Raw genomic sequence first — 56,063 nt, 5'->3', positions numbered from 1 at the left:
TCGGGGCGAAGGAGGCCTTCCGGACGTCCAGGCGCCGCCTGACGGTGCCGTTCACGTCGGCACGGGTGGTCGCGAGGACGACGCAGGCGGCGTGGCGGACCTCGCCGGCCCGCTTTCCTGCCACCACGACGCAATTGGCCGAGCGATCGATCGGCGAGGAGTAGGCGTCACAGAACGCGGTCGTGTCGGCCAGCTCGGGGTCGATCTCCGCGACGCCGACGCGGCCGGCGTCGAGCTCCTCCAGCGCGAGCGCGACCGGGTCGGCAAGCAGGTCCGGACGGTCCAGCGCGGGGACGGCGTGCAGCGTCCCGAGCACGGACCAGCTCACCAGCGCGGACCCCCGCCCTGCACCTCGACCACCGCCGGCTTGACGTCCACGATGTAGACGAGCACGGCCACCATCGCCGCCAGCCAGAACATCGCGCCACCGTACATCGGGCCGCCGGTGATGATCAGCAGCAACAGACCGACGCCGGTGATGCCCAGCCAGGCGTTCTTGGTGAGCTTCCCGGCCGCGGTGAAGGCGTCGGCGCGCTGACGCAGGGCGTGCAGGAACGCGTAGCCACCCACCGGGAGCGCGACGATCTTCAGGGCGAAGACGATCCACTGGTCGAGGACGTACAGCAGTTCCACGCGGCCAGAGTACGGGCAGTCCGGTCGCCGGTCACGCGGGCTCCGCGTCGGCGATGCGTCGCGCACCCCTCGGCCGCACCGGGGCCGGACGGCGGACCGCCCCCGCCGGCGGGAGGCCGGCGGGGGCGGTCGGTACTGCGCACCGGGCGGGACGCCCGGCGGGTGTCACTTCTTGGTGGTGCCGGTGGTGCTGCGCCGGGTTGCCGGCTTGCGGGCCGCGGCGGTGCGCGCGCCGGTGTTGGTCTTCGGGTCGGTCTTCGCCGCGGCCTTGCGGGTGGTGGACCGGGTGGTGCCGGCGACCTCGTCCCCGGCCTCCTCGATCGCCTCGGCGGCGTCCTTGGATACCTCGGTGACGGCCTCGGCGGCCTGGCCGGCCACGGCCTGGGTGCGACGCGCGACCTTCTCGCCGACCGAGCGGGTCTGCGTGGTCACCGTCTCCAGGGCCTTCTCGGCGGCGTCGTGGGTCTCGTCGACGAACTCGTCGACCCGCGCGTCGAACTTCTCGGTGAGGTCCTCGACGGTCGCGAAGGCCTGCTTGACCTGCGGCTGCTTGCGGATCTTGCCCCAGGCCTTCTCGCCGCGCTGGGCGAAGCCGACGTAGACGTCCTCGGCCTGGGCGCGGAACTCCTCGACCTGCTTGCGCAGGTTCTCGGACCTGAGCTTGCCGCGCAGCTCCTTGAGATCCTCCGGCAGCTCCTGCACGCGACCCTGGACCTCTTCGGCCCGCTTGGTCGCGGTGGACCGGACGTCGGCGACGGCCTTGGTCACGGTGGTGTAGGCGTAGTCGCCGGCGCCCAGCACGGCGAGCAGCGGGGTGCGGACGACCTCGGCCTGCTCGGCGGTCTGCTCGCGCAGCTTCTTCACGTCGGCACTGGTCGGGAGGTTCACGGCCATGGCGATCACTTCCTCGTCTCTGTCGGTGTGTCGGCAGCGCTGGCGGCGCCGTCGGTAGTGCTGCCGGCGGCGCTGCCGGTGAGACCGTTCTCCCTGCGGAACGACTCGTAGACATCGAGCAGCACGCGCTTCTGCCGCTCGGTGAGGGTCGGATCGGTGAGCACGGCGTCGGTGACCTTGCCGGCGGGCCGCTCCTCGAGGATCCCGGCGCGCACGTACAGCGCCTCGGCCGAGATCCGCAGGCCCTTGGCGAGCTGCTGCAGGATCTCCGCGGACGGCTTGCGCAGTCCGCGCTCGACCTGGCTCAGGTAGGGGTTGCTCACCCCCGCCGTGCGGGCCAGCTGGCGCATCGAGACCTGTGCGGCCTCGCGCTGGGCGCGGATGTAGGACCCGATGTCCTCCACCGCGTGCCCGACCACCTGCTGTGCCTGGCCGACGACCTGGCCGACCTGTTCGACGGCCTGGCCGACGCGCTCGGACGGTTCGGTGGAGGGCCTGGACCCACCGGCCGGTCCCGGTGCGGGGTCCGGTCTGGTGCCCATCGGCGCCACCTCCGATCTCTCCTCGTTGCCGCCACCGACGCTACGCGCCGGTGCTAGCTCCTGCAAGCGGATTGCTAGCGCTGGTCACGTGGCGTGCGACACGTTCGTGACTGCCCGATGGCAACGGGATGACGCCGGAATGACGCCGAGCGGGCTCAGAACACGAGCTCCCCGACGGTGTGAATGACCAGCCCGGCCAGCGCACCGACGACGGTGCCGTTGATCCGGATCCACTGCAGGTCCCGGCCCACCTGGAGCTCGATCTTGCGGGAGGTCTCCTCGGCGTCCCACTTCGCGACCGTGTCGGTGATCAGCGTGGTGATCTGGGACCGGTAGTGCCGGACGACGTAGCAGGCGGCGTCGGCCATCCAGCCGTCGAGCTTGCCGCTCAGCTCGGCGTCGCGGCCGAGGCGCCTGCCGAACGCCATCAGCCCGTCCCGGACCCGCAGCCGCAGCTCGTTGGACGGGTCGTCGGCGGCGTCGAGCACCATGCCCTTGACGACCGTCCAGGCCCGCCCGATGAAGTGCTGCACCTCGGGGTGCTCGACGACCTGGCGCTTGACCTGCTCGGCCCGGTCCATCGTGGCCGGGTCGCTCTGCAGGTCGCGTGCGAACTCGGCGAGATAGCGGTCCACGGCGTGCCGCAGCGGGTGCTCCGGGTCGGTCTTGACACCCCAGGCGTAGCCGCGGATCTCGGCGAACAGCTTGTCGGCCACCATGTCGTCGACGAACCGGGGGGTCCACGACGGTGCCCGCTCGTGCACGACCCGCAGCACCATCTCCTGGTTGTCGGCGACCCAGTCGTAGGCCCGGTCGCAGACGAGATCGACCAGGCGGCGGTGCGCGCCGTCGGTCAGCACGCCCTCCAGGGCCTTGCCCAGCGGCGGTCCGACCGGGATCTCCATCAGCTTGCGGACGGCGACCGTCTCGATGACGTTCTGCACGTCCTCATCGCGCAGCACGGTGACCACGGCGCGGGCGGCGGTCACCAGCTCGGTGGTGACCCGGTCGGCGTTGCGCTGCTCGCCGATCCAGAGCCCCACCTGCTCGGCGACGCCGACCCGCTCCAGCTTGTCCCGGACGACCGCCTCGGACAGGAAGTTCTCGCCGACGAAGTCGCCGAGGCTGTCACCGATCATGTCCTTCTTGCGCGGGATGATCGCGGTGTGCGGGATCGGGATCCGCAGCGGATGCCGGAACAGCGCGGTGACGGCGAACCAGTCGGCCAGCGCGCCGACCATGCCCGCCTCGGCGCTGGCCCGCACGTACGCCGCCCAGGGCAGCCCCTGGACGGACTCCAGGTACTTGGCGATGAAGAAAACGATCGTGGCCCCGACCAGGAACCCGGTCGCGACGGCCTTCATCCGGCGCAGGTCACGCCGCTTCTGCTCGTCGCCGGGCCCGAAGCCGCCGAGCGGCGCCGAGGGCACCGACCCGACGTTCCGTTCCCGCGGCGAGGTCGGAGCCGGGGCGGGGCGCTCCGGCGCGCTCGAGGTCTGCACGTCCCCATACTGCCCCGCGGCACCGACAGCCGGACTCGGGGTACACCGGGGGCGATCTCGGGGAATACCCGGGGGTGGGACGGGCCGGGTCCGGGGGCTGTCCCCGCCGGACCCGGCCGAGGCCGGTGGAGCGGCTGCTCGGCGGCGCCCGCGGTGCGGGCTCCGCGCGCGGGGGAGAAGTGCTCCCCCGGGCGCCACTACCGGTGCGCAACGTCCGGCCGGCCCCGGCACCCGGCACGACACCGGGCGGCAACGGGACGGGTTCGGACGGACGGTGCGCCGGAGGTACGGGCCGGCAGGTGATCGGGCCGGTCCGTACCGGGTGCGGTCAGCGCCGCAGGGCGACCCCGGTCGCGGGGGTCCGCTCCGCATCGGCGCCGGCCGTGCCGTGCGAACGGATGGCATCGACGACCGCCTCGACGACGACGGACGCGTCGGGCACCCGGTACCCGACCCGCGCCGGCGCGACGCGCCACTGGACCCAGCCGTCCGGCCGCTCGGTCGGCGGGGCGACCACGCCGATGCCGTCGGTGTGCAGCACGACGTCGGTGTGCAGGCTGAGCTCTGCGGGCAGCGCGTGCCGCGGCGTCATCGGGAACCACCAGGTGCCCTGCGGGGTCGCCGCGACGGGCACGACCTCACCGGCCTCCCGCAGCGTGCGGCAGACCCTGCGGCCGACCTCGGCGGGTACCTCGATGACGTCGATCGACTCGCCGGTGGCGAGCAGCACCTCGGCTCCCGGCCCCGGGACGAGGGGCCAGCCGTGGTCGACGTACTCGCGTGCGGCAGCCCGCAGCTCCGCGCCGTAGACGGCTCGGTAGCTGTCCCACCAGGACATCGGGATCCACTTCCTTCCGCTTGCCGCGGCACCACCGTGGTGCCGCATCTGTGAAGTGCAACACCAGGATGCGGGTAAGAGTGACGTGCTCGCGAGTGGTCCGCGGCGAGCACGCGCGACGGCGAGACGAGCGGGTTCACCCCGACTGCACGGCGGCGACGGCGCCGGTGAACGGCAGGTGACCGGCCGGAGCGATCGGACGGGCGGTGGCAACCCAGGCGACGCCCGCCGCCACACCGGTCGCCGTGCCGTCCGCCGGAGCGGCACCCGGAACGTGCGGCGGCGCCGGCACCCGAGGGGTGCCGGCGCCGCCGGTTCACACACGAGCGGGGACGTGCCCCGCAAGGAAGATCAGATCACGCGGACCGAGTCGGCCTGCGGGCCCTTCTTGCCCTGGCTGGCCTGGAAGTCGACCCGCTGGTTCTCCTCCAGGCTCCGGAAGCCGTTGGCCTCGATCGCGGAGTAGTGGACGAAAACGTCCGGTCCCTCGTCGTCGGTGGCGATGAAGCCGAAGCCCTTCTCGGCGTTGAACCACTTGACGGTGCCCTGCGGCATAGCTGTGTCCTTCTCAGATGGAGCGGTTCCGGTCCCTCACTGCGAGGGCCGGAGGTCGCGCGGGCCACGTCGGAGACACATCCGCATCACCGGCGAAGCCCACCGTCACAACTTCACACGGACGCTTCACGGCGATCGGGGAAGAACGACTGCAACCGCGCGCAGGTTATCACGGCCCGGACCACCCGGTGCCGATCCGCCGCGCGGACCCCGCGGGACACCACACGCTCCCCGCACGCCTCCGACATCCCACCCGTCGCACCGGGCGACACGATGCGTGACGGTGTCCCGGATTTCCGGGCACACTCGGTCACCTGCGTCCCGAACGGGTGAGCACGAACGCCATTCCACGCCGACGGGTGAGCAGCCGGGCCGTCGCCCCCCCCCCGGACCGGGTGACCGGACGGGATCCGGCCCGGCCACGGGCGCTCCGACACCCCGTCCGGGGTCGCCCGTTCTGGGCGCATTGCAGTCCGATCCGCTCGCTGCGTGACCGCCGGGGCTCCCGTGGCGGGTGTGGCCACGAACGGGTCACTGGTGGACGACGGCCGGTGACTACAAGCTCTGCGCCGTCCCTCAGCACAGCAACAGCCCGCGAACTGGAGAGAACGTGCGATCCCGAGTCACCGCTTCCGTCGCCCTGACCCTCATGATCGGCACCCTGGGTGTGTACGGCGCCGGCGCGGCCGGCGCGGCCGAGCCCACGCGTGCCTCCGCCCAGCCGGTCGCCCTCACGGCCGCCGCGCCGGAACAGTCCGCCGGCGACGGCCCGCTGGACCGGTTGTTCAACACCCTGTTCGGTGGTGGGACCACCGCGCCGGTCCCGGTCGATCCGGCCCCGGTCACCCCCGCGGTGCCGGCGGTACCGGCCGACGGACAGGTGCCGGCCGAGGCACCGGTCCCGGCCGCACCCGCGGTCCCGGCGGTGCCCGCCGCGCCGGCCGTTCCCGCCGCCCCCGCACTGCCGGCCGCCCCGGCCGTCCCCGCGGCACCGGCCGTTCCCGCGGTCCCTGCCGCCCCGGCGGAGGACGCCGTGGCCGGGGAGGTCCCGGCCCAGGAGGTCCCGGAGCCGCCGGTCGAGCCCGCCGTGCCCGCCGTGCCCGCCGTGCCCGCTGTGCCCGCTGTGCCCGCTGTGCCCGCCGCCCCCGCGGTCCCGGCGACCCCGGCTGTTCCGGGGGTCCCGGCCGCGCCGGCCGTCCCGGGCGTCCCGGCCGACCCGGCAGTGCCCGCCGTCCCGGGGGTGCCGGCCGACCCGGCCGTTCCGGGGGCCCCGGCGGTGCCGGGTGCACCGGCGGCCCCGGTCCTGCCCGCCGATCCGGCCGTCCCGGCGGTCCCGGCGGTCCCGGGCGCGCCGGAGGAGGCCGACGCCGGTCCCGAGACCGCGCCGGGGGCCACCGCCACCCCGAGCCTGTGGGAGCGGCTGTTCGGCAGCGCCCGCTGAGTCGATCCGCCGGCGATCCACTGCCGTTCGACGGCGTCCCCCGGGCCCCGGGGGACGCCGTCGGGGCGTGCGGTCACCCCAGCTCGGCGGACCAGCCCCCGATGAGCGACCGGAAGACGCTGTCGAGCAGCACGGACAGCTCGGTGCCGTCGTCGGCCAGCCAGCGCTCGTAGGCGGCGAGGCAGACCCCCAGGCAGGCGTGCCCGACGCTCTGCGGGACGAGGGCCGACGCCGGCTCGCCCCGGCGCTGGGCGACGTGATCGGCCACCACCTCGCGCCACGCGGCGTAGCGCAGCGTGGAGTGGGCCTGCAGCGCGGGCGTGCCGAGGATCAGCCGCAGCCGCCTGCGGTGCCACGGCTGCTCGGCCGGCTCGACGTGGTTGAACTCCAGCACCGCCCGCCGGATGCCCTCGAGCACCGGCAGATCGGCCGGCTGGGCGGCGAGGACCGCGCGCATCCGGACCAGCTGCTCGTCGAACGCTCCCCAGGCGACGTCGTTCTTCGAGGCGTAGTAGCGGAAGAAGGTGCGCCGGCCGATCCCGGCCGCGATCGCGACGTCGTCGACCGTGGTGTGCTCGAAGCCGTGGTCGCTGAACATCTCGAGTGCGATGTGCTCGATCTCGTACCGGGAGGTGACCGGCCGCCGACCGGCCCTGCGCAGCGGGGACACCTCGCCGGAACCGTCCGTGTCGTCCCGGCTGTTCCCGGTCAACGCCGACATCCCCGCGCCTCCCGCCCGTCCACACCAACGCTGCACCGATCATCCCACGGCTCCCGCACCGCACGTTCGGACACCGCTCGGGGGCGCCGTTCGCCGGAAAGGGCCTCCACACTGTCGGTGGGCAGGAGCACACTCGCCTCGACACGGACCGGGACCGCCCCGGCCCACCCCGTCCGGGGACGTCGCGAGGGGGAACCGATGACCGCACCCGCCAGGGCAGGCAGCAATGCGGGAAGCGCCGAGGAGACCGATCCGAGACCGCTCGACCAGCAGATCGAGGACTACCGGCGGGAGCTGACCGGCTACTGCTACCGGATGCTCGGGTCCGCCTTCGAGGCGGAGGACGCGGTGCAGGACACCATGGTCCGCGCCTGGAAGGGCCTGGCCAGGTTCGACGGGCGGTCCTCGCTGCGGTCCTGGCTGTACCGGATCGCCACGAACGTCTGCATCGACGCGCTGAACGGCCGCAAGCGGCGCGCCGTGCCGATGGACCTCGGCGGCCCGGGGGCACCGGTGGCCGGCTCGCTGCGCGAGCCGCTCCCGGACTCCGAGTGGCTGGAGCCGATGCCGGACGCGCGGGTCTCCACCCCGGCGGGCGACCCGGCCGACAAGGCGATCGCGAAGGAGACGATCCGGCTCGCCTTCGTCGCGGCGCTGCAGCACCTGCCCGCCCGCCAGCGGGTCGTCCTGATCCTGCGCGAGGTGCTGTGCTGGCGCGCCGCCGAGGTCGCCGAACTGCTCGACACCTCGGTCGCGTCGGTGAACAGCGCCCTGCAGCGGGCCCGCGCGACGCTGGCCGACCAGGGCGTCTCCGAGGCCGCACCGGGCACCACCCCGGTCGTCGATCCGGCGCAGACCGAGCTGCTGATGCGCTACATGGCGGCGTTCGAGGCGTTCGACATGGAGGCGCTGACCGCGCTGCTGCACGCCGACGTCGAGCAGAACATGCCGCCGCTGGAGCTGTGGTTCCGCGGCCGGGACGACGTGGTCGCCTGGATGGCGACCGGCCCCGGCCAGGCCTGCCGCGGATCGCGGGTCGCCCCGGTGGAGATCAACGGCACGGTCGGGTTCGCCCAGTGGAAGCCCTCCGGGCCGAACGGCGAGTTCCTGGCCTGGGGCATCACCGCGCTGCGGATCGAGTGCGGCGCCGTCACCGGGCTGAGCATCTTCCTCAACACCGAGCTGTTCGCCTACTTCGGGCTGCCGCTCGCGCTGGCGGACCGGCCGGAGCTGTGGGAGCCGAAGACGGCCGGGATCGCGGGGGGAGGAACCGTTCCGCCGACGGCGTAATCGGCGGCCGGGGCGCACCGGGCGGGCCTAGCGTCGCGGACGGACCCGCCGATCGGCGACGGGCCCGAGTCCGGAGGTCCCGATGCCGTTCCTGTCCGCCCCGTCCGATCCCGCCGAGCGGCTCCTCGGCGCCCGGATCGTGCTGCTGTCCCGCGAACTCGACGACGAGGTCGCCGCGGAGACGTGCGCCCGGCTGCTGCTGCTCGCCGCGGAGGACCCGCGGCGCGACGTCATCCTGCACCTGCTCTCCCCCGGCGGCTCCCCGGTCGCGGCGATGGCCGTGCACGACACGCTCCGGACCCTCGGCGTCGACGTGGTCACCGTCGCGGCCGGCTCGATCGCCGGGCCGATTCCGTTCCTGGTCGCCGCCGGCACCCCCGGCAAGCGGTTCGCGCTGCCGCACGCCGCGCTGCTGCCATCGGCCTGGGACGCGGCGGGGCAGGTCCGGGGCGCCCATCCGGGCGACGTCCGGGTCCGCGCGGATCACCTGGCCCACCGGCGGGAGGAGATCGACGCGCTCACCGAGCGGTACTGCGGCGTGCCGCTTCCCGCCGACGCCCGGTCGCGCTGGCTGAGCGCGACCGAGGCGGTGACGTACGGGCTCGCCGATCACGTCCGCGGATCGGATAGCTAAGCTTCCGCAGGTGCGTGTGTCAGAGCTGTCCCGGTCGTCCGAGGTCCCGGTCGCGACCATCAAGTACTACCTCCGCGAGGGCCTGCTGCACCGCGGCGAGACGACCTCACCCAACCAGGCCCGCTACGACGAGTCGCACCTGCGACGGCTCCGGCTGATCCGCGCGCTCGTCGAGGTCGGCGGGCTGCCCATCGCCGTCGTCCGGGACGTGCTGGCCGCCGTCGACGACCCGGACACCGGGCTGCACCGGATGCTCGGGCGCACCGTGTACGCGGTCACCGGGACCGGCGACGGCGGCGGCGCGTTCGCCGAGCGCGCGGAGGCCGACGTGCGCGCCCTCACCGCGCACCTCGGCTGGCGGGTCTCGGACCGGGCGCCCGCGCTCGCCGGGGCCCGCAGCGTGCTCGCCCGGATGCACGAGCTCGGCCACGCACCGGACGAGGACACCCTGCAGCGGTGGGCCGAGGCCGTGGACCGGATCGGCGAGGCGGACCTGGACGCCGTCGGGCGGGTCGCCGACCGGGAGGGCGTCGCGGAGACCGCACTGGTGGCGACGGTGCTGGGCGACGCGCTGCTCGCCGCGCTGCGCCGGATCGCGCAGGAGAGCCACTCGTCGAGTCGCTATCCCGCCGCCGGAATCTGATGGACAGTGTGACTATCCGATAGTTACAGTATCCGCACTGTCGCTCCGGAGGTCACGATGTCGCTGCGCACCGCGCTCGCCTGGCACCGCCCGCTGATGATCGTCGGAGTGAGCTGCGCCGCGCTGGTCCCGCTCGGCCTCCTCGGGGTCCTGCTCGACCCCCGGGTGCTGCTCGGCGCGCCGATCTGGCTGAAGCCGACCAAGTTCGCGGTGTCCATCGCGATCTTCTGCGTGACCTGGGCCTGGCTGTACGCGCAGCTGCGGGAGCGGCGCGGCCGGGCCCGGACGGCGTTCGTGGCGGGCACCGTCGCCGCGCTCGCACTGGCGATCGAGATGGTGGTGCTCGTCGTGCAGGCCGGGCGCGGGACGACCAGCCACTTCAACATGACGACGCCGCTGGACTCCACGCTGTGGGCGGTCATGGGCGGCTCGATCGTGGTGGCCTGGCTGGTCACGCTCTGGCTGACCGCCGCACTGTTCGGGCTCCGCGGCCTCGATCCGGCGCGGTCGCTGGCCATCCGGGCCGGCGCGGTACTCGCGCTGGTCGGGATGGCGCTCGGGTTCCTGATGACCGGCCCGACGCCGGACCAGCTCAGCGACTTCCAGGGGATCGTCGGCGCGCACACCGTCGGCCTGCCCGACGGCGGGCCCGGCCTGGCCGTCGTCGGCTGGAGCATCGACGGCGGGGACCTGCGGATCCCGCACTTCGTCGGGATGCACGCGCTGCAGCTCCTGCCGCTGCTGCTGATCGGCCTGGAGCTCGCCGCCGCCCGGGTGGCCGTGCTGGCCGACCCCGGGGTCCGGCGCGATCTCGTCGCGACGTCGACGGCGGGCTACATCGGGCTCCTTGCTCTGCTCACCTGGCAGGCGCTGCGCGGGCAACCGCTGCTCGCCCCCGACGCGTGGACGGCCGCCGCGTTCGGGGTGCTGGTCGTCGGCGTGGTCGCCGGGGCGGTGCTCGCGCTGCGGCGGCAGCCGGTGCCGGTCAGCCGGTCCTGGAGGCACGGCCGCTGATCCGGTCCCGGCCCCCCGGTTCGGGATGGCCCTGTGGTTCGGGATGGCCGTGGTGCTCGACCAGGACCCGCAGCAGCCGCACCAGCTCGGCCCGCCGGCCCGGGGAGAGCGGGGCGAGCAGCTCGTCCTGGGCGCCGGCCAGGACGGCGTCGAGCCGGTGCAGTCGCTCCCGGCCGGCGTCGGTCAGCTCGACGACGTTGCGCCGCCGGTCGGCCGGATCGGCGGTGCGGGTGACCTCCCCGCGCCCGGCCAGCTCCCCGATCAGCCCGACCAGGTCGCTGGCGTGGATCCCGGTCCGCGCGCCGAGCCCGGCCTGGCTGGCCGGGCCGTGGTCGGCGAGCGTCGCCAGCACCGCGTAGTGCCACCGGTGTGCGCCGGCCCCCGCCAGCTCCGCACCGACCACCTGTTCCGCGTGCCGGGCGGCGAGCCCCAGCAGCCGGCTCGCGAGACCGTCCAGCCGTCCGTCGTCCGCCATCCCGCGATCCTACCGTTGCCTTGGTCAGACTCACGAATTACCGTTAGTCAGACCAACGATTTGGGAGGCACTGATGACCGCCTTCGGCACCCAGCTGCTCGGCCGCGCCGAGAAGGCGCTCAACGCGCTGCTGCTCCGCGAGCTGGCCGGCACCGGGCTCGACGAGCGCCGCTGGATCGCGCTGACGCTGACCGTCGCCGGCGGGCCCGATGTCACCGGCCGCATCGCGGGCGCGCTGCAGGTGGACCGGGCGACCGCCGAGGCCCGGCTCGCCGAGCTGGCCGCGGCCGGCCTGGTCCGGACCGGCTGCAGCGGAGACGGCGGGCCCGCCGCGACCGCGGAGGGGATCGCGCTGCGCGATCGGATCGTCGCGGCCACCGGCCGGATCACCGCGCAGCTGTGGGGCGATCTGCCGCCCGCGGACCTGACCGTGGCCGGCTACGTGCTGCACACCGTGCTGGCCCGGGCCCGGGCCGCGCTCGCCGCCGGCTGACCGCTCGCCCGGCGGGGCTATCGTGGGCCGGGCGGCGATGGGGCTCGCCGACAACCGCGCCCGCGCGCTGATGGCTCCTACCCGACGATCGTGGGTGGGTGAGGCGTGTGCGGACGACCGGTTCCCGGGTCCCGACGGCGGTCGCGGTGGGTGGCGTCGTCGGCGCCGAGATCCGCTACCTGCTGGGCGTCGCGTTCCCGGCCGAACCCGGCGGCTGGCCGTGGACCACGTTCTGGATCAACGTCAGCGGCTGCCTGCTGATCGGCGTCCTCTACACCGTGCTCGCCGGGGCGGACCGGCCGAACCCGCTGCTGCGTCCACTGCTCGGGGTCGGCGTCCTGGGCGGGTTCACGACGTTCTCCGCCTGGTCGGTCGAGACGGTGCAGCTCGCCGGGCACGGCCACTACGGGCTCGCGCTGGGCTACGCGCTGGCGTCACCGGTGGTCGCGGCGACGGCCTGCGCGGTCGCCGTGGTGCTGACCCGCCGGATCGGCGGTGCCCGGTGGACGCGCTGACCGTCCTGCTGGTCGGCGTGGGTGCCGCGGTCGGTGCGCCGCTGCGCCACCTGGCCGACGCGGTGGTGCGGGCCCGGCTCGATCCGGTGTTCCCGTGGGCGACGCTCGCGGTGAACGTCGCCGGCTCGCTGCTGCTCGGCACGCTGATCGGCGCCGCGGGCGCGCTCCCGCCGGAGCTCGGCGCGCTGCTCGGGACCGGTTTCTGCGGGGCGCTGACCACCTACAGCACCTTCGGGTACGAGCTGGTCGCGCTCGCCGAGCGGCGGGCCACGCCGACCGCGGTGGCCTACCTGGCGGGCAGCGTCGCGTCCGGAATCCTCGCCGCGGCGGCGGGCTGGGCGCTGGCCGGGCTGGTGCTGTGACCCGGTCCCGGCCGGCGGTCGACCGACCGGGCCGGGCTATCCGGCCGGGACCGGCTGCGGTGCGGATCCCCGCCGCCCCGGGTCGGTGATCCGGGCCACCACCGACACCATCGCCCGTCGGGGGAGGAAGCGGGCGGCGAGCGAGCTGAGCCGGTTGACCCGGCCGTCGATCACGCTGGGCCCGGGGTCGCGCCGGGCGAGATGGCGCAGCGCGGTCCCGACGACGTCCTCGGCGGTGCGCTTGCGTGCCCCGGAGGTGGCGTCCTCGGTGCCGACGACGTCGTTGAACTCGGTGGCGGTGGCGCCCGGGGAGAGCGCGAAGACCGTCACGCCGGTGCCGCGCAGCTCCGCCCACAGCGACTCGGTGAAGCTGAGCACGAACGCCTTCGCCGCGCCGTAGACGGCCATCCGCGGCGTGGGGTTGTACGCCGCCATGCTCGCGACGTTGATCAGGAACCCGCGGGCCGCCTGCACCTGCGGCAGGAACGCCCGCGCGATCGCGACGGGTGCGGCGACGTCGACCGCGATCTCCCGGTCGAGCAGGTCCTGATCCTCCCCGCCGAACATGCCGAACGTCCCGAAGCCGGCGTTGTTGATCACCGCCGTGACGCCGGCGCCGCGGGCCGCGACCGCGTCCCGCAGTCCGGGGCCGACCCCGGGCACGGACAGGTCGAACGGCACGACGGTGACCGCGACACCGGTGCGGGCGCGCAGCTCGGCGGCGAGCGCCTCCAGCCGGTCGGCCCGCCGGGCGACGAGGACCAGATCGGCCCCGCGCCCGGCCAGCGCCGTCGCGAAGGCACGGCCGATCCCGGAGCTGGCACCGGTGACGAGGACGGTGTGCGGACTGACATCAACAGCCATGTCGGCAATCTATGCCTATTTGGCAGTGACTGCCACACTCTCGTGCTGCGAGAGGAGATCGCCTCGGCCCCGGCACCGGGAAGTAGATTCGGCCCCATGCAGACGCCCGCCCGACCGACGCTGCGGGACCGGTCCCGCGAGCTGGCGGTGCTCAGCATCCTCGACACGGCCATCCCGCTGTTCGTCGAGCAGGGCTACGAGGCGACGACGATGGCGCAGATCGCCGAGCAGGCCGGGATCTCGCAGCGGTCCCTGTTCCGCTACTTCGGCGCGAAGGAGGACCTGGTCTGCGGCGCGCAGGACGAGCTCGGGGAGATGTTCGCCCGGGTCGTCGCCGAGGAGCTGCCGCGCACCGGGCCGTGGGACGCGCTGCGCGCCGGCTGGATCGCCGTCACCACGGCGAACCACACGCCGGACGAGGCGTTCGTGCTGAGCAGGCTCATCCTCGGCACGCCGGCGCTGCTGGCCAGCTACCTGGTGAAACGGCAGCGCTGGCAGGACGCGCTCGTCCCGCTGGTCACCGACCGGATCGGGCGGGCCGGCCACGACGACGCCGAGCTGGTGGCGCGGGCGGTGATCGCCGCGTCGTTCAGCTGCTGCGACGCGGCCGGCCGGATCTGGGTGACCGGTTCACCGGCCGACGACTGGCTCGCCCTCTACGACCGGTGCGTGCGGGCCGTACGGGCGAGCGATCTCGACGCCCCGCCCGCCTGACGCCGGCCCGCGCCCCGGATCGCGGCGCGCCGCCGACCGCGCACCAGGCAGTCCTGGGCCACACCGGCCGGGCCGGGCCGGGCACGTCCGGCCGGCGGCCACGTCCGGCCGGCGGTCACGACCGGCCGGTCGGCTCCCCGCTCAAGCCGGCGATGGTGCGGTGCAGGGCCGAGTGGTCCGATCCGCCGTCCCCGGCCGCCCGGGTCGCGGCGACCAGCTGGGCCACCAGCGCACCGACCGGGGTCACCACACCGGCCGCCCGGGCCGCGTCGGCGATGATGCCCATGTCCTTGTGGTGCAGGTCGATCCGGAAGCCCGGCGCGTAGTCGGCGTCGAGCATCTTCTGCGCCTTCTGGGTCAGCACCGCCGAGCCGGCGAGACCGCCGCCGAGCACCTCGACCGCGGCGGGCAGGTCCGCGCCGTGCGCCTGCAGGAACACCAGGGCCTCGGCCAGCAGCGCGATGTTGCCCGCGACGATCAGCTGGTTGGCGGCCTTCACGGTCTGCCCCGAACCGATCGGCCCGACGTGGACGACGGTGCGCCCGACCGCGTCGAGCAGCGGCCGGGCCGCCCCGACGTCGTCGGCCGCCCCGCCCACCATGATCGACAGGGTGGCGTTCTCGGCGCCGGCCTGCCCGCCCGAGACCGGGGCGTCGATCATCCGCAGACCGCGCGCCGCGGCCCGCTCTGCGAGGTCCCGGGCGACGTCCGGCCGAATCGTCGAGAAGTCGATCACCAGCGTGCCCGGTTTCGCGGTGGCGAACACGCCGTCCGCACCGTCGAGCACCGCCTCCACGTCGGGCGAGTCGGGCAGCATCAGCGCGACGACGTCGGCGCCCTCGACCGCCTCGGCGACCGATCCGGCGGCACGGCCACCAGCGTCGACCAGCGGGCGGGTCTTCTCCGGGCTGCGGTTGAACCCGGTCACCTCGTGCCCGGCCGCCACCAGGTGGCGGGCCATCGGGCCGCCCATGATGCCGAGTCCGATGAAGCCGATCGTGGTCATGCGGTGCCTCCGGTCGGGGTGGTCGTGTCGGCGGGCCGGGCGAGCCAGCCGAACGGGTCGTCGGTGGTCGACTTGTACTCCAGACCGATCCGGCCGCGGTACCCGGCGGCCGCGACCTGCTCCAGCAGCGCGGCGACCGGGAGGTCGCCGGTGCCGGGCTCGCCGCGGCCGGGCGCGTCGGCGACCTGAACGTGACCGATCCGGTCGCCGTACGCGGAGATCGCGGCGGCCGGGTCGTCGCCGTTCACCGCCAGATGGAACACGTCGAGCAGCAGCCGCACGTCGTCCGAGCCCACCCGGTCCAGGACGGCGACGGCGTCCGCGGCGGTCCGCAGCGGGTAGGCGTCGATCCCGCTGACCGGCTCCACCAGCGCCACCGCGCCGATCCGGCCGGCCGCCCGCCCGGCCAGCGCCAGGTTCCCGGCCGCCAGCTCGTCCTGCTCCTGCACCACGACGCCGTCGATTCGGTTGCCGTACAGCGCGTTGAACCCGGTCGTGCCGAGCCGCTCGCCGATCCCGACCGCGACCTCGACGTTGTCGGCGAACTCGCCCGTCCGCCTCGGGTCGGACAGGATGCCGCGCTCGCCCGCCGCCATGTCACCCGCGGCGAAGTTGAGCCCGGTCAGCGTGACACCGGCGTCGGACACGGCGGTCACGAACGCGTCGATCTCGCGGTCGGCGGGGACCGGCCGGTCGAACGGCCACCAGAACACTCGTGTGTGACGTTGCTGCTCGGGCTCGGGGTGCCGCCGCACATCGTGCAGGAGATCGTGGGCCACGCCCATCTCGGTGTCACGATGGGGATCTACGCCCACGTGTCCCTGACCGAGAAGCGCGCGGCGCTCGACCGGCTGCAGGAGGGGCTGAGCTGAGGGGCGTTGCTACACCCGTTGCTACAAAGCGCGGGCCAGGCGAAACAACTGAACAGTGTTTCCGCTGGTGATAGAGGTGGCCAGGGGCGGGGTCGAACCGCCGACCTTCCGCTTTTCAGGCGGACGCTCGTACCAACTGAGCTACCTGGCCCCGGCCCCCGGATGAACCCGGGGATCCAGAGAGTGGAGCGACCCAGACGGGACTCGAACCCGCGACCTTCGCCGTGACAGGGCGACGCGCTAACCAACTGCGCCACTGGGCCTTGCTGATGTAACCGTACCCCCAACGGGATTCGAACCCGCGCTGCCGCCTTGAAAGGGCGGAGTCCTAGGCCGCTAGACGATGGGGGCTTGGATGACCGTGGAGGCTCAACCTTCCCTCAACGGCTGTCCGTTGGGAGCGGTGAAACCATACGACACCGCCCCGGACCCCCGCGCAGCCACCCCCCTGATCGCGGCGTCCTGGCCGGTCAGGAGCCCGCACACCCCTCCGCCCCGCGGCACACCCGCTGCAACGGGTGTGCGGCGCCGCGAACGGGTGTGCGGCGCCGCCGTCACCGCGCGACGGGCGGCGGCTGGTCGGGGTTCGAGGAGATCAGGCCGAGCATGTCGAGCAGCTCGCGCAGGTCACCCGAGTCGGCGGAGTTCTTCGCCACGACGAGCCGGGCCTTCTGGACCTGGTCGTCGGACACCTTGAACGCGTCGGCCGCGTTCCGCGGCGCCGGGATGGATCCGGTCTCGTCGTCGGTACTGCGTTTCGCACCGATGCTCATGACGCCTCCCCGTAGGCAGTCAGGGCGTCCCGTGTCCCTGGCACACCCCCGGGTTCCGTCCGTGGGTCGCGCCGCGGTGCCGGGTCTCGCCGGTACCGCCACGTGCTGTGGCCGTGACCAAGACGTTACCGATCGTGCGGGTGCCCTGCACGCCCCTTCCCGGGTGACGGGACGGTCACCGCCCGCGCTGATCCGGGCCCGGCGTTCAGCCGGACGCCGAGGCCGGACACCGGTCCCCGGCCGGCGCCCCGGACAGGACCCCGACCGGCACCGCTGCCGCCAGCGCCCGGTATCCGGCCGGCGACGGGTGCAGGCCGTCACCGGAGTCGTACTCCGGACGCAGCCGCGTCGGATCACCCGGATCGGCGAGCGTCGCGGCCGCGTCGATCACCCCGTCGGCCCAGTGCGGGCCCTCGGTACGGATGCGTTCATTGATCCGATCCCGGGCCGCGACGACCGGGGCGGCGTCCCGGCCACCACTCGTCGACGGCGGGATCGTGGTGAGGAACACCCGCAGCCCGGCCTCCCGGCCCCGGTCGGCGAACGCCCGCAGGCCCGCCGCGAGCTCGTCGGCACCGGCTCCGGCGGCGAGGTCGTTGGTCCCGATGAGCAGGATCACGTCCCGGATCCCGACCAGCGGCGCCACGTCGACGTCGAACCGGGTCCCCGGCGCGTCCCCGCCGGCCGGCGGGTCGTCCTGCAGTAGCCGGTTGCGGGACAGGCCCGCGTTGAGCACCGGCGTCGCCGTCCGCTCGGACGCCAGCCGGGCGGCCAGCCGGTCGGGGAAGCGGTCGTCGGCGTCGGGCGTGCTGCCCACCCCGTCGACCAGCGAGTCGCCGATCACCAGCACCCCGTCGGCCGGGCGCGGCGCCAGGACGTCGATCCCGGCCAGCACCGGCCACGACTGCAGTGTGATGCCGAAGCCGTCCGGCTGCGGCTGCCCCGACCGGTCCCCCGGCCCGGACAGCCACGCGGTGCGCATCGCGACCGGGTGCGAGCTGATCGTCGCCGGGACCTCGGCCAGGTAGAGGCTCACCGTCAGCGGCACGTCCCGCCCGACCGGGACCGGCAGCGGATCGGTCAGCACGTCCGCGCCGGGCTCCAGCCGGACGTCGGGGCGCCCGGCGGTCGACACCGGACGCGGGCCCGTCGTGCCGGCGCCGTCGCCCGCCCGGCCGACGGTGACCGCGCCGACGTGCAGCGGGCCGTCGCCGTGCCGGTTGGACAGCCGCAGCCGCAGCCCGTCCCCGGACGTCTGCGGCCGCACGACCATCCGCAGCGTCCGCCCGGCGAGCTGATCGCCCGGCACCGCCTGCTGCGCCGCGTGCCAGCCGGCCACCCAGCCGGGGTCGCAGCCCGCCGCGCCCGCCGCGGCGGGCAGCACCCCGCCGCAGCCGGCGAACGTGAGGCCCGCGACGAGCAGTGCCAGCACCGCGAGCGCCGCCGGGAGGTGCCACCGACCGTCACGCCGCACGCGCGTCCGCCTCCGTCCGTTCCGATCCCGCCGGTGCAGCCGGCCGGGTCCCGCACGCGCTGTGTCGACCCGTCACCCGATCACGTTACGTAGGTTGTCGGTCACTCTGCGACGACCGGCCGAACGGGGACGCCGAGCGGACTCTCCGTTCGGGTGGGCGTGCACGGCACCCGGATGCGCGAGGCTGCGGATTGTCAGGGGCAGCTTCTAGTGTCGTGCCCCACGGACGGCGGCCGGTACGGGTCGCCGGGGGCAGCAGAGGGAGGGCGGGTCGCGTGGCCGGCTACGAGGAGATCTTCCGTTCCAGCGTCGAGGACCCGGCGGGCTTCTGGCTCCGTGCCGCGGAGACGCTGGACTGGCACGTCACCCCCGGCACCGCGCTCGACGACTCGAACCCGCCCTTCTACCGCTGGTTCCCCGACGGTGAGCTGAACGTCGCGCACAACGCGCTGGACCGGCACGTCGACGCCGGGCACGGCGACCGCACCGCGCTGGTGTACGACTCGCCGGTCACCGGCAGTCGGCGCAGCTACAGCTACGCGGAGCTGCGCGACGAGGTCGCGAGGTTCGCGGGCGTGCTGCGCGACCTGGGCGTCACCCGCGGCGACCGGGTGGTCATCTACATGCCGATGGTCCCGGAGGCGGCGATCGCGATGCTGGCCTGTGCCCGGCTCGGCGCGGTGCACTCGGTCGTGTTCGGCGGGTTCGCCGCCAAGGAGCTCGCGGTCCGGATCGACGACGCCGGCCCGAAGGTCGTCGTGTCGGCGTCCTGCGGGATCGAGGGCAAGCGGGTCATCGAGTACAAGCCGCTGCTGGACAAGGCGATCGAGCTCGCCGACCGCAAGCCCGACGCGACCGTGATCCTGCAGCGCGAGCAGGCCACCGCGGAGCTGGGGACGATCGACGTCGACTGGGCCGAGGCCGCCGCGAAGGCCACGCCGGCCGAGCCGGTGCCGGTGCGCAGCACCGACCCGCTCTACGTGCTCTACACCTCCGGCACCACCGGCAAGCCCAAGGGCGTCGTGCGCGACTCCGGCGGCTACGCCACCGCGCTCGCCTGGTCGATGCCCAACATCTACGACGTCGGCGCCGGGGAGACGATCTTCACCGCGTCCGACGTGGGCTGGGTCGTCGGCCACTCCTACATCGTCTACGGGCCGCTGCTCGCGGGTGCGACGACCGTGCTCTACGAGGGCAAGCCGGTCGGCACGCCGGACGCCGGGCAGTTCTGGCGGGTCGTCGCCGAGAACCGGGTGACCTCGCTGTTCACCGCGCCGACCGCGTTCCGGGCGATCAAGAAGGAGGACCCGCAGGGCACGTTCACCACCCAGCACGACATCTCGTCGCTGAAGTACCTGTTCCTGGCCGGTGAGCGGCTCGACCCGGAGACCTACCGCTGGGCCTCCGAGCTGCTCGGCATCCCGGTGATCGACCACTGGTGGCAGACCGAGACCGGCTGGCCGATCGCGGCGAACCCGGCGGGCATCGAGCTGCTGGAGATCAAGCCCGGCTCGCCGACCCGGCCCATGCCGGGCTGGGACATCCGGGTCCTCGGCGAGAAGGGCGCGCCGGCCGAGCCCGGCGCCGACGGCGCGATCGTGGCCCGGCTGCCGCTGCCGCCGGGCGCGTTCCCCACCCTGTGGAACGACGACGAGCGCTACGTGAACTCCTACATGAAGGCGTTCGACGGCTACTACCTCACCGGCGACGGCGGGCACATCGATGCCGACGGCTACATCTTCGTGATGGGCCGTACCGACGACGTGATCAACGTCGCCGGGCACCGGCTGTCCACCGGCGGGATGGAGGAGGTGCTCGCCTCGCACGCCGACGTCGCCGAGTGCGCGGTGATCGGCGTCGCGGACACCATGAAGGGCCAGATCCCGCGCGGGTTCGTGGTGCTCAAGTCCGGTGTCGACGCCGCGGCCGAGGGCTACGAGGAGCGGCTGCGCGCCGAGCTGGTGCAGCTGGTCCGCGACCAGATCGGCGCGGTGGCCTCGCTGAAGGACGTGGCGATCGTCCCGGCCCTGCCCAAGACCCGGTCCGGGAAGATCCTCCGCAAGACGATGCGCGGCATCGCCGACGGCGCCGACGAGGCGGTCCCGTCCACCATCGACGACGCGTCGGTGCTGGACACGCTCCGCCCGATCCTCCGGCGGGAGTGACACCGTTCAGGTGGTCCCGCGGGCCGTCCTTGACCTCACCGGACCGGGCCGGTAACGGCCCGGCCACGTAGGCCGATCACCTGACGACGGCCGCACCCGCTCCCCCGCCCCCCACGCGGTCGTCGATCGACGTGGAGGTTCGTCATGGACGGCACCCGTATGCGGCTCGCCGCGCTGGCCGGCCCGCTCACCGTCGGCCTCGTCCTCGGGGTCGCCGCGCTGCTGGAGTCCCCCGCGGACCGGCCGCCCGTCGGCGCCCCGGAGCCCGTCGGCACCCTGCCCGCGACGACCGCGGCGACCGCCGCGAGCGCGCCGGCGATGCTCGGCCTCCCGCCCGCCACCCGGGCGTCGGAACCGGCGCGCGAGGCGCGGGCGAACCCCGCGCCGGCCCCCGCCCCGGTGCCGGCGCACACCGCCGCCGGGCACTGAGCGACCGCCGCGGCACGGTCTCGCCGACTGAGGTCAGGGCAGCATAACCGCAGGTCAGGGCATCCTCAGTCGTGCACGCGACGCCGTCCGGGGGCACCATGGACGGCATGAAGGTCATCGTGGATTTCGACCGCTGCGAGAGCAACGCGGTGTGCATGGGTGTCGCCCCGGAGGTGTTCGAGGTGCGGGACGACGACTACCTCTACATCCTCGACGAGAACCCGGCCGAGGCCCTGCGGCCGCAGGTCGAGGAGGCGGCGCGCAGCTGCCCGAAGGCGGCCATCACCGTCGAGGGCTGACAACCGCACCCGGGCCGTCCGGCAGTTGCCGCACCCGGGCTCGGCGGCGAGGATCGCAGCAGAGCACCGCCTGCGAAGGAGCCGCCCGTGACGCACCCGGACAACGCCACCGCCGACGTCTGGACGACGCCGCTGACCCCGCTCGCCTTCCTCGCCCGGTCGGCGGACGTGTTCGCCGACCGGACGGCGATCGTCTACGGCGACCGCAGGCACAGCTACGCCGAGTTCGCGGCGGAGGCGACACGGGTGGCGCAGGGGCTTCGCGCGTCCGGCGTCGGACCGGGCGACCGGGTGGCGTACCTGCTGCCGAACGTGCCGGAGATGCTGGTCGCACACTTCGCGGTGCCGCTGGCCGGCGCGATCCTGGTCGCGATCAACACGCGGCTCTCCACCGAGGAGGTCCGCTACATCCTCGACCACTCGGGCGCGACGGTGCTGGTCGTCGACAACGTGCTGTACGAGACGGTGCGCCCGGTCGCCGGCGAGCTGCGGACGGTCCGCGAGATCGTCTCGGTGACCGATCCGGCGGCGCCGGGCGACGGCGTCGGGTCCGGCCTGTCCTACGCCGACCTGCTCGCCCGCGGCTCGGACGATCCGCTGCCGTGGGCGGTCGACGACGAGCGGTCGACCATCACGATCAACTACACGTCCGGGACGACCGGCAACCCCAAGGGTGTCGAGTACCACCACCGCGGCGCGTACCTGAACTCGTTCGGCGAGATCGTGCACTCGTCGCACTCCGCGGACACCGTGTACCTGTGGACGCTGCCGATGTTCCACTGCAACGGCTGGTGCACGCCGTGGGCGGTGACGGCGATCGGCGGCACCCATGTCTGCCTGCGCGAGGTCCGCGGCGACACGATCTGGCGGCTGATCACCGAGCACGGCGTGACGCACCTCAACGGGGCGCCCACGGTCGTCACGACGATCATGAACTCGCCGGAGGCGGTCACCCTCGACTACCAGCTGGTGGTGACGACGGCGGGCGCGCCGCCGTCGCCGACGACGATCCTGCAGATGGAGCGGATGGGCTTCCGGATCGTGCACGTCTACGGCCTCACCGAGACCTACGGGCCCTACACGGTGAACCAGTACCAGCGGGAGTGGGACGCGCTCGACGGCGAGGAGCGCGCCCGGCTGCAGGCCCGGCAGGGGGTCGGGATGGTCTGCGCGGACCGGGTCCGGGTGGTCGACGAGCAGATGAACGACGTCCCGCGCGACGGCGCCACGATGGGCGAGATCGTGATGCGCGGCAACAACGTCATGAAGGGCTACTACCTGGACCCGGAGAAGACGGCCGAAGCGTTCGCGGGCGGCTGGTTCCACTCCGGGGACCTGGGCGTGGTGCACCCGGACGGCTACGTGGAGCTGCGCGACCGCGCCAAGGACGTGGTGATCTCCGGCGGCGAGAACATCTCCACCGTCGAGGTGGAGCAGGCGATCGTTTCGCACGACGCGGTGCTGGAGGCGGCGGTGGTCGGCGTCCCGGACGAGAAGTGGGGCGAGGTCTGCAAGGCGTTCGCGGTGCTCAAGCCGGGCCGGACCGCCGAGCCCGCCGAGCTGATCGAGCACGTGAAGTCGCGGATCGCCCGGTACAAGGCCCCCAAGCACGTCGACATCGTCGACGAGCTGCCCAAGACCTCGACCGGCAAGGTGCAGAAGTTCGAGCTGCGCGAGAAGGAGTGGGCCGCCCGCGGCGGGGCCTCCCGCATCCAGGGTTAGGTCACGTTCGTTCGAGGCGGAACGGTCAATCGGTTAGCATTGCTCAAGTGAGTGTCGCGAGCAGGCTCCCGGTGGCCGCCCCCGCCGGGCCGTCCGCGTTCCGGGTGGCCGCCGGGGCGGTCACCGTGACGACCGTGTCGGTGCTGCCGGTGTTCCTCACCGGCGCGCTGGCCGTCCAGCTCTCCGCCGATCTCGGGTTCGACCCGGCCGGCCTCGGCCTGGTGGTCGCGCTCTACTTCGGGGTGAGCGCGCTGTTCTCGCTGCCGGTCGGGATGGTCGTCGAGCGGGTCGGCTCCCGGGTGACCAGCCGGATCGCGGTGGCCGGCGCTGCGGTGCTGATGGCCGCGATGGCGGTCGGCGCCCGCTCGTACTTGTCGTTGGTCGCGCTGCTGCTGTGCGGCGCGTGGTGCAACGTGATGGGCCAGCTGTCGTCGAACCTGACGCTGGCCCGGACGGTGCCCGCGCACCGGATGGGCCTGTCGTTCGGCGTCAAGCAGGCGGCGATCCCGGCCGCGACGCTGCTCGCCGGCCTCGCGGTGCCCGTCGTCGCGCTCACCATCGGCTGGCGGTGGGCGTACGCGATCGGCGCGGTGCTCGCGCTGGCCGCGCTCGCCGCCTGCCCCCGCGTCGACGCCACCCCCGCCGCCCGCCCGGTGAAGGGCGACCGGGCGACCGGGGCGCTCGCCGTGATCGGCGTGGCGGCCGGCCTGGCCGCCGGGACCGCGACCGCGCTGGGCATCTTCCTGGTCGCCTCCGCCGTGGACCGGGGCATCGATCCCGGTCTGGCCGGTCTGATGCTGACGATGGGCAGCATCGTCGGGCTCACCATCCGGATGCTGCACGGCTGGCTGGCCGACCGGCGCACCGGCGGGCACGTCGCCGTCGTCGCGGGCAGCCTCGCCGCAGGAGCGATCGGGTTCGTGCTGCTGGCCGTGCCCGGCACCCCGGCGCTGGTCGTCGGGGTCGTGCTGGCCTTCGGGCTCGGCTGGGCCTGGCCGGGGCTGCTGCAGTTCGCGGTGGTCCGGCTGAACCCCTCCGCGCCCGCAGCCGCGACGTCGATCGTGCAGCTCGGGGTGTACGCCGGCGGGTTCGCCGGCCCGATCCTGTTCGGCTGGCTCGCCACCCACGAGGGTTTCCCGACCGCCTGGTCGGTCAACGCCGGCGTGATGCTGGTGTCGGCCGTGCTGATGCTGGTCGGGCGGCGGATGTTGCTGTCGCACGCCCGCCGCGCCGCCGACCGAGCGTGAGCCCCGACCTCGGTTGCCGCCCCCGGGCCGCGGTCACCTGTCGCTGCGCAGGCGGCGGCCGTACCAGGCGTTCCATCCCGCTATCCCCACCACCACGGTCACGGTGAGTGCCTCGGTGAGCCCGACCGCGACCGGGATCGGGAGCAGATAGACCAGCGGTATCCGGGCGAGCGCCTCGATCAGCAGGCCGACGCCCCAGACCGTGGACAGGACCCGGTGGCCGCGGCGGGCCGCCGGGCTGGTCGCGTACTCGTGGGCGGCCTGCGCGGCGTGTGCGGGAGCGAAGCTCTGCATCGCGGCCAGGGTGAGTGGGCGGCGCCCGCGTGCCACGGTCACCAGGAACACCAGGCCCACCGCGGCGGTGATGAACGACGTGCGCAGCAGCAGCGTGCGTGGGTCCCCGGTGGACAGCGCCAGCACGAAGCCGATGCCGCACACCAGCAGCATGATCAGGGCGAACGCATTGAGGGTGCGACTGCGCATCGCGGACCAGGCCACCCTCGTGGCCGCGAGCCCGGACGCGACGAGCAGCGCCATCCAGTCGCCGGCACCGAGCAGGTGCAACACGTAGTAGCCGGCCACCGGGAGTCCGACGTCGAGCAGCAACCCGCGCAGCATGACCAGCGACCCGGGCGTGCCTGCGCGGTCGGTGGTGGGCGGGTCGTCCGCGACGTTCACCACGTCCGGCCACCCGTGTCAGGGGTCCGCGACCCGTGTAACCCGGCGGGCGCCCTCCGTGGCGACTCGTCGTCGAGGACCGGGGCGAGGTGGCCCCGAAGGTCGGGCGGATGGTCGGTGGTCACCATGCGAACGAGCATCACCTGTCGTGTATAACCTGTCAATACTGACATGTCATTTTTGATAGGTCTGGTCGTGCGATGTCGCTCCCGCACGTGTACCCGTCCGTCCAGCGCTGCCCCTGGAGCGGTCGAGGACGACCGAGGCCCTCCCCGGACATCCGGGGAGGGCCTCGTCGTGCACCGGGCCGCGCTCGTGCGTGACCACCGAGTGCCGCCGGTCGGGCGGCACCGCTGCGCGCGGATCGGCGCGCGTGGGGCGGTCAGCCGACCTGGTTCAGCCAGGCACCGCGCTCGGAGGAGAAGTTCATCGGGTCGAAGAGCAGCACGAACTGTCCCGCGTCCCCGTTGGCGTGGTCGAAGCAGACCGTTCCGCTGGTTGTGCCGCCCGGGGCGAGGTCACCGGCGGACAGCACCCGGTCGGCTCCCAGCAGCGACGTCATCAGGGCCGCGCCGTTCGGGTCCTGCAGCTTCCAGTCGAAGCCGCCGTTGAAGCTGCCGGGCGTCGTCCCGGCGTTGGTGTAGGTGACGTCCGCGCACAGCGTCTGCCCGATGGTCGAGTCCCCCGGCCGCAGCGCGCTCGCCGAGATCTGCAGGTCACCGACCGTCAGGGTGTCGCCGGCGTTGCCGACGACGTCGTTCGCCGTCGCGCCGGGGAACGCCCCGGAGCTGTCCGTGGCCGGCTCGCCGGATGCGGGCACCGGTGCGGCCGGGGCGGCCGTCGAGATGTCCGACGCCACCGACGCGAAGGCCGAGGCGTAGAGGATGCACACCAGCAGCCCCAGCGCCGACAGCACGGTCCCGCTGATCGCCACACCCCGGTTGTTCGCCTTCCCGCGGCTCACCCGCACGATCCCCAGCACGCCGAAGACCAGGCCCAGGATCACCAGCGGCCAGGCGATCACCCCGACGAACGGGATCAGCGAGAACAACAGCCCGAGGATGCCGAGCACCAGCGCAGTGGTGCCGAAGCCGTTGCGCGGCAGCTCGACCGGGACCCGCGGGGCGGGTCCGCCCCGCTGCTGGGGGACGGCGGAGCGCTGGGCGGCCGTCGGCCACGCCTCGGTCCCGGCCGGCGGGATCGGGCCGCCGGGGCGGGTGTTGCCGAACGGCGGGCCGCCGAACGGGACCTGCGGGTGGCCGTCGTAGTACTGGCCGGGCTGTCCGGGCTGCGGGCCCTGCTGGTGTCCGGCCCACTGCTGCGGTCCGGTCTGTCGCGGGTCCGGGCCGTACTGCTGCTGCGGGTACCGGCCCTGGGCGGCGTGGCGGGGGTCCTGCTGCGGCGGGCCGGGCTGGGCCGGGGCGCCGGAGGGGTTCTGCGAGGTGGTCACGCCATGCCTGTCGAGCGACTTCCGGCGGCCGTGTCACCGAACCCGTCCGTCTCAACAAAGTTGACGACCAGTTCGGGCCCTGATCACCCGATCGGGCGACAACACGCTGCTGGGTGGCAGCGCGCAACGGACGCCGGGCGGTCGCATCGCCGCCGGACCGTGCCCGTCCGGCCACCGGGTGCCACGATTCCCGGATGAGCCACACCGTTGTCGTCACCGGCGCCGCCGGGGCACTGGGCCGCGCCGTCGTCGAGGAGTTCCGGTCCCGCGGGCACCGGGTCGCCGCGCTGGGCCGGCCGGGGCCCGCCCTGGACCGGATCGCCGCCGACGGCGTCCATCCGATCGGCGTCGATCTCACCGACCGCGGTGCCGTCGGCGAGGCGTTCGCCCGGATCGACGAGCTCCCCGGCACCATCGGCACGCTGGTCGCGGTGGCCGGCGGCTACGCCGCGGGCGGCCTCGCCGACGCCGAGCCGGACACCCTGCACGGGCTGTTCGACACCAACTACGCCTCGGTGGTCTGGGCGGCGCAGGCTGCGGCCCCGCGGATCGCCGACGCGGGCGGCGGCGCGATCGTCACCGTCGGCGCGAAGGCCGGCGCCACCGGACCGGCCCAGCTGGTGCACGGGACCAGCAAGGCCGCCGTGCACCGGCTCACCGAGCTGCTCGCCGACGAGCTGCGGCCGCAGCGGATCCGGGTCAACGCGGTGCTGCCGTCGGTGATCGACACCCCGGCCAACCGGCAGTGGATGAGCGACGGCGCGGTCGCCCGCGCGGTCACCCCGGCCGCGATCGCCCGGGTGATCGCGTTCCTCGCCGGCCCGGACGCCGCCCCGGTCTCCGGCGCCCTGATCCCGGTGCACGCTGACTCCTGATCCGTCACGGCACCGGCCGGCGGCCGGCGGGCACGACGGCGCGCGCCGGATCCGGCTGCGAGGATGGGCGCATGGCCACCCGACCGCTCCCCCCCGTCGTGACCGGACTCGGCCCGGCGGTGCGCCGGATCCTCGACTGGCCGGTCGACCACGCCGCCGCCTCCGTCGTCGCCGCGGACGGCAGCGTGCTCGCCGACGCGGGCGACACCGACCGCGAGTTCGCGCTCGCCTCGGTGACCAAGCCGCTGTCCGCCTACGCCGTGCTGGTCGCCGTCGAGGAGGGCGCCCTCGACTGGGACGACCCGGCGGGGCCCGAGGGCTCTACCGTCCGGCACCTGATCGCGCACACCTCCGGGCTGGCCTTCGACACAGACCGGGTGCAGGCCGCCCCCGGCGAGCGCCGGATCTACTCGAACACCGGGTTCGCCGTGCTCGCGGACGCCGTGGCCGGGGCGACCGGCATCGGGTTCGCCGACTACCTGCACCAGGCCGTCTGCGAGCCGCTCGGGCTGAGCGGCACCCGACTGGAGGGCGCGGCCGGGGCCGGGGCCGTCTCCACCGCGCGCGACCTGTCCCGGTTCGCCGCGGAGCTGCAGGCGCCCCGGTTGCTGGACCCGCGCACCGTCGCCGAGGCGACGACCGTCGCGTACCCGGGTCTGGACGGGCTGCTGCCCGGCTACGGCAGGCAGAAGCCGAACGACTGGGGGCTCGGCTTCGAGATCCGGGACGGGAAGTCCCCGCACTGGACCGGCACCACGTCCTCGCCCCGCACGTTCGGCCACTTCGGACAGTCCGGCACCTTCCTGTGGGTGGACCCGGACGCCGGCCTCGCCGCCGTCGCCCTCACCGATCGTGACTTCGGCGAGTGGGCCGTGGACGCCTGGCCGGTCTGGACCGACGGCGTCCTCGCCGCGCACCGGTCCTGACCGCACGCAACCGGCCGTCCGGGCCGGTTGCGCAGGTCACAGCCCGCGCGGGACGATCGCCGGATGACGGCGTGGTCGGCGGGTGCGGCGGTGGCCTCGTCGACCGTGCTCGTCGTCGACGACGACGAGCGGGTCCGCACCCTCGTCAGCTGGCAGCTGGAGGCGGACGGGTTCGCCGTCGTCACCGCGCCGGACGGCGCCGCCGCGCTCGACCGGATCGCCTCCGCCCGGCCGGATCTCGTCGTCCTGGACCTGTCGCTGCCCGGCGTCGGCGGCCTGGACGTGCTGCGCCGGGTCCGCCGCGACGACGCCACCACCGGCGGCGCCGCGCTCCCGGTGATCGTGCTGTCCGGGCGCAGCGGCGAGACCGACCGGATCGTCGGCCTCGATCTCGGCGCCGACGACTACCTGGTCAAGCCGTTCTCCCCCGGTGAGCTCGCGGCGCGGGTGCGTTCGGTGCTGCGCCGCTCCGCGCCGGTGCGGCCCGGCGGCGCGGCGGCCCGGGCGGGCGGGCTGCGGGTCGACGAGCCGACCCGCGAGGTCACCGTCGACGGCGACCCGGTGGAGCTGACCGCCCGCGAGTTCGATCTCCTGGCGTTCCTCGCCCGGCACCCGCGGCAGGTGTTCAGCCGCGCCCAGCTGCTGGAGCAGGTGTGGGACGCGGCGCCCGACTGGCGCAGCGAGGCCACCGTGACCGAGCACGTGCACCGGTTGCGGCACAAGCTCCCCGGCGGGGACCGGATCCTGCGCACGGTCCGCGGCGTCGGTTACCGGCTGGAGAGCTGATGACCGTCACCGACGCCGCCTTCGATCTCGACCACGCCGACACGGTCGCGCTGCTGCAGCGGCAGACCGAGCTGCTGGAGCAGATCGCGGCGGGCACCGCGCTGCCCGAGGTGCTCGGCGGCATCACGACCGCGCTGGAGTCGCTCGTCCCCGGCGCCCGGTGCTCGGTGCTGCTGCTCGACGAGGCCCGCACCCGGCTGCGGCACGGCGCCGCCCCCTCACTGCCCCCCGAGTACTCCTCGCGGATCGACGGGATGGCGATCGGCGCCGACGCGGGCTCCTGCGGGGCCGCCGCCTACCTGGGCAGCCCGGTCGTCGCCGAGGACATCGGCACCGACCCGCGCTGGCGCGGGTACCGCGAGCTCGCCGTCCCGTACGGCCTGCGGTCCTGCTGGTCGTCCCCGATCACCGGGCGGGGCGGGGTGCTCGGCACGTTCGCCGTCTACCGGGACCGGACGCACCGGCCGTCCGCCCGCGAGGAGCGCCTGGTCGGGCGGCTCACCCATCTCGCGTCGGTCGCGATCGAGCACGCCGGGCTGTACGGCGCGCTGACCGAGAGCGAGGAGCGGTTCCGGCGGGCGTTCGCCGACAACGCCACCGGGATGGCCCTGGCCGCACCCGACGGCACCGTCACCGAGGCCAACCGGGCGCTGACCGAGCTGCTGGGCCGCGACGTGCGCGGCGAGACCGTCGACGACGTCCTGGTCCCGGTCCCCGGCGGTGAGGCCAGGGCGCACCGGCCGGACGGCACGGAGCTGGAGCTGGCGGTCACGGCGTCGGAGATCTGCGGCCCGGACGGCCGGCCGGTGCAGCTGTCGGTCGCCGTGCTCGACCTGACCCAGCGGCGCGCGGCGCTGCGCGAGCGGCAGGCCCGGCACGAGGCCGAGGTTGCCCGCGCCGCCGCCGAGGCGGCGAGCCACGCCAAGTCCCGGTTCGTCGCCGCCCTCGGCCACGAGCTGCGTACCCCGCTGCAGGCGATCTCCGGGTTCGCCGAGCTGCTCGGCACCCTCGATCTGCCGGTGGAGCGCCGCGGCGCGGCGCTCGAACACATCTCCGGGGCGACCACGCACATCCTGTCGCTGGTCGACGACGTCCTCGACGTCGCGCGGATCGAGGCGGGCGCGCTGCCCACCCATCCGGTCGATCTCGACCTGCGGCCGCTCGCCGACGAGGTGCTGGACCTGCTGCGGCCGATGGCCGACGAGCGCGGAGTGACCCTGCAGCACGACGGCCGCGGCCCGGTGACGGCCCGGGCCGATCCCCGGCGGCTGCGCCAGGTGCTGATCAACCTCGTCGGGAACGGCATCCGCTACAACCGGCCCGGTGGCCGGGTGTCGGTCACGGTGACGTCCGGGACGCCGGTCCGGCTCGTCGTCGCGGACTCCGGTCGCGGCATCCCGGACGGCACCGCCGACCGGCTGTTCGTCGCGTTCGACCGGCTGGACCGCGACGAGCCCGGCGACGAGGGGGTCGGGCTCGGTCTGCCGCTGGCCCGCGGCCTGGTCGAGGCGATGGGCGGCTCACTCACCCTCGACTCGGTGGTCGGCACCGGGACGACCGCGGTGGTCACGCTGCCCGCCCCGCCCCGCCCCGGCGCGGCCGACCGCCGATCGGCCCTGAGCGCTGCCGCCCGGCGTGCCGGCACCCCCGGGAATGAACCGGCGGCGCCGCCCGTTGGAACGGTCGTCCGAGCCGGGCGACCCGAGTCCCCGGGCCGCAATGGATAACAGCCGCCGCGGAATACCGTCCGGCAGGAGCCGCGGTGCGCCACTCGCCGCGAGGCGACCGGCGTCCGGTTCGGACACCTGATCCATCCCTCCGAAATCCGATTGCTCCCCGCTGCGAGCCCGATCACCATGGTCGGCGTCCGCCCGGTCCCGGGCGAGCAGGCACACTGAGTGAACGATGTCCAGCGAACCCGCCCCGTCCGCCGACGACCGTCCCGCACGCGGGAGCGGCAGGCCCCCGCGTCCGCGCCGTCCCCGCCAGGACTCCGCGGACCGGAAGACCGACATCAGCAACCTGACGATCGATGACGAGGCCGCAGCGCAGGCCGCCCCCGGGACGGAGGGCGCCGCACGCGGCCGTCCGGCCCGTGAGCAGCAGCGCCGACCGCGCCGCCGCGGGCCACGGGGCCGGAGCGCTGCCGTCACGGCGCCCGGCCCCGCCCACGTGGGTGGTCGCGGCGGTCCCGACCGCGGCGACCACCCACGTGTGGCGCCGCCCGTCAGCTATCCCGCGACGCTGCCGGTGTCCGCGCGGCGCGCGGACATCGCCGAGGCCATCCGGGACAACCAGGTCGTGATCGTGGCCGGCGAGACCGGCTCCGGGAAGACGACGCAGCTCCCGAAGATCTGCCTGGAGCTCGGCCGCGGGGTGCACGGGATGATCGGCCACACCCAGCCGCGCCGGCTCGCCGCGCGCACGGTGGCCGCCAGGATCGCCGAGGAGCTGGGCGTCGAGCTCGGCAGCACGGTCGGCTGGAAGGTCCGGTTCACCGACCAGGTCGGCGACGACACCATGGTCAAGCTGATGACCGACGGCATCCTGCTGGCCGAGCTGGCCGGCGACAAGGACCTCCGCCGGTACGACACGCTGATCATCGACGAGGCGCACGAGCGCAGCCTCAACATCGACTTCATCCTCGGCTACCTGACCCGGCTGCTGCCCCGCAGGCCGGATCTCAAGGTGATCATCACGTCGGCGACGATCGACCCGGAGCGGTTCGCCCGGCACTTCGGCGGCGAGCAGAAGCCCGCGCCGATCGTCGAGGTCTCCGGCCGCACCTACCCGGTCGAGGTGCGCTACCGCCCCGTCGTCGACCCGGACGACCCGGACGCCGATCCCGACCGGCAGCTGGACGACGCGATCGGCGACGCGGTCGTCGAGCTGCAGCGTGAGGGCCCGGGCGACGTGCTGGTCTTCCTCCCCGGTGAGCGCGAGATCCGCGATGCGGCCGAGGCCCTGGAACGGCGCAACCTGCCGGGCACCGAGATCCTGCCGCTCTACGCCCGGCTGTCGACGGCCGAGCAGCAGCGGGTCTGGCAGCCGCACACCGGCAACCGGGTGGTGCTCGCGACCAACGTCGCCGAGACGTCGCTGACCGTCCCGGGCGTCCGCTACGTCGTCGACACCGGGACCGCGCGCATCTCCCGCTACTCGCGCCGGCTCAAGGTGCAGCGGCTGCCGATCGAGAAGATCTCCCAGGCGTCGGCGAACCAGCGGTCCGGCCGCTGCGGCCGGACCAGCGACGGCATCGCGATCCGGCTGTACTCCGCCGACGACTTCGACGCCCGCCCCGAGTTCACCGATCCGGAGATCCTGCGCACCAACCTGGCGTCGGTCGTGCTGCAGATGATCGCGCTGGACCTGGGCGAGATCTCCGAGTTCCCGTTCGTCGAGCCGCCGGACCGGCGCGCCGTCGCCGACGGCCTGGACCTGCTGCACGAGCTCGGCGCGCTGCGGCCCGACCGGCGCTCGCTGACCGCGGTCGGGCACTCGCTGTCCCGGCTGCCGGTCGATCCGCGGCTGGGCCGGATGCTGGTCGAGGCGCACCGCAACGGCTGCCTGCGCGAGGTGCTCGTCATCGCCGCGGCACTGTCCGTGCAGGATCCGCGGGAGCGGCCCACCGAGCAGCGGCAGGCCGCCGACGACAAACACCGCCGGTTCGCCGTCGACGGCTCGGACTTCCTCGCCTTCCTGCGGCTCTGGGACCACCTCGGGGAACGACGCGACGCGCTGTCGGGCAACCGGTTCCGCCGCGAGCTGCGCGAGGACCTCCTGCACTACCTGCGGGTGCGCGAGTGGTGGGACCTGCACGGCCAGCTCCGCCAGGCCGCCCGCAGCGCCGGGATGGACCGCGGCGACTCCGATCCCGACTGGACCGGGCGCGCCGATGTCATCCACCAGTCGCTGCTGGCCGGGCTGCTGTCCCAGGTCGGCATACAGGACCCGCTCGCCGAGAAGTCCGGTACCGGCAGGGCCGCCGCCAAGAAGGACCGCAAGGGCCCGAAGGACTACCTCGGCGCGCGCGGCGCGAAGTTCGCGATCTGGCCCGGCTCCGGGCTCGCGAAGAAGCCGCCGCGCTGGGTGATGGCCGCCGAGCTCGTCGAGACGACCCGGTTGTGGGCGCGCACCGTGGCACCGGTGAAGCCGGAGTGGGTCGAGCCGCTCGCCGGACATCTCGTCAAGAAGACGTATTCGGAACCGCGCTGGTCACGCAAGCGGGGCAGTGCCGTGGCGACCGAGCGGGTCACGCTGCACGGGCTGCCGCTGGTCGCCGACCGGACCGTCGCCTACGGGCGGGTGGATCCCGAGGTGAGCCGCGACCTGTTCCTCCGGCACGCCCTCGTCGAGGGCGACTGGGAGACCCGGCACGGGTTCTTCCACGCCAACCGCGAGCTGCTCGACGACGCCGAGGAGCTCGAGCACCGCGCCCGCCGCCGCGACCTGGTGGTCGACGAGGACACCCTGTTCGCGTTCTACGACGAGCGGGTGCCCGCCTCGGTGGTGTCCGGCAAGCACTTCGACCGCTGGTGGTCCGAGGAGTCGCAGCGCAGCCCCGGCCTGCTCGACTACTCCGAGGACCTGCTCGCCACCGAGGCCGCGCGCGAGGTCGATCGCGGGCAGTATCCCGACCACGTGGCCGCGGGCGGGCTGTCGCTGCCGCTGTCGTACGCGTTCGAGCCGGGTCACCACACCGACGGCGTGACCGTCGACGTCCCGGTGGCGGCGCTGCACCAGGTCGACCCGACGCCGTTCACCTGGCAGGTCCCCGGGCTGCGGGAGGAGCTGGTCACCGCGCTCATCCGGACCCTGCCGCGGAACCTGCGCCGCAACTTCTCCCCGGCACCCGACCATGCCCGCGCCGTGCTCGGCCGGCTGCGCGGGCACACCGACGAACCGCTGCTCGACGGCCTGGAGCGCGAGCTGGGCCGGATGCGCAACGTCGAGATCCGGCGGGACGACTGGGAGCTGGAACGGCTCCCCGACCACCTCACCGTCACTTTCCGGATTCTTGACGAGAACGACGTCGAGCTGGCCCGCGGCACCGACCTGGACCGGCTGCGGCGCGAGCTGGCACCGAAGGTGCGCGCGGAGCTGGCTGCGGCGGGCACCGGGATCGAGGCGACCGGACTGACCTCCTGGACGATCGGCGAGCTGCCCCGGGAGCTGCCGATCCGGCGCGGCGCGCACGTCGTCACCGGCTATCCGGGGCTGCGCGACCGCGGCACCACCGCCGAGGTCCGGGTCTACGCCACCGCCGCCGAACGCGATCCCGCGCACCACCGCGGGGGGCGCCGGCTGCTGCTGCTCGCCACCCCGAACCCGGGTCGCCAGGTGCAGCGCGGGCTGGACAACCGGGCGCGGCTCGCGCTGTCCCGCAACCCGCACGGCTCGCTCGACGCGCTGCTCGACGACTGCACCACGGCCGCCGCCGATCACCTGATCGGCCGGGGCGGCGGCGACCCGTTCGACGAGGCGCAGTTCCTCCGGCTCGCCGAGCTGCTGCGGATGCGGCTGCCCGCGACGACCCTGCAGGTGCTCGACGCCGTCCGCGGCGTCCTGGAGGTCTGGCACCGGGTGGGTGCGGCGCTCGCCGACCTGCGCGGCCCGGCCACCCGGGACGGGGTCACCGACGCGACCGCGCTCATGGACCGGCTGGTCCGGCCCGGCTTCGTCACCGACGCCGGGGCCGTCCGGCTCGGCGACGTCAAGCGGTACCTGCAGGCCCTGGAGCTGCGGCTGGAGAAGCTGCGCGCCGATCCCGGCCGGGACGCCCGGTGGACCGCGGAGCTGGCGCCGGTCGAGGCCGAGTACCGGGGTCTGCTCGCCGCCCTGCCCGCGGGCACCGAGCCCTCGCCGCGGCTGCGCGAGATCGGCTGGATGATCGAGGAGCTGCGGGTGTCGCTGTATGCGCACCCGATGCGGACCCGCTACCCGGTCTCCGTGCAGCGGGTCGAGCGCGCGATCGACGAGCTGCCCCCGCCGGCCTGAGAATCCGGCGGATTCTGTCGGGGGTCGGCGGCACACTGCCCGGTATGAGCACCAGTCCCGCGGGCACCGGCCCGCCGATCGCCAGGTTCGCACTGTTCGCCCTCGACTGCCCCGATCCGCTCGAGCTGGCCCGGTTCTACTCACGGCTGACGGGCTGGCCGATCGCCGAGCAGACCGACGCCGACTGGGTCGAGCTCGACTCCGGCGGCGCCGGCCCCACGCTGGCGTTCCAGCAGATCGCCGAGGGCGGGTTCAGCCCGCCGGAGTGGCCGGGCCAGGAGCGCCCGCAACGCGGTCATGCCGACTTCGACGTTCCCGATCTCGACGCGGGCGAGGCGGCCGTGCTCGCGATCGGGGCGCGCCGGCACGAGGTCCAGCCCGCACCGGACAGCTTCCGGGTCTTCCTCGATCCGATCGGCCATCCGTTCTGCCTCGTGAAGGCCTGATCGGGGCGGGCGGCCGGCGCGTCACCGAGCGGGCCCGCGGCGGCGGTGTGAGGATCGATGCCGACTCCGACGGCGAGGGGGCCGCGCATCATGTCCGCACCGACCACCCCGTACACCGAGCTCGGCGAGGCACTGGGGACCGACTTCTTCTCGGTGCGCGACCAGTTCACCGACGAGCAGTGGCAGCGGTTCGCCGACACCCGCAGGTTCGTCGACACCGAGGTGCTGCACGACATCAACGACTACTGGGAGCGCGCCGAGCTGCCGTGGCACCTGTTCCGCAGGCTGCCCGAGCTGGGGATCGTCGGCGAGGACATCTCCGGCTACGGCGCCGCCGGGATGAGCCCGCTCGCGCTCGGCCTGGTGCACATGGAGCTGCACCGCGGCGACGGCTCGCTGGGCACCTTCCTCGGCGTGCACGCCGGGCTGGCGATGAAGGCGATCGCGATGTGCGGCTCCGAGGAGCAGCAACAGCGCTGGCTGCCGTCGATGTCGACGATGGACGAGCTCGGCGCATTCGCGCTGACCGAACCGGAGCACGGATCGGACTCGGTCGCCCTGGCGACCACCGCCACCCGGGACGGCGACGGCTGGGTGCTGCGCGGCACCAAGCGCTGGATCGGCAACGGCACCGTCGCCGACCTGGTGATCGTCTGGGCCCGGGACACCGACTCCGGCAACGTGCTCGGCTTCGTCGTCGAGACCCCGGCCGAGGGCTACTCGGCGACCGTCATCCCCGGCAAGGTGTCGCTGCGCGCGCTGTGGCAGGCCGACATCACCCTCGATGGCGTCCGGGTGCCCGATGAGAACCGGCTGGCCGGGGCCCGCACCTTCGCCGACTGCGCCGCCGTGCTCGCCACCACCCGCAGCACCTGCGCCTGGATGGCGCTCGGGCACGCCACCGCCGGCTACGACGCCGCGCTGCGCTACGCGAAGGAACGCGAGCAGTTCGGCAAGCCGCTCGCCGGGTTCCAGATCGTGCAGCAGCGCCTCGTCCGGATGCTCGCCGACCTCACCGGGATGCAGCTGTACTGCATGCAGACGGCCCGGCTCGCCGAGGCCGGGAAACTCTCCCCGACCGTCGCCGGGCTGGCCAAGATGCACAACACCCGCACCGCCCGCACCATCCTCGCCGAGGCCCGCGACCTGCTCGGCGGCAACGGGATCCTGCTGGAGCACCACGTCGTCCGGCACTGGGCGGACATCGAGGCGATCCACACCTTCGAGGGCACCGAGACGATCCAGACACTGATCGTCGGGCGGGACATCACCGGCATCGGCGCCTTCGCCTGAACCCGCCGCGCCCCGTTCCTCCGCGCCCCACCCCTCCGCACCTCGCCCTGCCCAGCCCCGTCCCACCCCGGCCTTTCCGCACCACACACCCCGTGCCCCGCCGAGATGCAGCTCAGCGGGAATTGTTGATCTCCCCGGCCCGCTGATCTGCATCTCGACGAAGCAAGGTGTGCGACGTGGAGCGCCGCGGTGCGGCTCGGCCCGGCGCGACACGGTGCGGCTCGGAGCGGCTCGGCTGGTGCGGTGCGCCCCGGCGCGGCGCGGCCCGGTAGCGCAGCGACCCGACCGGCCCGAGACGGAACCGCCCGCGCTCAGCCCGGCAGCTCCCGCGGCCCCGGGCGCTCACCCCCGAAACGCAGCGCGAGGTCCGCCTGGACCCGCCGGTCCGACCGCTCCGCCAACCACCGCCGCCCACGCCCGGTCCGCGCGACGACCACCGACTCGACGAGGTTGCGCAGCACCTGCGACGGCACGATCCAGGGCAGCGACACCGGCAGCCCGAGGTCCCGCATCCCCTCGGCGCCCAGGAACAGCCGCAGCAGGGACAGCAACCGGCGCCGCTCCCAGCGTCCGCGCAGGCCGGGCCGCTCGTCACGGAGCCCCTCGACCAGCGCACCGGTCAGCCGGGCCCCGTTCGGCGTCACGTCACCCTGGGCCAGCAGCACGTGGTGGTTGAAGGCGTTCTGGTCCCGCTCGGTGGCGAACAACCAGTCGTCGTCGACACCCATCAGCCACCCGATGTAGCGCCAGAGGTGCATGATCGCGGCGGCGTCGGCCCGAGGGACGTGCCTGCCGAGCAGCCGGCAGCCGAGGATCGCGGTGCTGTTGAACAGCCCGAGGGTGGCCGCCAGGTCGGACCGGTTGATCGGCAGCCCGTGCTCGGCGCTGTCCCAACGGTCGCCCCGCTCGAAGCGGTCCGCCACGAGCGCGTGCATGGCCCGGACGTGCAGTGTCGCCCGCCAGCCCTCGCCGCCGCGGGCCATCCCGCCCGGCCGGCTCACCGCGAACCCCCACGCCTGGGTCTCGCCGAGCCGGCGCATCGCTCCGGCGCCGGTCAGGCCGCCGGTGCGGACGAGCAGCTCGGTGGGGCCGCCGTAGCGGTAGCCGCCGATCAGCGACAGCCCGAGCAGCACGTCGTCCCGGCTGCGGCCGAGCCGCCGGTAGGCGCGCCCGCCGCGTTCGAGCAGGTCGGGATCGACCCAGTCCGGCTCGGGGGTGACGGCGGCGAAGAACTCCCGCAACGCCGGCGGTGCGTCGTCGTCCGGTCCACCGGCTTCCAGCGCCCGATGGAAGGCGCGCATGGTCACCCGCTCGGGATCGGCGCGGTCCCGCCCCATGGCGCGGGCCAGCGCGGCGCCGGTCTCGTCGCGGAGCAGCATCCGGCGGCCGAGCTCGTCGAGCAGTGCGGGATCGGGTTCGCGGACCCCGCCGACCAGCGCGAGCGGCCGGGCGATCCGCGCGTTGCGTTCCGGTGAGCTGCGGAAACGGCGGGGGTACACCGGGGTGATCGACGCCTCTGTCACCATGGACGAATGCTGACACGAGCAAGCGCTCGCGTTCAACGCGCGTACCGGGTCCCGGCGTGACCGGTCGCGGCGGGCGGCGGCGGGAACCCCGCCAGGAGCGGTCGCGGCGGATGGTGGAACGGATCGTCGAGGCCGGCCGGGAGGTGCTGGTCACCCGCGGGTACGACGGCGCGTCGACCAACCGGATCGCGGCCGCCGCCGGCGTCTCGCCGGGCTCGCTCTACCAGTACTTCCCGGGCAAGGACGCCGTGCTGGCCGAGGTGCTCGACCGGTACCTCGACGCGATGGAGGCTCGCGTCTCGCGCGCGTTCCTCGACGCCCTGGGCGGGTTGCACGCACCGGAGGCGGGCACCGCACCGGCCGTCCGGGCCACCCTGGAGGCGCTGCTCGACGCGTTCGCCGAGCAGCCCGACCTGGTCCGGGTGATCGCCGAGCAGCTGCCCCGGGCCCCCGGCGGCCGGCGGGCCGCGTTCGCCAGGCGGATCGACGACCTGGTCGCCACCGCCCTGCTCAGCCGCGGCGGCACCGACACCGGCACGGTGCGGGCGGCCGCCTGGACCGTGGTGCGCACGGTCGAGCACCTGACGACCAGCTACGTGCTGGAGTCCCCCGATCTCGACCGTGACGTCCTGCTCGACGAGCTGACCGCGCTCGTCTCCGGCTACCTGGACGCGCGGTGGAGCGGTGGCCGGGTCGCGTCCGACGGGCCGTCCTGACCGGGCTCGGTGGGCAGCCCGGCGGCGGCCCACGCCCGGAAGCCGCCGTCGATGTCGGTGGCCCGGTGCAGGCCGAGATCCTGCAGCGACGCCGCGGCCAGGCTGGAGCTGTACCCCTCTGAGCAGAACAGCACCCAGGTGACGTCGTGGTCGACGGCCTCCGGGATGCGCGCGTCGGACCTCGGATCGAGCCGCCACTCCAGGTGGTTGCGCTCGATCACCAGCGCATCCGGCACCGCGCCCTCCTCGACCCGCTGCCAACCCGGCCGGGTGTCGACGAGCAGCGCCCCGTCCCGCGCGAGCTCCGCGGCCCGGTGCGGGCCGGGCCGGTCCAGCCGGGCCCTGGCCGCAGCGAGGAGGTCCCCGATCGACGTCATCCGACGCCCTGGCCGGGGCGGACCAGCTCGGTCCTGGTGCGGCGCAGCCGCTGGTGTCCCGCGGTGGCGGGCACGTCCTCGACGTCGTAGTACGACATCGCCGACAGCGGCGGCGAGTAGGCGTGCACGCTCACCGCGGGCTCCTCGGCGGTGTTCGCGACGTCGTGCACGTGGCCTAGCGGGAAACCGGCGCCGCGGCCGTGCCGCAGGGTGCGGGTGCGCAGCCCGGACGGGCCGCTCCACCGGCGCTCGGTCAGCGACCCGGACACGACGGTCAGCGCACCGAGCGATCCCGCGTGGTCGTGCAGCTCGGCGATCTGCTCGGTCGCCCAGGAGATCAGCCAGACGTCGCAGAACCCGTCGCTGCGCAGCAACCGGTACCAGCGGCGGTCCGGATCGACGACGACCTCGTGCTGCCCGGCCCGCACCTCCGTGGCGATCAGGCGGGTCAGGTCGAGCAGGTCGTCGAGGTCGTACGGGGTGGGCGCGGCGACCGGCCGCGCGTGCACCGGGGCGGGCCGGGAGGCGGGTCGGACACGGGCAGGGCGGGACGCACGGACGGGCGCGGACACGACAGGGCTCCAGGAGATCGGACGAGCGGGGAACGGATCCTCAGCTCGGGCGACAGCCCTGATCGAAGTGGTCGGCGCGACGGGTGCCCCAGAGGGGTCCGAGGGTCGCTGCCTGGCTCACGACACCGATGTCACCACACCGCAACATCCGCTTCAAGGAGTCGTCCGGCGGGCGGGACGCGACCGCAACCTGTCCGGACACCATGCTCGTGACCTGCGTGTTCGCCGTCACAGAAGTGGTGGCTCAGCTCTCGTCGGACATCCCGATGACGGTGTCCAGCCCGGAGAGCACCAGCGACCGGCGCGCCTGGCTCCCGGCCGGCGCGACCAGCGTCAGCGGCACCCCGTCGGTCCGCATCCGCCGGGCGACCTCGGACAGCAGCGCGATGCCCGCGCTGCTGACGAACGAGTCCGACGCCAGGTTCAGGGTCACCGGCAGCCCGCGGTCGAGGTGTTCGGCGAGCGGGCCGCGGATCGCGGCGACCCCGCTCGGGTCGAGATCGCCGATCACGGTGAGCCGCACCCCGTGCGCGTCCGGTGCGACGCGCAACCGGGTCCGTTCGGCGCGGCCGCCGTCGGCCGTGCCGGCGTCCCGGTCCGGCTCGGGCTCGCCCGCCACGAACTCCACCGGCGGCCCCGCACCGGGCGTCCCGACGTCGACCGGGGTGGCGGGCAGCCGGAACCGCACCGTGGTGCCGGTGTCGGACGGCTCGATGACGACGTCCTCGGCCAACTCCCGGATCAGCGCGATCCCGCGGCCTCGGTAGCCGGGATCGGCCGGCGCCGGGCGCCACCGGCCGCCGTCGGCGACCCGGACGGCGACCGAGCCGTCCGAGGCGACGGCGAGCTCCAGGTCGACCCCGGCGGCGGCGTCGACGTCGTCGGGCAGGTAGGCGTGCTCGATCGCGTTGGTGACGGCCTCGCCGACGGTCAGCTGCAGGTCGCTGACCGCGTCCGGCCCCATCCCGCAGGTCGCGGCCCAGCCGCCGACCGTGCGGCGCAGCGCGGCGAGCCTCTTCGGGTCGGCCTCGATCACCGTGCGCAGCGGTGCCGGCATCAGGCGGGCGACCACGACGACGGTGTCGTCGGGCACCGACGAGCCCTCCGACATCCGGTTCAGCAGCGGATCGGCCATGTCCCGGGGCTGCGCGTCGGCGAGCTCGCCGAACGCCTCGGTCAGCCTGGCCAGCCCGTCGTCGATCACCTCGTCGCGGCGCTCGAACAGCCCGTCCGAGCACAGCAGGATGGTCTCCCCCGGCTCGATCCGGTCGGTCGCCTCGGCGAACGGCGGCCGGCCCGAGATGCCCAGCGGCACGCCGCGTCCCTCGGACAGCGTGCGCACCCCGCCCGGCCCGGCGACCAGCGGCGGCGGATGCCCGGCGCTGGCGTAGCGCAGCTCCCCGGTGCCGATGTCGACGAGCGCGACGGCCACCGTGCTGGCGGTCGCCCCGCGCACCCGCAGCGCGAACTGGTCGAGCTGTTCGAGCGCACCGGCCGGCGGCTGGCCGTTGACCAGGTTCGCCGCGACGGCGCTGCGCAGCTGCCCCATCACGGCGGCCGCGGACGGTCCCCGGCCGACGACGTCGCCGACCACCAGCGCGACGATGCCGTCGTCGAGGTCCAGCACGTCGAACCAGTCGCCGCCGGCCTCGGTCCCCTGGGTCCCGGGTCGGTAGCGGGTGGCCAGCGACAGCCGGTCGATGTCGGGCAGCTTCTGCGGCAGCAGGCTGCGCTGCAGGGTCACCGCGACCTCGTGCTCGGCCTGGTGCAGCTGGGCCCGCACGATCGCCTGCGCGCACTGGTTCGCCATGGTGCGCACGAAGCTCTGCATCTCCGGCGTGAACGTCGGCTCCTGCCCGAACCGCATGCCGAGCACGCCGATCGGCCGCGCCGCCACCATCAGCGGCACCGCCGTGTGCACCGGGTAGCGCCGCACCTCGGACATGTCCTGGGCGTTCCAGATCGGCTCGCCGCCGCTGACCGCCCGGCTGAGCGGGTGGTTGCGCGCCGGGGTGCGCATCGGCGGCCCGTCGTCCGGCCAGCCCGCCTCGCCGAGCAGCGCGAGCACCCCGTTGTCGTCGATCACCAGCAGCGCGACGGACTCCGCGCCGATCGAGCTCCGCCCGTGCTCGACGACGACCGCCGCGACCGAGTCCAGATCGGTCGCCCTGGCCAGGCCGGTCGCGACCGCACCGAGCCGCTCGGCGAGCCGCCGGGCCTCGGTCTCGGCGTCCAGCATGGACGCGCGGTCGAGTGCCTGCGCGGTCAGCTCGGCGACCGCGAGGGCGGCCTCCCGGTCCCCCTCGGACAGGGTGCGCTCGGCGAGCATCGACACCGCGAGGACGCCGAGGGTCCGGCCGCCGGCGACCAGCGGCAGGTAGCCGAGGGTCTGCGAGTTGTCCGGGGCGACGCCGATCTGCGCCGGATAGCGGGCCGCCCACTCCCGGGCGGCGGAGAACCAGAGCGGTTCGCGGTCGGCGAGCACGTCGGCGAACGCCATCGGCGCGTCCACCCGGATCCGGCCGGCCCGGCGCCACATCTCGCGATCCCAGCCGTGCCCGGTGAGGGCCTGCAGCCACTCGCCGCGGACCTCCCACAGGCCGGCGTAGTCGGCGTCGAGCAGGTCGACGATGTGGTCGGCGGCGATGGCCGCGACCTCCCCGGCGGTGGCCGCCGCGGACATCTTCGCGGTCGCCCGGTGCAGCAGGCCGAGCCGCTGCGCCGAGGACCGTTCCTGCTCCAGCAGCCGTGCGTTGTCGATCGCGAGCCCGGCCCGTCGACCGATCTCGGACAGCAGGTCCAGGTCGTCGGCGGTGTAGGGGGCGGCGTCGGGCTCGGTGCGGATCGCGGTGAGCACCGCGCTGGTCCGGCCGCGCGCGGGCAGCGGGACGACCATCGCGGAGCGGACCCGCAGCCTGCCCCAGGCGCGGCGCTGCGCGGTGGGCAGCCCGGCCAGGACCTCGTCGAGCCGGTCCGCGGTGATGATCTCCGGACGACCGGTCGGCACCAGCGGGCCCAGCCGGCGCAGCGACGGTTCCAGCGCGGCCCGGTCGGCGGCGACCGCGAGCGTCGGACCGTCCTCGGCGGCCTCGGCGTCGTGCACCAGCGCGACCTCGGCCAGCCGGTCGTCGACGACGGCGCGGACCAGCTGGTCGGTGCGCCCGGTCCGGGTGATCTCCCGCTCCAGCGACTCCGCGACCTCGGAGTAGATCCGGTGCCTGCGCTGCTCCCGGTGCTGGACGTCGATGTCCAGGCAGCCGCCGACGTACCCGGCCGACCGTTCGCCGTCCCGGACCGGGGCGCCGCGGTCGAGCACCCAGCGGTACCGCTCGGTCCGGTCCAGCAGCCGGTACTCGACCTCGAACGGGGCGTGCGCACGGGCGGCGGCCTCGGTGACCGAGCGGTACCGGTCGCGGTCGTCCGGGTGGATGCGGCGCCGCCAGTCCAGCCCCAGTTCGTTGGACGGGTCGTCGACGCCCGTGAAGTCGAGCCAACCGCGGTTCACGAACAGCCGGTGCCCGCCCGGGTCGTCGACCCAGATCAGCGCGGGCGTGGAGTCGGCCATCGCGCGGAACTGCAGCTCGGCGGCCCGGCGGACCCGGCCGAGCTGCAGGTGGTTGGTGACCCGGGCCAGCAGCTCGCGGGCCGAGAACGGCCGCACGAGGTAGTCGTCGGCGCCCGCCGCGAAGCCCTCGACCGCGGCCTCCTCGCCGGCCCGCGAGGACAGCAGCACCACCGGCACACCGACCGTCCGCGGATCGGACCGCAGCGCCCGCAGCAGCTCGATGCCGCCGCTCGCGGGCAGCGCCGCGTCGGCGACGACCAGGTCGGGCGGGTCGGTGCGGGCCGCGTCCAGCGCGGCCGCGCCGTCCGCGACGACCTGCACGGTCCATCGTTCGGCGAGCAGGTCCCGCAGGTAGCCGCGCATCTCCCGGTCGTCGTCGACGACCAGCACCCGGTCGCGGCGTTCCAGGTCCAGCCCGTCGACGACGGTCCCGTCCACGGACCGGCCGCGGGCCGGGGCGAGACCGTCCGCCGGGTCGGCGCCGTCCGGCGGATCGGGCAGCCAGCGCAGCGCCTCCGCCACGTACGGGCCGGCCAGCCGCGGGGTGGCGCGGGAACCGGTCCGGGACCGGACCAGCCGGTCCTGGGCCAGGTGCGCGAACCCGAGCGGGAGCCGGACGGTGAACGTGCTGCCGACACCGGACGAGCTGTCGACGCCGATGCTGCCGCCGTGCAGCCGGACCAGCTGGCGGATCAGCGGCAGCCCGAGCCCGCTGCCCTCGCTGGTCCGCCCGCGGGCCCGGCCGGGGCGGCGGCGGCGCTCGAACACGGTCTCGATCTCGTCGGGCGGGATCCCGGCGCCGGTGTCGGCGACCTGCAGCACGACCTGCTCGCCGTCCTGGCCGAGCTCGACCCGCACCCCGCCCGCGACGGTGTACTTGACGGCGTTGCTGAGCAGGTTGAGGACGATCTTCTCCCAGGCGTCCCGGTCCACCCAGACCGGCCGACCGGCGGGCGGGCAGTCCACGGTCAGCTCCAGGCCGGCCCGCTCGAGGACCGGGGCGAACGCCGCGACGAGCTCCGCCGTGGTCGAGCCGAGGTCGGTCGGCGCGAAGGTGCCCTCCTGCCTGCCGGAGTGCAACGCCGAGGCGTCCAGCAGGCCGTCGACGAGCTTGAGCATCCGCTGGGCGTTGCGCTGGGCGATGTCGACCTGGGCGCGGACAGCGTGGTCGGGATGGCCGCGCAGCCGTTCCAGCGGTCCGAGGACCAGGGTCAGCGGGTCCCGGAACTCGTCGCCGAGGCCCGCGTAGTAGTCGGCGCGGGTGTGCTGCTCGGTGCTGATGTCCTCGCGCCGGTCGCGTTCGCCGTCCCGGGCGAGGGCCGCGGTGAGGACGGTGCCGATGTGCCCGACGACGAGCCGCAGGAACGCGCGCTGCGGCTCGTCGAGCGGCAGCAGCGGCGGGACGCCGACCACCACGGCGATCCCGGTGGCCCCGTCCGGGGTGTGCATGACGGCGCGTGCGAGCTCGGTCACCGTCCCGTCGGCCGCGGACACCGGCGCGCCGGTGACGAACTCGACGGCCGGACCGGCGTCCGGGCCCCGGTCGGCGGGCAGCCAGTCGTCCGGCGGTGCGGCCACCCGGACCGTGGTGAGCGTCCGCGGCTCCGGGCCGGGGACGGCGACGACCGCGCAGGCCACGTCCTCGGCGGCGTCGCCGAGCGCCGCCTGCAGCCGTTCGACGGCGAGGTCCATCGTCGGGGAGTCGCGGGCGACCTCGCCGAGCGCGGCGAGCACCGCCATCCGGCGCGACGCCACGACGCTCCCGGTGGCCTCGGTGGTCAGCGTGATCAGGCCGCGGACGTCGCCGTCGGGCCCGCGCACCGGCGTCGCCGAGTAGTTCCACCAGGTGGCCTCCGGACGGCCCCACCGGTTCAGGACGATCCTGTCGTCGGCCCGGTAGATGCCCTCCCGGCCGCCGGCCAGCAGCTCCGACAGCTCACCGGCGAGATGCTCGGCGATCTCCGGCCAGCCCTCCCGCAGCGGGCGGCCGAAGGCGTAGGGATGCCGCAGCCCGGAGTGCTCGATGAACACGTCGTTGTAGAGCAGCACCAGCTCCGGGCCCCACCACACGACGAGCGCCTGCCGGCTCTCCAGCATGAACCGGACCGAGTCCTCCAGCTCGCGGTCCCAGCCCGATCGCGGGCCGAGCGGGGTCGCCGACCAGTCGGTGGACTCCAGCAGGGTGCGCACCGGGACGGCGGCGTCGACCGCCTGATCGTCGGACCTGGTCACCGCGCGCGCCACCTCGTTCGCCGTTGCTGCGCCCACGATTCCACCATCCGGCGGCCCGCGGCGCCCCTGGGAGCGGTCAGGCGCGCGAGCCGCGGTGCGCGTCGCGGTGCTCGCCCAGCCACCGCCGCAGATCCGACAGCGGCCGGTCCCGCCCGGGCTCGTGGTAGACCTCGTGCCAGAAGCCCTCGTACCAGCGCACCGTGGTGTCCGGCGAGCCGCTCGACTCGTCGAGCGTGCGGGTGCCCGCCGGGTCGGTGAGCCGGTCGGCGGTGCCGTGCTGCACCAGCAGCGGCAGTCGCAGCTCGGCCGCCCGGGACGGGAGCGTGTCCATCGTCGCGTAGACGGCGGCACCCAGTGCCAGGGTCGGCTTGCCGTGGTGGACCAGCGGATCGGCGTGGTAGTCGGCGACCACCGCCGGATCGGAGCTGATCGCCGCGGTGTCGATCCCCACCGGGCGCACCGTGGGCAGTACCCGGGACACCAGGGACAGCACCGGGACGAGCACCGCCGGGACGGCGTCCGAGGCCAGCGCGGGCGCCGAGAGCGCGAGGCCGGTCAGTCGGTTCTGGTGCCGCAGCGCGTAGGCCAGCGCGATCTGCCCGCCCAGGCTGTGCCCCAGCAGGAACACCGGGAGCCCGGGGTGCCGGGCGACGATCTCCCGCCGGAACGTCTCGAAGTCCTGCAGCAGGTCGTCGTAGCGACGGACGTGCACCCGGGTCCCGCCGGACCGGCCGTGCCCGCGGTGGTCGAGCCCGTACACCGCCCAGCCGTCCGGGAGCAGCGTGTCGACGACGGTGCCGTAGCGGCCGGAGTGCTCGCCGATGCCGTGGCTGATCAGCAGCACGCCGGACGGGTCGCCGTCGGGCAGCCAGCCCTGCCAGAACAGCTCGATCCCGCCGACGCCGGGCAACCGGCCCTGCACGTCCGGCTCGCCGGTCACGACGCCGTCACGTCCTGCTCGACGTCACCGCCCGCGGGGACCTCGACATCGGTCCCGGAGGCGGCGTCGCCGGTGCCCGCGACGAGCCGGTACCGGCCGGGGTCCAGGTCGGTGAGCCGGAAGGTGCCGTCCGGGCCGGTGCGGGCCTCGGCGACCGGGTCGCCGTCCTGTTCCAGGGCGACCGGGACGCCGGCGGCCGGTCCGCCGGCCGTCAGCACCGTGCCGCGCACGGTGGCCGAGCGGCGCAGCCGCACCGTGACCGTGACGGCGGTGTCGGCCACCGAGACGGCGGCGACGCCGGGGCGGTGCCCGTCCAGGCGTGCGACGACGGCGAACTCGCCCGCCCCCGGCGCCGGGACCCGGGCGATGCCGTCGGAGCCGGTGACGGCGGATCCGGCCGGGGTACCCGCCCGGTCCCGGAGCTCGACGGCGGCACCGGCGAGTGCGGCGTCGTCCGGTCCGAGGACCCGGATCTCGACGTCCTGCGGTGCGGTCCCGGGGACGACCACCTCCGGCGCGGGGCCGGGCCGGCGCACGGTGAGCGCCACGTCCTCGGTCCGCTCCTCGGTGCGGTCGGCGACCGGCGCCGAGGGAGTCGCGGCGGCTGCCGTGCTCATGGCGCTGACGGTGCTCACGGTCGGGGAGACCTCCGGTTCGGGTGCCGGCGTCGCGGGCGGCGACGCGGGATCGGCCGCGGGCGGCGGCTCCGGGCGGTCGGTGACCGGGCGGGTGGAGCGCAGCAGCCGCGGGGCCGGCCGGGGCGGCGGTTCGGGATTGTCGCCGGACTCCCGGTGGCCGGTGGCGGCCAGCCCGATGCCGGCGATCCGGGTCTCGGAGACCTGCGCCCGCTCGGCGGCGCCTGCCTGCTCGGGCACCCGGCTGCTCCAGCTCGGCTGGCCGGTGATCCGGTCCTGGGCCTCGCGGAACTCGCGCTCGGTGTCCGGGCTCGCCGCGCCGCGCAGGACCGGGCGCTCCGCAGGCACCGCGGTGACCCGCTTGACCAGGTCCGGATCCACCGGGGAACGCTGGTCGGAGCGGATCGGGGCGGGTGCGCCGGTCGGTGTGGGGCCGGCCTGCAGGGACCGCTGGGGGCTCGCGGGCTGCTCGGGCTCCCCGGCCTGCTCGGACTCCGAAACCCGCTCGGCCCGCTCGGCCCGCTCGGCCGCCTCTGCGTCGTCGGCAGGCTCGCCCCGGTCGGCCGGCTCGGCTGAATCGGTCGGCCCGGTCACCTCGGCAGCGTCGGGCTGCTCGACCCCGGGTGCCTGCTCAGCACCGTCGGCCCGCTCAGCCCGGTCGACCTGCTCGGCCCCGTCGGTCACCTCGGCCGCGGCAGCCCCGCCGGTCTGCTCCACCTGGCCGGTCAGCTCGGCCTGCTCGATCTCTCCGGCACCGGCGCCCACCTCCGTCACGTCGGCGGTAGCGGCCTCGTCAGCCCCGCCGGTCGCGGCTGCATCGGCGGAGGTCCCGCCGGTCCCGCCGAACCCGGAGCCTCCGGTTGACTCTGCGAACTCAGTGGACTCAGCGGCCCCGGTGGACCCGGTGGACCCGGTGGACCCGACGATCCCGGAGGACGCAGCGGCCTCACCGGTCCCGGCGGACGCAACGGCCTCGTCCGACCCGTCGGACCGGCCGGTCGCCCCGGACCGGTTCCCCGAACCTGCGACCGTCACCGCCGCTGCGGCCGCGGCCACCGCCCCACCGGCGAACGCGGCCCCGCGACCGGCACCGTCACCCGACCCGGCACCCTCGGCCGGCGCGTCCTCGTCCGCGGGCGCAGCAGCACTCTCCGGAGCCGCACCACCCGAGCCGGCCGCGGCATCCGGCGCAGCACCGGCGTCCACCACAGCAGCGTCACCCGACACACCAGCAGCGCCCGGCCCAGCAGCAGCGTCCGGCCCAGCAGTGTCCGGCTCGGCAGTGTCCGGACCAGCAGCGGCGCGGGAATCCGGGGCCGCGACGGCATGCCGCCCCGCCACCCCGCGCCCGAAGTCGATCGGCTCCGCGCCGTCGTCGTCGACCGGCGCCCGCCTCGCGGTGACCGCGTCGACCTCCACCTCCGGCACCGACGCGTTCGGGTCCTGCCCCACGGCGTGGTCCCAGGCCTCCCCGGAGCCTGCCGGGTCGAGGTCCTCGGGCCCGGGCCGGTCGCCGCGGGCCGCCCGGAACGCCGCGATCGAGGCGAGTCCCCCGGCGGTCGGCGTCGGAGCCACAGAGGTGCCGTCCGGGGCGCTGTCCGGAGTGCTGTCCGGAATGCTGATGTCCGGCGCCGAGCTGTCCGGTCCCGGCCCGTCGGTCCCGGTCCGGGGCCGCTCCACCGGGCGCCTGCGGACCACCGGCGTCGGAGCCGGCACCCGCCGGGTCGGCGCGGTCGGCGGATCGACCGGCTCCACCGGCTTGCCGTCCTTGAACCCGCGGGACCACGGCGGGCCGACCGGCCCGGCGCTCACGTCCGGGGTGATCCGCGGCTCGGCGGAGCGGACCTCGGGGATCCGGTCGGTGGCCTCGTCCTCAGCGTCCTCCGCCGGGTCGCCCGCGGCGTCGGTGATGTCCGGCGCGGACGACACGGTGACCCCGAGCGGCCCGAGCGCGGGCCGCGGCGCCGCGCGGCGGACCGGCTCCGGTTCGACCGGCCCGTCGTCACCGGGCAGCGGATCCCCGGCGACCGGATCGGCCGCGACCTGCTCGGCCGCGACCGGCTCGGACGGCACCGGCTCCACCGTCGGCCCGGGGGCCGGCTCCGGCTCAGGAGCGACGGTGTCGTCGAGCCCGCGGGCCCGGCGATCGACCAGGTCCGCGACGGTGCGCGGCCGCGCCCCGTCGTCGTGCGACGTCGGGTCGTCGTCCCGGCCCCGCCCCCACCGCAGGAACGCTGCGATCCCGACGGCCACCAGCACCACCACCAACAGCCCCAGCAGGGCCCACGTCGACATCTGGAGATCCTCCTGCCGGACACCATGCACCGGTCCCACGACACGGTCGAACCTGGGAGGCCCGGCGCCGCGTCGGGTACCTGCGGCTCCGGTGACCCGGTCGGCATGTCCGGCGACGCACCGTAGCACCGTCGGCCGCACGTCCGGCGCGGCTGAACCCTGCCCGCGTGTCGGTGTCGGCGCTGGTGGGACCACCGCCCGCGCCGGGACCGGCTGCATCGGTCAGGATCTTCCCCATGACCCGCGACCCGGTGGACCCCGAGCTCGCCGAGATCGCCGACGCGCACGGCGTCGCGACCTCGTATCTCGACGGCACCCGCACCGAGCGGCCGATCGACGCGGCCGTCGTGCGGGACGTGCTGGGCCTGCTGGAGGTGGACGTCTCCGGGCCGGACGCGCAGCGGGTCGCGCTGGCCGCGGCCCGCGAGCGGGCGCCGCTGCCGGCGACGATCGGGCACCGCGCCGACCGGTCCCGGCCGCTGCCCGGCCGGGGCGTGCTGACCGCCGTCGACGGCGACGCGGCGGGGCGGAACTCCGATGTGGACGGCGAGCTGCCGGCCGGGCTGGAGCCGGGCCGCTACCTGCTGGAGACCGACGCCGGACGGTCGACGGTCGTCGTCGCACCGCCGTCGCTGCCCGACCCGCCCCGGACGTGGGGCTGGATGCTGCAGCTCTACGCCCTGCACTCGCAGCACTCCTGGGGCATCGGCGACCTCGGCGACCTGACCGACCTGGTGCGCGGCGGGCACGGCGCCGGGGCGGTGCTGCTCAACCCGCTGCACGCGATCACCCCGGTGCCGCCGGTGCAGCCCTCGCCGTACATGCCGTCGTCGCGCCGCTACACCACCCCGTTGACGCTGCGGATCACCGACCTGCCCGCCTACGCGGCCGCCGATGCCGCCACCCGCGCCGAGGTCGACGCGCTGCGCCCGGAGACCACCGGCGACCGGATCGAGCACGACCGGGTGTGGATGGCGAAGCGTTCTGCGCTGGAGGCGCTGTGGCGCGGCGCGGGCCATCCCGACGGCGGACCCGATCCGGACCTCACGAGCTTCGCCACCTTCTGCGCGCTGGCCGAACGCCACGGCGGCCGCTGGTCCCGCTGGCCCGCGGACCTGCGCCGCCCGGACGCCCCCGGGATCGCCGCCGCGCAGCGCGCGCTGGCGCCGCGGATCGCGTTCCACACCTGGGTGCAGCGGCAGGCGCAGGCCCAGCTCGCCGCGGTCCGCGCCGCGGCCCGGGACGCCGGGATGCCGGTCGGCGTCATCCACGACCTGGCCGTCGGCTGCGACCCGGAGGGCGCCGACGCCTGGATGTGGCAGGACGTGCTGGCCCTGAACGCCTCGGTCGGCGCCCCGCCGGACGCGTTCAACCAGCGCGGGCAGAGCTGGGGGCTCCCCCCGTGGCGGCCGGACCGGCTGTCCGACACCGGTTTCGCCGCGTTCGGCGACATGGTGCGGGCGCTGCTGCAGCACGCCGACGGGCTGCGGATCGACCACGTGATGGGCCTGTGGCGGCTGTGGTGGGTACCGGCGGGCGAGACCGCCGACCGCGGCACCTACGTGCACTACGACGCCGACGCGATGCTGGCGGTGCTGCTGCTGGAGGCGCACCGGGCCGGTGCGCTGGTGGTCGGCGAGGACCTCGGCACGGTGATCCCGCGGATCCGCGACGACATGGCCGAGCGCAACCTGCTCGGCTCGACGGTGCTGTGGTTCTCCCGCGATCCCGATCCGGTGACCGGCGGCGACGACGGCCCGCTGCGCCGACCGTCGCGCTGGCCGGAGCGCTCGGTCGCGACGATCTCCACGCACGACCTGCCGACCGCACCCGGTTTCCTGCGCGGTGAGCACGTGCGGGTGCGCGCGGAGCTGGACCTGCTCGACGACCCGCGCGCCGAGGAGGCGAAGGCCGGCGCCGAACGCGACGAGCTGCTCGCCCTGCTCGCCGCGGAGGGGTTGCTGCCGTCGCCGGACGTGACCGACGAGGACGAGATCGTCGTCGCGCTGCACGGCCTGCTCGCCGCGGCCCCGTCGAGGCTGGTGCTCGCGTCGTTCTACGACGTCCTCGGCGAGCCACGGCAGCCGAACCTGCCCGGCACCCTCGACGAGTACCCGAACTGGCGGATCCCGCTGCCGGTGACGCTCGAGGAGGCACTGGCCGACGACCGCGTCCGCCGGGTCGCCGAGGTCCTCCGCGGGCGGTGAGCCGGGCCTGGCAGGATGCCGCCCCGATGACCGCACACAGTCCCACGGACCGCGGCGACGTCGAGCCGTCGGCCGTCGATCTCGTCCGCGCCGACGGTACCGCCGGTGCGCTGTGGCAGGCCTGGACCACCGGCGAGCGGCTCGCGGCGCTGCCCGAGCTGCTGCGGCCGCGCACCCTCGCCGAGGGGTTCGCCGCACAGCGCCGGCTCTCCGAGCGGGCCGGGCCGTCGTACGGCTGGAAGCTGGCCGCCACGGCGACGGCCGGTCAGGCCCACATCGGGGTCGACGCGCCGCTGCCCGGCATCCTGTTCGAACGGTTCCGGCACGCCCCCGGCGACGTGGTCCCGTCGGACGACCTGCACATGGCCGTCGCCGAGGCCGAGTTCGCGTTCCGGCTGGGTGCCGACGTCGACGCCGGCGCGTCCCGGGCGCAGCTGCGGGCCGCGGTCGCCGCCGTGCACTGCGCGGTGGAGCTGCCGGAGTCCCGGTTCGACGACTTCGTCGCCGTCGGCGCGCCGTCGCTGCTGGCCGACGCCGCCTGTGCCGGCCGGTTCGTGCTCGGCCCGGAGATCGACGGCGCGCTCGATCTCGACCTGGCCGCGACGCCGACCTCGCTGCAGGTGGACGACGAGATCGCCACCGGCTCCGGCGCGGCCGTACTGGGCGATCCGTGGACGGCGCTGGGCTGGCTCGCCGACGCGCTCCCGCAGTACGGCCCGGGGCTGGCGGCCGGGGCCCTGGTGACCACCGGCACCACGACGACGCCGGTCCGCACCAGGCCGGGGGCGCGGATCCGGGCCGCGTTCGGCGCCGGGGGCGCGCTCGGGACCGTCGAGTTCACCCTGGCCGGACAGCCGGCCTGATCAGCGCACGACGTGCAGCGCGCCCGCCGCGCAGCGCACCCGCACCGCGGTGCCCGCCGCGACGTCGGACAGCTCGCCGTCGATCTGCACCGGCATCGGCCCGCACGTGGTGAAGCCGAACTCGCGGGTGGCGGGCTGGCGGCCGAGTCCGCGCACCGCCGCGCGCACCGCGATCGCCAGCTGCCGCCACTTCGGACGGTGCTCGAGCAGGATCACCTCGAACCGGCCGTCGTCGGGCCTGCTGGACTCGCTGAGCTCGGCGACCTTCGCCATCTCGCCGATGTTCGCGAACACCAGGTTGTCGATCCGCCGCCGGTCACCGGCGGCGAACTCGACCTCGAACGGGGTGAACGCCCAGAACGAGCGCACCGTCGTGACGATCTCGCGCAGCGTGCCCTTGCCGCCCTTCTCGATCTGCAGCGCGACCACCGGCGTCAGCCCGAACCCGATGTAGGAGTGCGCGTAGTGCGGCGGATCGTCGCCGCGGTGCAGCTCCAGCAGGTCCATCGGCTCGGTGCGGCCGTCCAGCACGGCCTCGGCCAGCGGGCGGCGGCTGGTGACCCGGTCGTGGTCGTTGGCGTTCCCGGCGGCCAGCACGGCCGCTGCCGCCCCGGTCCCGGGCACGTCCATGATCCCGTTGACGACCTCGTTGTAGCCGCCGTCGCCGCTGGCGGACACGATCAGCGGCCGCCCCGGCCCGGACGCGGCCTCCCGGGCGATCTCCCGGGCGTGCCCGGCGTACTCGGTCGGGCGCAGCCGGACGGCCAGCTCCGGCCGGGCCTCGGCGAGCTCGTCGCGGAGGGCTTCGGCGAGCACGTCGGCGTCGCCGGTGCTGCCCGGGTTGAACACGAGCAGGACGGAATCGATGGGCTCGGCCACATCGCACACCGTAGCCAGGTGCAACGCCGCGACGGCTGCGGCACGCTCGCCGGTATGGATCTGCAACTGGCCGGGCGGCGGGCGATCGTGACCGGCGGGAGCCGCGGCATCGGACTGGCGACGGCCCGGGCGCTGGCCGCAGAGGGTGCGCGGGTGGCGCTGGTGGCCCGCGACCCGGACCGGCTCGCCGCGGCGGCCGCATCACTGCGCGACGCCGCCGCCCCCGAGATCATCACCGTGTCCGCCGACAGCGACGACGACGCCGCGGTCCGCGCCGCCGTCGGCACCGTCGTGGACCGGTTCGGCGGGATCGACGTGCTGGTGAACGCCGCCGCCCGGCCGGCGGGCTCGGCACCCCCGTCGGACCTGGGATCACTCACCGACGACGCGGTGCGCGCCGAGCTGGAGACGAAGCTGCTCGGCTACCTGCGTTTCGCCCGCGCCGTGGCGCCGCTGATGACGGCCCAGGGCTGGGGCCGGATCGTGAACGTGAGCGGGCTGAACGCCCGGAAGTCGAGCTCGCTGGTCGGCTCGGTGCGCAACGTGGCCGTCGCCTCGATGACGGCGGCGCTCGCCGCGGAGCTCGGCCCGCACGGGGTGAACGTGACCGTGGTGCATCCCGGCTTCACCGAGACCGAGCGGACCCCGGCACTGGTCGACGCCCGGGCGGCCGCCCTCGGCACCGATCCGGCGACCGCCCGCGCCGGCCTGGACGCGACGACCACCATCGGCCGCATCACCACCGCCGCCGAGGTCGCCGACGTCATCACCTTCCTGTGCTCCCCGCGTTCGGTCGCGATCAACGGCGACGCGGTCGCCGCGGGCGGCGGCACCCCGGGCGTCACCCACTACTGAACGGCGCGCGCGATGGCACGATGGGTGGATGGACGCGACCCGCGTGGACCGCTGGCTGTGGTCGGTGCGCCTGGCGAAGACCCGCGCCGACGCCGCGACGGCCTGCCGCGGCGGGCACGTGCGGATCAACGACCGGCCGGCGAAACCGGCCGCCCCGGTACGGGTCGGTGACCGGGTCCGGGCCCGCGTGCACGACCGCAACCGGATCGTCGAGGTCACCCGGGTGATCGAGAAGCGGGTCGGCGCGCCGATCGCCCAGGAGTGCTACGTCGACCACACCCCGGTCGAGCCGACCGGCCCGGGGATCCCGGTGTTCGCGCGCCGCGACCGCGGGGCGGGGCGGCCGACGAAGCGGGACCGCCGGATGCTCGACCAGCTCGGTGTGGCACGGCGGACTCCGTAGCGGCGCGCCGCACCCGTCCTGTGAGGATGGGGCCATGTACGACGCCCTGATGCGCACCGTCCTGCGGCACGTCCCGTCCGAACCCGCCCACCGTGCCGGGTTCGCCGTCGTCCGGGCCGTCGGCGGGGCACCTGCGGTGGGCCCGCGGGTCGCCGGGCGGCTCGCGCCCGCCGATCCGGTGCTGCGCACCCGCGCGCTCGGGCTCGACTTCGCCGGCCCGCTCGGTCTGGCCGCGGGCTTCGACAAGGACGCGCGGGGCGTGCTGGCGCTGGGCCGGCTCGGTTTCGGCGCGGTCGAGATCGGCACCGTGACCGGACGCCCGCAGCCGGGCAACCCGAAGCCGCGCCTGTTCCGGCTCGTCGAGGACCGGGCCCTGGTGAACCGGCTGGGCTTCAACAACGCCGGTGCCGCCGACGTCGCACCCCGGCTGGCCGCGCTCCGGGCCCACCCGGTCACCGGGATGCCGGTACTCGGGGTGAACATCGGCAAGAGCAAGGCGGTCCCCGCCGACGACGCCGCCGCCGACTACCGGGCCAGCGCGGCCGCGCTGGGCGGCTACGCCGACTACGTCGTGGTCAACGTCAGCTCGCCGAACACACCGGGCCTGCGGGACCTCCAGCAGGTCGAGGCACTGGAGCCGCTGCTGACCGCGGTCCGCGAGGAGCTCGACCGGGTCACCGGTGACCGCCGGGTGCCGCTGCTGGTGAAGATCACCGTCGACCTCAGCGACGACGACGTGGACGCGGTCGCGGCCCTCGCCGTCCGCCTGGGGCTGGACGGGGTGGTCGCCACGAACACCACCGTCTCCCGGGCCGGGCTGCGCACCCCGGCCGACGCGGTCGCCGCGCTCGGTGCCGGTGGGCTCTCCGGGCGCCCGCTGGCGGAGCGTGCGCAGGCGGTGGTCGGACGGCTGCGGGGCCGGCTCGACGAGCGCCAGACCATCATCTCGGTCGGCGGGATCGAGGACGCCGAGGGCGCCTACCGGCGGATCCGGGCCGGTGCGGCGCTGGTGCAGGCCTACACCGGGTTCGTCTACGGCGGGCTGCTGTGGCCCTCCCGGCTGCACCGGGAGCTCGCGGCGCTGCTGCGTGCGGACGGCTTCACCGACGTCGCTCAGGCGGTCGGCGTCGACGCTCCCTGACCCGGGTCCGAGGAGCGCAACGGGCCCCGCCGCGGTTCCCGCGCTCCCCGGCCCACACCGCGGCCGGCGGTGCGCCACCGCCGAGATGCGCCTCAGCGCGCCCATCCCGCCCCGGCAACGACACTGGACGACATCTCGCGCGCGGCCCCGGAACGCAGAAATGCCCCGGACCGAAGTCCGGGGCATCCCCACAAAAAAGTTGAATGTCGGCAGCGACCTACTCTCCCACACCCTGTCGAGTGCAGTACCATCGGCGCAGAAAGGCTTAGCTACCGGGTTCGGAATGGGA

Annotated in this window: 51 protein-coding genes, 3 tRNA genes, 1 rRNA gene and 1 riboswitch (1 of these 56 running past the window's edge); of the genes, 28 read left to right on the top strand and 27 right to left on the bottom strand. The window is 74.9% G+C overall.

The window, feature by feature from the left end; genetic code table 11:
• The 7 genes from ABZ881_RS21225 to ABZ881_RS21195 all read right to left on the bottom strand — a co-directional run.
• On the bottom strand, window positions 1–331 hold the 5' portion of the coding sequence (locus ABZ881_RS21225) for a YbaK/EbsC family protein (protein WP_358487088.1). It extends 212 nt beyond the left edge of the window; the window shows 331 of its 543 coding nt (coding positions 1–331); the start codon lies at window positions 329–331; the stop codon falls past the left edge of the window.
• The gene (locus ABZ881_RS21220) at window positions 325–633 is read right to left on the bottom strand and encodes a DUF2516 family protein (RefSeq protein ID WP_344024613.1); all 309 of its coding nucleotides are present in this window, start codon (window positions 631–633) and stop codon (window positions 325–327) included. Before ABZ881_RS21220 ends, ABZ881_RS21225 begins: the two co-directional genes overlap by 7 nt.
• Window positions 634–798: 165 nt before the next feature.
• Entirely contained in the window at window positions 799–1,527 is a 729-nt protein-coding gene (locus ABZ881_RS21215; protein WP_358486955.1) for a hypothetical protein, read from the bottom strand.
• Between the two features lie 5 nt (window positions 1,528–1,532).
• Window positions 1,533–2,069, bottom strand: coding sequence for a helix-turn-helix transcriptional regulator (locus ABZ881_RS21210; protein WP_344024609.1), 537 nt, complete (start codon window positions 2,067–2,069; stop codon window positions 1,533–1,535).
• Between the two features lie 155 nt (window positions 2,070–2,224).
• Window positions 2,225–3,433: a DUF445 domain-containing protein gene (locus ABZ881_RS21205; RefSeq protein ID WP_358487086.1), complete on the bottom strand. Its 1,209-nt coding sequence runs from the start codon at window positions 3,431–3,433 to the stop codon at window positions 2,225–2,227.
• A gap of 466 nt (window positions 3,434–3,899) precedes the next feature.
• Window positions 3,900–4,409 carry a bifunctional DNA primase/polymerase gene (locus ABZ881_RS21200; protein WP_358486954.1) on the bottom strand — a complete coding sequence of 170 codons (510 nt, stop codon included), beginning with the start codon at window positions 4,407–4,409 and terminating at the stop codon, window positions 3,900–3,902.
• A gap of 351 nt (window positions 4,410–4,760) precedes the next feature.
• Complete coding sequence (locus tag ABZ881_RS21195; RefSeq protein WP_068796724.1) at window positions 4,761–4,964, bottom strand: cold-shock protein; 204 nt, start codon at window positions 4,962–4,964, stop codon at window positions 4,761–4,763.
• A gap of 649 nt (window positions 4,965–5,613) precedes the next feature.
• Here ABZ881_RS21195 and ABZ881_RS21190 point away from each other — a divergent pair.
• Window positions 5,614–6,405, top strand: coding sequence for a hypothetical protein (locus ABZ881_RS21190; protein WP_358486952.1), 792 nt, complete (start codon window positions 5,614–5,616; stop codon window positions 6,403–6,405).
• 73 nt (window positions 6,406–6,478) lie between these two features.
• Here ABZ881_RS21190 and mftR read toward each other — a convergent pair whose 3' ends face one another.
• A complete protein-coding gene (gene mftR, locus ABZ881_RS21185; RefSeq protein ID WP_358486951.1) occupies window positions 6,479–7,117 on the bottom strand; it encodes a mycofactocin system transcriptional regulator in 639 nt (212 codons plus the stop codon).
• 207 nt (window positions 7,118–7,324) lie between these two features.
• Here mftR and ABZ881_RS21180 point away from each other — a divergent pair, with 207 nt between their 5' ends.
• From ABZ881_RS21180 to ABZ881_RS21165, 4 genes are all read left to right on the top strand, one after another.
• Window positions 7,325–8,416 (top strand): sigma-70 family RNA polymerase sigma factor, encoded by a 1,092-nt coding sequence (locus tag ABZ881_RS21180; RefSeq protein ID WP_358486948.1) that lies wholly within the window; start codon window positions 7,325–7,327, stop codon window positions 8,414–8,416.
• 82 nt (window positions 8,417–8,498) lie between these two features.
• A complete protein-coding gene (locus ABZ881_RS21175) occupies window positions 8,499–9,050 on the top strand; it encodes an ATP-dependent Clp protease proteolytic subunit (RefSeq protein ID WP_358486947.1) in 552 nt (183 codons plus the stop codon).
• Between the two features lie 10 nt (window positions 9,051–9,060).
• On the top strand, window positions 9,061–9,693 hold the full coding sequence (locus tag ABZ881_RS21170) for a MerR family transcriptional regulator (protein ID WP_358486946.1): 633 nt from the start codon (window positions 9,061–9,063) through the stop codon (window positions 9,691–9,693).
• 57 nt (window positions 9,694–9,750) lie between these two features.
• A complete protein-coding gene (locus tag ABZ881_RS21165) occupies window positions 9,751–10,707 on the top strand; it encodes a hypothetical protein (RefSeq protein ID WP_358486944.1) in 957 nt (318 codons plus the stop codon).
• On the opposite strand, the gene ABZ881_RS21160 is transcribed toward ABZ881_RS21165, so the two are convergent.
• Window positions 10,679–11,182: a MarR family transcriptional regulator gene (locus ABZ881_RS21160; RefSeq protein ID WP_358486943.1), complete on the bottom strand. Its 504-nt coding sequence runs from the start codon at window positions 11,180–11,182 to the stop codon at window positions 10,679–10,681. The two genes, ABZ881_RS21165 and ABZ881_RS21160, sit on opposite strands and share 29 nt — an antisense overlap.
• A gap of 73 nt (window positions 11,183–11,255) precedes the next feature.
• Between ABZ881_RS21160 and ABZ881_RS21155 the strand changes: the two genes are divergently transcribed.
• From ABZ881_RS21155 to ABZ881_RS21145, 3 genes are all read left to right on the top strand, one after another.
• The gene (locus tag ABZ881_RS21155; RefSeq protein ID WP_358486941.1) at window positions 11,256–11,675 is read left to right on the top strand and encodes a hypothetical protein; all 420 of its coding nucleotides are present in this window, start codon (window positions 11,256–11,258) and stop codon (window positions 11,673–11,675) included.
• A 24-nt stretch (window positions 11,676–11,699) separates the two neighbouring features.
• A riboswitch (Fluoride riboswitch) is annotated at window positions 11,700–11,762 on the top strand.
• Between the two features lie 11 nt (window positions 11,763–11,773).
• On the top strand, window positions 11,774–12,190 hold the full coding sequence (gene crcB, locus ABZ881_RS21150) for a fluoride efflux transporter CrcB (RefSeq protein WP_358486938.1): 417 nt from the start codon (window positions 11,774–11,776) through the stop codon (window positions 12,188–12,190).
• Window positions 12,178–12,552 carry a CrcB family protein gene (locus ABZ881_RS21145; RefSeq protein ID WP_358486935.1) on the top strand — a complete coding sequence of 125 codons (375 nt, stop codon included), beginning with the start codon at window positions 12,178–12,180 and terminating at the stop codon, window positions 12,550–12,552. Before crcB ends, ABZ881_RS21145 begins: the two co-directional genes overlap by 13 nt.
• Before the next feature lie 36 nt (window positions 12,553–12,588).
• Here the strand turns inward: ABZ881_RS21145 and ABZ881_RS21140 are convergent, their stop codons facing one another.
• Entirely contained in the window at window positions 12,589–13,416 is an 828-nt protein-coding gene (locus ABZ881_RS21140) for an SDR family NAD(P)-dependent oxidoreductase (RefSeq protein WP_358486934.1), read from the bottom strand.
• 96 nt (window positions 13,417–13,512) lie between these two features.
• On the opposite strand from ABZ881_RS21140, the gene ABZ881_RS21135 reads away from it, so the two are divergent.
• Window positions 13,513–14,130, top strand: coding sequence for a TetR family transcriptional regulator (locus ABZ881_RS21135; protein WP_358486932.1), 618 nt, complete (start codon window positions 13,513–13,515; stop codon window positions 14,128–14,130).
• 115 nt (window positions 14,131–14,245) lie between these two features.
• Here the strand turns inward: ABZ881_RS21135 and ABZ881_RS21130 are convergent, their stop codons facing one another.
• A complete protein-coding gene (locus tag ABZ881_RS21130; RefSeq protein WP_358486929.1) occupies window positions 14,246–15,136 on the bottom strand; it encodes a 2-hydroxy-3-oxopropionate reductase in 891 nt (296 codons plus the stop codon).
• Window positions 15,133–15,849 (bottom strand): TIM barrel protein, encoded by a 717-nt coding sequence (locus ABZ881_RS21125; protein ID WP_358486927.1) that lies wholly within the window; start codon window positions 15,847–15,849, stop codon window positions 15,133–15,135. Before ABZ881_RS21125 ends, ABZ881_RS21130 begins: the two co-directional genes overlap by 4 nt.
• Window positions 15,850–15,855: 6 nt before the next feature.
• On the opposite strand from ABZ881_RS21125, the gene ABZ881_RS21120 reads away from it, so the two are divergent.
• Window positions 15,856–16,008 (top strand): hypothetical protein, encoded by a 153-nt coding sequence (locus tag ABZ881_RS21120; protein WP_358486926.1) that lies wholly within the window; start codon window positions 15,856–15,858, stop codon window positions 16,006–16,008.
• A 77-nt stretch (window positions 16,009–16,085) separates the two neighbouring features.
• Here the strand turns inward: ABZ881_RS21120 and ABZ881_RS21115 are convergent.
• The 5 genes from ABZ881_RS21115 to ABZ881_RS21095 all read right to left on the bottom strand — a co-directional run bounded on the left by ABZ881_RS21115 (window position 16,086) and on the right by ABZ881_RS21095 (window position 18,255).
• Window positions 16,086–16,159: transfer RNA gene (locus tag ABZ881_RS21115), tRNA-Phe, on the bottom strand.
• A 38-nt stretch (window positions 16,160–16,197) separates the two neighbouring features.
• A tRNA-Asp gene (locus ABZ881_RS21110) sits at window positions 16,198–16,271 on the bottom strand.
• A gap of 15 nt (window positions 16,272–16,286) precedes the next feature.
• Window positions 16,287–16,359: transfer RNA gene (locus tag ABZ881_RS21105), tRNA-Glu, on the bottom strand.
• Window positions 16,360–16,562: 203 nt separating this feature from the next.
• On the bottom strand, window positions 16,563–16,781 hold the full coding sequence (locus ABZ881_RS21100; protein WP_344024553.1) for a hypothetical protein: 219 nt from the start codon (window positions 16,779–16,781) through the stop codon (window positions 16,563–16,565).
• 205 nt (window positions 16,782–16,986) lie between these two features.
• Window positions 16,987–18,255, bottom strand: coding sequence for a GDSL-type esterase/lipase family protein (locus tag ABZ881_RS21095; RefSeq protein WP_358486925.1), 1,269 nt, complete (start codon window positions 18,253–18,255; stop codon window positions 16,987–16,989).
• A gap of 275 nt (window positions 18,256–18,530) precedes the next feature.
• Between ABZ881_RS21095 and ABZ881_RS21090 the strand changes: the two genes are divergently transcribed.
• The 5 genes from ABZ881_RS21090 (at window position 18,531) to ABZ881_RS21070 (ending at window position 24,117) form a co-directional block, all read left to right on the top strand.
• A complete protein-coding gene (locus ABZ881_RS21090; RefSeq protein ID WP_358486924.1) occupies window positions 18,531–20,420 on the top strand; it encodes an AMP-binding protein in 1,890 nt (629 codons plus the stop codon).
• 144 nt (window positions 20,421–20,564) lie between these two features.
• Window positions 20,565–20,849 (top strand): hypothetical protein, encoded by a 285-nt coding sequence (locus ABZ881_RS21085; protein ID WP_358486921.1) that lies wholly within the window; start codon window positions 20,565–20,567, stop codon window positions 20,847–20,849.
• A gap of 107 nt (window positions 20,850–20,956) precedes the next feature.
• On the top strand, window positions 20,957–21,148 hold the full coding sequence (locus ABZ881_RS21080) for a ferredoxin (RefSeq protein ID WP_344024545.1): 192 nt from the start codon (window positions 20,957–20,959) through the stop codon (window positions 21,146–21,148).
• Window positions 21,149–21,235: 87 nt separating this feature from the next.
• Entirely contained in the window at window positions 21,236–22,870 is a 1,635-nt protein-coding gene (locus tag ABZ881_RS21075; RefSeq protein WP_358486920.1) for an acyl--CoA ligase family protein, read from the top strand.
• Between the two features lie 47 nt (window positions 22,871–22,917).
• Window positions 22,918–24,117, top strand: a complete 1,200-nt coding sequence (locus tag ABZ881_RS21070) for an MFS transporter (protein WP_358486918.1) — start codon at window positions 22,918–22,920, stop codon at window positions 24,115–24,117.
• Window positions 24,118–24,150: 33 nt separating this feature from the next.
• On the opposite strand, the gene ABZ881_RS21065 is transcribed toward ABZ881_RS21070, so the two are convergent.
• Together ABZ881_RS21065 and ABZ881_RS21060 are read right to left on the bottom strand one after the other, a co-directional pair.
• Window positions 24,151–24,798 (bottom strand): VC0807 family protein, encoded by a 648-nt coding sequence (locus tag ABZ881_RS21065; protein WP_358486915.1) that lies wholly within the window; start codon window positions 24,796–24,798, stop codon window positions 24,151–24,153.
• Between the two features lie 379 nt (window positions 24,799–25,177).
• Window positions 25,178–26,245, bottom strand: coding sequence for a DUF4352 domain-containing protein (locus tag ABZ881_RS21060; RefSeq protein ID WP_358486913.1), 1,068 nt, complete (start codon window positions 26,243–26,245; stop codon window positions 25,178–25,180).
• 194 nt (window positions 26,246–26,439) lie between these two features.
• Here ABZ881_RS21060 and ABZ881_RS21055 point away from each other — a divergent pair, with 194 nt between their 5' ends.
• The 7 genes from ABZ881_RS21055 to ABZ881_RS21025 all read left to right on the top strand — a co-directional run bounded on the left by ABZ881_RS21055 (window position 26,440) and on the right by ABZ881_RS21025 (window position 36,568).
• Window positions 26,440–27,120 (top strand): SDR family NAD(P)-dependent oxidoreductase, encoded by a 681-nt coding sequence (locus tag ABZ881_RS21055; protein ID WP_358486911.1) that lies wholly within the window; start codon window positions 26,440–26,442, stop codon window positions 27,118–27,120.
• Window positions 27,121–27,191: 71 nt separating this feature from the next.
• Window positions 27,192–28,046, top strand: coding sequence for a serine hydrolase domain-containing protein (locus ABZ881_RS21050; RefSeq protein ID WP_358486909.1), 855 nt, complete (start codon window positions 27,192–27,194; stop codon window positions 28,044–28,046).
• A gap of 63 nt (window positions 28,047–28,109) precedes the next feature.
• Entirely contained in the window at window positions 28,110–28,832 is a 723-nt protein-coding gene (locus ABZ881_RS21045) for a response regulator transcription factor (RefSeq protein WP_358486907.1), read from the top strand.
• Window positions 28,832–30,559, top strand: a complete 1,728-nt coding sequence (locus ABZ881_RS21040; protein WP_358486904.1) for an ATP-binding protein — start codon at window positions 28,832–28,834, stop codon at window positions 30,557–30,559. Before ABZ881_RS21045 ends, ABZ881_RS21040 begins: the two co-directional genes overlap by 1 nt.
• A gap of 487 nt (window positions 30,560–31,046) precedes the next feature.
• Entirely contained in the window at window positions 31,047–34,829 is a 3,783-nt protein-coding gene (hrpA, locus tag ABZ881_RS21035; RefSeq protein ID WP_358486903.1) for an ATP-dependent RNA helicase HrpA, read from the top strand.
• A gap of 44 nt (window positions 34,830–34,873) precedes the next feature.
• Window positions 34,874–35,275, top strand: a complete 402-nt coding sequence (locus tag ABZ881_RS21030) for a VOC family protein (RefSeq protein WP_344024522.1) — start codon at window positions 34,874–34,876, stop codon at window positions 35,273–35,275.
• A 90-nt stretch (window positions 35,276–35,365) separates the two neighbouring features.
• On the top strand, window positions 35,366–36,568 hold the full coding sequence (locus ABZ881_RS21025; RefSeq protein ID WP_358486901.1) for an acyl-CoA dehydrogenase family protein: 1,203 nt from the start codon (window positions 35,366–35,368) through the stop codon (window positions 36,566–36,568).
• A 311-nt stretch (window positions 36,569–36,879) separates the two neighbouring features.
• On the opposite strand, the gene ABZ881_RS21020 is transcribed toward ABZ881_RS21025, so the two are convergent.
• Entirely contained in the window at window positions 36,880–38,094 is a 1,215-nt protein-coding gene (locus ABZ881_RS21020) for an oxygenase MpaB family protein (RefSeq protein ID WP_358486899.1), read from the bottom strand.
• A gap of 110 nt (window positions 38,095–38,204) precedes the next feature.
• Between ABZ881_RS21020 and ABZ881_RS21015 the strand changes: the two genes are divergently transcribed.
• Window positions 38,205–38,810, top strand: coding sequence for a TetR/AcrR family transcriptional regulator (locus tag ABZ881_RS21015; protein WP_358486897.1), 606 nt, complete (start codon window positions 38,205–38,207; stop codon window positions 38,808–38,810).
• Here ABZ881_RS21015 and ABZ881_RS21010 read toward each other — a convergent pair.
• The 5 genes from ABZ881_RS21010 to ABZ881_RS20990 all read right to left on the bottom strand — a co-directional run bounded on the left by ABZ881_RS21010 (window position 38,756) and on the right by ABZ881_RS20990 (window position 49,426).
• Window positions 38,756–39,187 carry a rhodanese-like domain-containing protein gene (locus ABZ881_RS21010; RefSeq protein ID WP_358486896.1) on the bottom strand — a complete coding sequence of 144 codons (432 nt, stop codon included), beginning with the start codon at window positions 39,185–39,187 and terminating at the stop codon, window positions 38,756–38,758. The genes ABZ881_RS21015 and ABZ881_RS21010 overlap by 55 nt on opposite strands.
• The gene (locus tag ABZ881_RS21005; RefSeq protein ID WP_358486894.1) at window positions 39,184–39,696 is read right to left on the bottom strand and encodes a cysteine dioxygenase family protein; all 513 of its coding nucleotides are present in this window, start codon (window positions 39,694–39,696) and stop codon (window positions 39,184–39,186) included. The genes ABZ881_RS21010 and ABZ881_RS21005 overlap by 4 nt, the downstream gene beginning before the upstream one ends.
• 307 nt (window positions 39,697–40,003) lie before the next feature.
• The gene (locus ABZ881_RS21000) at window positions 40,004–45,592 is read right to left on the bottom strand and encodes a SpoIIE family protein phosphatase (RefSeq protein ID WP_358486891.1); all 5,589 of its coding nucleotides are present in this window, start codon (window positions 45,590–45,592) and stop codon (window positions 40,004–40,006) included.
• Window positions 45,593–45,632: 40 nt separating this feature from the next.
• Window positions 45,633–46,496: a lysophospholipase gene (locus tag ABZ881_RS20995; RefSeq protein ID WP_358486889.1), complete on the bottom strand. Its 864-nt coding sequence runs from the start codon at window positions 46,494–46,496 to the stop codon at window positions 45,633–45,635.
• On the bottom strand, window positions 46,493–49,426 hold the full coding sequence (locus ABZ881_RS20990) for a carboxypeptidase regulatory-like domain-containing protein (RefSeq protein WP_358486887.1): 2,934 nt from the start codon (window positions 49,424–49,426) through the stop codon (window positions 46,493–46,495). The genes ABZ881_RS20995 and ABZ881_RS20990 overlap by 4 nt, the downstream gene beginning before the upstream one ends.
• Window positions 49,427–49,662: 236 nt before the next feature.
• Between ABZ881_RS20990 and malQ the strand changes: the two genes are divergently transcribed.
• The gene (gene malQ, locus ABZ881_RS20985) at window positions 49,663–51,633 is read left to right on the top strand and encodes a 4-alpha-glucanotransferase (protein WP_358486885.1); all 1,971 of its coding nucleotides are present in this window, start codon (window positions 49,663–49,665) and stop codon (window positions 51,631–51,633) included.
• Between the two features lie 26 nt (window positions 51,634–51,659).
• Window positions 51,660–52,496 (top strand): fumarylacetoacetate hydrolase family protein, encoded by an 837-nt coding sequence (locus ABZ881_RS20980; RefSeq protein ID WP_358486882.1) that lies wholly within the window; start codon window positions 51,660–51,662, stop codon window positions 52,494–52,496.
• On the opposite strand, the gene ABZ881_RS20975 is transcribed toward ABZ881_RS20980, so the two are convergent.
• Window positions 52,497–53,375, bottom strand: coding sequence for a diacylglycerol kinase family protein (locus ABZ881_RS20975; protein ID WP_358486880.1), 879 nt, complete (start codon window positions 53,373–53,375; stop codon window positions 52,497–52,499).
• 54 nt (window positions 53,376–53,429) lie between these two features.
• Between ABZ881_RS20975 and ABZ881_RS20970 the strand changes: the two genes are divergently transcribed.
• The 3 genes from ABZ881_RS20970 to ABZ881_RS20960 are packed head-to-tail and all read left to right on the top strand — an operon-like array spanning window position 53,430 to window position 55,774.
• Window positions 53,430–54,230, top strand: a complete 801-nt coding sequence (locus ABZ881_RS20970) for an SDR family NAD(P)-dependent oxidoreductase (protein ID WP_358486879.1) — start codon at window positions 53,430–53,432, stop codon at window positions 54,228–54,230.
• A 28-nt stretch (window positions 54,231–54,258) separates the two neighbouring features.
• Window positions 54,259–54,633: an RNA-binding S4 domain-containing protein gene (locus tag ABZ881_RS20965; RefSeq protein WP_344023776.1), complete on the top strand. Its 375-nt coding sequence runs from the start codon at window positions 54,259–54,261 to the stop codon at window positions 54,631–54,633.
• A 34-nt stretch (window positions 54,634–54,667) separates the two neighbouring features.
• On the top strand, window positions 54,668–55,774 hold the full coding sequence (locus ABZ881_RS20960; RefSeq protein ID WP_358486877.1) for a quinone-dependent dihydroorotate dehydrogenase: 1,107 nt from the start codon (window positions 54,668–54,670) through the stop codon (window positions 55,772–55,774).
• A 204-nt stretch (window positions 55,775–55,978) separates the two neighbouring features.
• Here ABZ881_RS20960 and rrf read toward each other — a convergent pair.
• Window positions 55,979–56,063, bottom strand: a 5S ribosomal RNA gene (gene rrf, locus ABZ881_RS20955); the annotation flags it as partial.

The sequence above is a fragment of the Pseudonocardia sp. NPDC046786 genome (genome assembly GCF_040645415.1).
GTDB lineage: Bacteria > Actinomycetota > Actinomycetes > Mycobacteriales > Pseudonocardiaceae > Pseudonocardia > Pseudonocardia kongjuensis.
Note: the sequence above shows the minus strand (reverse complement) of the source record. Positions and strands in the feature narration are given on the sequence as shown.

Bases quoted from the DNA above. Each gene is read 5' to 3' on its own strand.
- ABZ881_RS21215 (WP_358486955.1), bottom strand. From the start codon at position 1,527: ATGGCCGTGAACCTCCCGACCAGTGCCGACGTGAAGAAGCTGCGCGAG.
- ABZ881_RS21210 (WP_344024609.1), bottom strand. From the start codon at position 2,069: ATGGGCACCAGACCGGACCCCGCACCGGGACCGGCCGGTGGGTCCAGG.
- ABZ881_RS21205 (WP_358487086.1), bottom strand. From the start codon at position 3,433: ATGAAGGCCGTCGCGACCGGGTTCCTGGTCGGGGCCACGATCGTTTTC.
- ABZ881_RS21200 (WP_358486954.1), bottom strand. From the start codon at position 4,409: ATGTCCTGGTGGGACAGCTACCGAGCCGTCTACGGCGCGGAGCTGCGG.
- ABZ881_RS21195 (WP_068796724.1), bottom strand. From the start codon at position 4,964: ATGCCGCAGGGCACCGTCAAGTGGTTCAACGCCGAGAAGGGCTTCGGC.
- ABZ881_RS21190 (WP_358486952.1), top strand. From the start codon at position 5,614: ATGATCGGCACCCTGGGTGTGTACGGCGCCGGCGCGGCCGGCGCGGCC.
- ABZ881_RS21180 (WP_358486948.1), top strand. From the start codon at position 7,325: ATGACCGCACCCGCCAGGGCAGGCAGCAATGCGGGAAGCGCCGAGGAG.
- ABZ881_RS21175 (WP_358486947.1), top strand. From the start codon at position 8,499: ATGCCGTTCCTGTCCGCCCCGTCCGATCCCGCCGAGCGGCTCCTCGGC.
- ABZ881_RS21165 (WP_358486944.1), top strand. From the start codon at position 9,751: ATGTCGCTGCGCACCGCGCTCGCCTGGCACCGCCCGCTGATGATCGTC.
- ABZ881_RS21160 (WP_358486943.1), bottom strand. From the start codon at position 11,182: ATGGCGGACGACGGACGGCTGGACGGTCTCGCGAGCCGGCTGCTGGGG.
- ABZ881_RS21155 (WP_358486941.1), top strand. From the start codon at position 11,256: ATGACCGCCTTCGGCACCCAGCTGCTCGGCCGCGCCGAGAAGGCGCTC.
- ABZ881_RS21140 (WP_358486934.1), bottom strand. From the start codon at position 13,416: ATGGCTGTTGATGTCAGTCCGCACACCGTCCTCGTCACCGGTGCCAGC.
- ABZ881_RS21135 (WP_358486932.1), top strand. From the start codon at position 13,513: ATGCAGACGCCCGCCCGACCGACGCTGCGGGACCGGTCCCGCGAGCTG.
- ABZ881_RS21130 (WP_358486929.1), bottom strand. From the start codon at position 15,136: ATGACCACGATCGGCTTCATCGGACTCGGCATCATGGGCGGCCCGATG.
- ABZ881_RS21100 (WP_344024553.1), bottom strand. From the start codon at position 16,781: ATGAGCATCGGTGCGAAACGCAGTACCGACGACGAGACCGGATCCATC.
- ABZ881_RS21085 (WP_358486921.1), top strand. From the start codon at position 20,565: ATGGACGGCACCCGTATGCGGCTCGCCGCGCTGGCCGGCCCGCTCACC.
- ABZ881_RS21080 (WP_344024545.1), top strand. From the start codon at position 20,957: ATGAAGGTCATCGTGGATTTCGACCGCTGCGAGAGCAACGCGGTGTGC.
- ABZ881_RS21055 (WP_358486911.1), top strand. From the start codon at position 26,440: ATGAGCCACACCGTTGTCGTCACCGGCGCCGCCGGGGCACTGGGCCGC.
- ABZ881_RS21050 (WP_358486909.1), top strand. From the start codon at position 27,192: ATGGCCACCCGACCGCTCCCCCCCGTCGTGACCGGACTCGGCCCGGCG.
- ABZ881_RS21045 (WP_358486907.1), top strand. From the start codon at position 28,110: ATGACGGCGTGGTCGGCGGGTGCGGCGGTGGCCTCGTCGACCGTGCTC.
- ABZ881_RS21040 (WP_358486904.1), top strand. From the start codon at position 28,832: ATGACCGTCACCGACGCCGCCTTCGATCTCGACCACGCCGACACGGTC.
- ABZ881_RS21030 (WP_344024522.1), top strand. From the start codon at position 34,874: ATGAGCACCAGTCCCGCGGGCACCGGCCCGCCGATCGCCAGGTTCGCA.
- ABZ881_RS21025 (WP_358486901.1), top strand. From the start codon at position 35,366: ATGTCCGCACCGACCACCCCGTACACCGAGCTCGGCGAGGCACTGGGG.
- ABZ881_RS21020 (WP_358486899.1), bottom strand. From the start codon at position 38,094: ATGGTGACAGAGGCGTCGATCACCCCGGTGTACCCCCGCCGTTTCCGC.
- ABZ881_RS21015 (WP_358486897.1), top strand. From the start codon at position 38,205: ATGGTGGAACGGATCGTCGAGGCCGGCCGGGAGGTGCTGGTCACCCGC.
- ABZ881_RS21010 (WP_358486896.1), bottom strand. From the start codon at position 39,187: ATGACGTCGATCGGGGACCTCCTCGCTGCGGCCAGGGCCCGGCTGGAC.
- ABZ881_RS20990 (WP_358486887.1), bottom strand. From the start codon at position 49,426: ATGTCGACGTGGGCCCTGCTGGGGCTGTTGGTGGTGGTGCTGGTGGCC.
- malQ (WP_358486885.1), top strand. From the start codon at position 49,663: ATGACCCGCGACCCGGTGGACCCCGAGCTCGCCGAGATCGCCGACGCG.
- ABZ881_RS20980 (WP_358486882.1), top strand. From the start codon at position 51,660: ATGACCGCACACAGTCCCACGGACCGCGGCGACGTCGAGCCGTCGGCC.
- ABZ881_RS20970 (WP_358486879.1), top strand. From the start codon at position 53,430: ATGGATCTGCAACTGGCCGGGCGGCGGGCGATCGTGACCGGCGGGAGC.
- ABZ881_RS20965 (WP_344023776.1), top strand. From the start codon at position 54,259: ATGGACGCGACCCGCGTGGACCGCTGGCTGTGGTCGGTGCGCCTGGCG.
- ABZ881_RS20960 (WP_358486877.1), top strand. From the start codon at position 54,668: ATGTACGACGCCCTGATGCGCACCGTCCTGCGGCACGTCCCGTCCGAA.